The following is a 57,671-nucleotide window of genomic DNA, read 5'->3' on the forward strand; positions in this document are numbered from 1 at the left end:
TCCAGCTGCTTCACTGCCGCATAGCTGAACTTCAGGTCGCGGGTGTGATCCAGAAAGCCATCCATCTGGTCGAATTCTTCCGGGGTGTAATCCGTCAGCAGGTTGGGATCGTAACGCTTGGCGTCCACCTGTTTGGCCACGTGTTCGTACAAGGTGGGTGGTTCGTACTGGCCGTAGGCTTTTTTGCGCAGATGAAAGATATTCAACCGCGCCGCCAGGTATTGATAATCCGGACGCTCCTCGGAAATCAGGTCGGCGGCGGATTTGATCAGGGTTTCGTGAATATCGGCGGTTTTGATGCCATCCACAAACTGCAAATGGGCCTTCAGCTCCACTTCCGACACCGAGACGTTATCCAGCCCCGCTGCCGCCCAATCGACTACCTTGTGAATTTTATCGAGATCAATGGCTTCGGTGCGGCCATCGCGCTTGGTGACTTTCAGATCGCTACTGTTCATTGCCTGCCCACTGAGAATAGTGATTTTTTTGATGATTGCTTGTTATTTATCAGAGGTAAACGCAGATGGCCGCAACTTCGCTGTTTTTACTGGCAACATCCCTGTATATCGTTACTTTTTCGAGAATTATTGTTATTTCGCAACAGTGTCAGCACCTGCTGGAGACACAATATAATGTGTTAGAGGCGTCACAGCAATACTACATATAGATGATTTTGCATTTTTGTCTGCACAAAATTCACACGGAAGAATGAGTGTAAGGAAGCACTAACAAGAGAGGCAACAACAGGGCAAATAGCGACAAATTTCAATCAAAACTTGAGGTTTTTTTGCCAATGCGGGTACAGTGGCCGCCGTGGAACAATGTGAATTTTTTGCCATCCCCAACCCCTGCCAGGGCATCTGCAAAAGCGGGCCCCGCGGCTATTGCTATGGCTGCTTTCGCAGCCGCGACGAACGCCAACACTGGAACAAGCTGGAAGACCCGGTAAAGCGCAGAATTGTGCGCGCCTGCGCGGTGCGCCAACGGCGCTACGAACAGGGGCAGAGTATTGTTCAGGAAGAGGATGAGGTGATTTTGCAGCACAGTCTGTTTGAGTAAAAGATACAGGCCGCAGGCTTCGCCTGCTCACAGGACGCGCTACAGCGCTCAGGGTCACTCCGCACCACCTGTTACCTGTAGCGCGCAGCGCGCCCTGTCACCTCAAACCTTTATTTATGTTTGGCAACTCCCGCAATACACCGTCGCCCGCTGGCCCAGGCGCACCTCCCTTAATGCCTTGCCGCAGCGGTTACAGGGTTCACCGCCACGGCCGTACACTGATAATTGCTGGGCAAAATAACCGGGCTTGCCGTCACCACCGACGAAGTCTTTCAAGGTAGTGCCGCCCTGCTCGATGGCCCGCGCCAATACATCTTTAATGGTTTGCACCAAAACTCCATAACGCTGGCGGGAGATACGCCCCGCCTCCCGCAACGGGTGAATGCCCGCTGCAAACAGCGCTTCATTGGCGTAGATATTGCCGACCCCCACTACCACTTTGCTGTCCATAATCAGGCTTTTCACTGGCAACTTGCGCTTGCGCGAGCGGCGGAACAGGTAGTCATCGTCAAATACCTCACTCAATGGCTCAGGCCCCAGATGGCGCAGCAATGGGTGCTCGCCGGGCTCACCTTCAACCCACAGCACCGCCCCGAAGCGGCGGGGGTCGGTAAAACGGATGGCGCGGCCGCCGGCCATCACAATATCCACATGGTCGTGCTTGCCCACCGCTGCCGCTGCCGGCACCACCCGCAGGCTGCCAGACATGCCCAGATGCATCATCAAATGGCCGTGATCAAAGCGCCACAACAGGTATTTGCCGCGCCGCAGCAGGCCGGCAACCCGCTTGCCCGCCAGCAATTGCGGCAGGTTTTCCGCAACCGGCCAGCGCAACCGGGGTTGGCGAACTACCACATCGGATACCCTTTTTTGGGTAGCATAGGGACGTATTCCCTGCAAAGTGGTCTCTACTTCTGGCAATTCGGGCATTTTTTCTCCTGTTTTCCTTGTGGCGGGAAAAATATTTCTGGCATACTAGCCGCCCAATACAATCCATCACAATTATTAGTGAGCAGCGCCGGGTTATGCTGGCCAACTGACTCACAGCGGTTCAAGGGTAGGGTATCCAATGGCACTAGGAAAGCGCAGAAAGGGTGAGGACGAGTCAGAAATCGACCTGACCCCCATGCTGGACGTTGTATTTATCATGCTGATCTTCTTTATCGTGACAGCATCTTTTGTAAAAGAAGTGGGGATTGATCTCAACAAGCCACCGGCTTCAGACAATCCTCCAGAAAAGTCAGATAAAGTTAAAAACGTTGTCTTTAAAATCACCGCCGACGGCCAGATATTTATGGAAAACCGTTTGGTAGACATCCGCTCGGTGCGCGCCAACGTGGAGCGGCTGCGAGCGGAAAGTCCGGAAGGCAAGGTAATTGTTCAAGCCAACAAACAAGCACCTTCAAGGGTATTTATCGAGATTGCTGACCAGGCCCGGGAAGCGGAAGTACCCAGCGGAGACATCAGCCTTAGCTTTATTGATGAATAGCGTTACCTCTTTGCTAAAAAAACCGGCCAATGGCCGGTTTTTTTATGGCTTGGCGTCGGAGGCCTGAAGTCTGATGCGGCACTGTGCCGAAGACTACCGCTTCAGACCTCTGACTTCCGACATCCAGCCACTCGACAAGAACCCCACAAACACAAACCCCGGCCTATAGCCGGGGTCTTGCGCACTCAAGAAACGTATCAATTACTTGATTTTGGCTTCCTTGTACATCACATGCTGGCGGATGGTGGGATCGTACTTTTTCATCTCCATCTTTTCCGGCATGGTGCGCTTGTTTTTGTCAGTGGTGTAGTAGTGACCGGTTCCGGCGCTGGACACCAGCTTGATCTTGTCGCGATTTGACTTGGCCATGAGCCTGCTCCTTTACAAAAAAACGCCGCGGGCGCTTTAAACTTTTTCGCCGCGTGCGCGGATTTCAGTCAGCACCGTGTCGATGCCTTTCTTGTCGATAATACGCATACCTTTGGTGGATACGCGCAGTTTCACAAAACGCTTTTCGCCTTCCACCCAAAAGCGGTGGGTGTGCAAGTTCGGCTCGAACCGGCGACGGGTGCGGTTCTTGGCGTGAGATACATTGTTACCGGTCATCGGACGCTTGCCGGTAACCTGACATACTTTAGACATGACGTTGCCTCTATACCCTTTAATTCCACCGCCAGCGCCGAAGTGAATCGGGGGCAATGGCCTGGAAATTTACCGTGTTTTTCAGCGGGCCAGCAGGCATTCACAAAGTGCCGACCCAAAAGAGGCGCGATTTATACCAGAAAGGTTGTTTGCAAGCAAATATATTTCGGCTGCGAGCAGCCCGAGCAAGCTGTCATTCTGAACGCAGTGAAGAATCCCAAACCAGGTTTCCGCACCGAGATCCTTCGCTTGCGCTCAGGATGACAAACTCGCCGGGTCAGTTCGAAGCCCGACACCCGTAGCCCGCAGCTACAACCTTCCCCTGTCCGCCAGCGACACCGCTTCCCCAAACCCCACCACCACATGATCCAGCAAGCGCACATCCACCAAATCCAACGCGCTTTTCAAACGCTGGGTAATGCGCACATCCGCTTCGCTGGGTTCGGCCACGCCAGAGGGGTGATTGTGGGCCAGGATGATGGCCGCTGCGTTGTGAACCAAGGCCCGTTGCACCACTTCGCGGGGGTATACGGCAGCGCTGTCGATGGTGCCGGTAAACAGTTCTTCAAAGGCGATCAGGCGGTGCTGGGAATCCAGAAATAACCCGGCAAAGATTTCCTGCCGACATCCCTGCAAACGCAATCTCAGAAATGACGACACCGCATCCGGGCTGGTAAACACCTGCTGGCGCTCCAGGCGCTCCTGCAAGTGACGGCTGGCCAGTTCCAGGCTGGCTTGAAGCTGGGCGTACTTGGCGCCCCCCAGACCCTTGAGGGCACAGAAATCCGCTTTGCTGGCACTCAACAGCCCCGCCAGGCTGCCAAAGTGGGCCAGCATTTCCCGAGCAAGATCAACAGCGGTTTTCCCGGCACTGCCAGTGCGCAAAAATATCGCCAGCAGTTCGGTGTCAGTGAGTGCAGCAGCGCCACGCTGAATGAGTTTTTCCCTGGGGCGCTCTCCCTCGGGCCAATCCTGAATTGCCATACATCCTCCCTGTGTCATCCGTGAAGAAAGCCCGGTCAGTAAATGCTCACTGTCGCGACTTTCCATCTGCATTACTAACAGGTATCTTAGCGCTTTTGCCGTATCTGTCCAGGAACCTGAATGAACTCCCTTAGCAATAAACGCATCCTGTTGGGTGTTAGCGGCGGTATTGCCGCCTACAAAAGCGCCGACCTGGTGCGTCGCCTGCAAGACGCGGGCGCCAATGTGCGGGTAGTAATGACCCCCGCCGCCTGTGAATTTATCACCCCCCTGACCATGCAGGCCCTGTCGGGCAACCCGGTACACACCTCACTGCTGGATACCGATGCCGAAGCCGCCATGGGCCACATTGAACTGGCCCGCTGGGGCGACCTGCTGCTGGTGGCCCCGGCGTCCGCCGACTTTATTGCCCGGTTGAGCAACGGCCAGGGAGACGACCTGCTCAGCACCCTGTGCCTGGCCTGCCCCGCACCGATTGCGGTCGCTCCCGCCATGAACCAGGCCATGTACCGCAAGCAAAGCGCCCAGGACAATCTGGCCAGGTTGCAGCAACGCGGCATTCATATTTTTGGCCCGGCCGAAGGCACCCAGGCCTGTGGCGATGTGGGCCCGGGCCGGGTGCTTGAACCCCTGGAACTGGTGGATTGTGCCGCCGGGCTGTTTGAAAGCGGCGCCCTGGCGGGCAAAAAGGTGGTAATTACCGCTGGCCCCACCCGCGAACCTCTGGACCCGGTGCGCTATATCAGCAACTACAGTTCTGGCAAGATGGGCTATGCTTTGGCAGCTGCAGCGGCGGAAGCGGGAGCGCAAACAGTGCTGATCAGCGGCCCGGTAAATATACCCGCGCCACAGCGGGTAACCACGGTTAACGTGGTCAGCGCCCTGGAAATGCACGCTGCCGCCACGAGCGCGGCAGCCGGGGCAGATATGTTTATCGCCACCGCAGCGGTAGCCGACTATCGCCCGGTTGAGATGGCGGACCAGAAAATCAAGAAAAGCGGAGACCAGATCACTCTGCAACTCACCAAAAACCCGGATATAGTGGCCTCTGTCGCCGCCATGGAGCAGCGACCGGTTACCATCGGCTTCGCCGCCGAAAGCCAAAATCTGGAGCAATACGCCCGCGGCAAGCTGGAGCGCAAAAATCTGGACTTGGTGATCGCCAACGACATTACCGGCGATGGCATTGGCTTTAACAGCGACGACAACCAGGTGGCTCTGGTGAGCCCCGGCGGTATTGAAAAACTGCCCAAACTCAACAAACAGGTACTGGCCAGAGAGCTGATCAGCCGCTTGGCGCAGTTACTTTAACAGTAACGGAATACTTCAGAACACGACCATGGCAGACACAAAAAAAACCAAATCCCTGCTCAAAACCAATACCCGGCTGGCCCTCTGGGGAGCGGTCGCCCTGTTTGTGTTGATGCTGTTTGCCTGCTACCACCTGTACACCACCATCGTTGCTGACCCCGCCCAGCAACGGGCCACCAGTCTGGCCCGGCAGGGGGCCGGTTATGCGCTGCGAACCACCGACCGCTTTATCACCGACCAGTTGCAACAACTGCAATCACTGGCGGCGCGGCCACTCACCGCCATGGCCCTGAAAGCCAGCGACAATGACCGCCGCAAGCTGGAACAAAGCGTTACCGAACTGATGCACGGCGCCACCTACAGCCGCCTGATCACCAGTGCGGACACCGGCAATGCCCGCAAACTCAACTTTGTCGCCCTGGACCTGGCCCGCCGGGTGCTGGATGGGGAGACGGTATCGCCGGAAGCCATGCTGATGGAGCGCCAGTGGCACATTCTGATGGCTACCCGGGTAAGCCCCAGCGAACCCTCCAACCAACAACAGGATGTGATTGGCTGCCTGTTGGTGAGCTTCCCCGCCAGCCACCTGGCCGGGTTACTTGCCGACAACGGCGTCGACGGCCAGGCACGGCTCACGCAACACCTGGCCGGCACACCGTCCCGCGCTTTTATCACCCAGGGCAGCGCCGAACACAATTCTCCAAGCCACCAGGTAGACAGCACACTGCCTCACTGGAAAGTGGCCTTCAAACCCTCGCTGAAACAACTGCAAGCCAGCGACACGGAACTCTGGCTGTTTTACTCGGTGCTCGCCGTCACCCTGCTGATTGGCGCTTGGGTAGGCACCCGGCTGGCGCTTCTGCGCGGCCTGGAAATCAAAGCCAGACAAGACAGCCGCCGCAAGAAGCAACAGCAGGAAGACGAAGAAATCGCCTCCGCCACGTCTTTTCTGTCCACCATACCCAGTGCGGCCAATAAAGACGCCAAACAAGCGCCACAGGCAGAAGAAAAACAGAGCGCTGACGGCGATGTGTTTGATTTGGCAGAGGACAACAGCAAAACCGCCGCCGCAGACCCCATTGCCCCGGATGAGCTGCCGGAAGAAATTTTCCGCGCCTACGACATCCGCGGCATTTACGGCAAACAGGTCAGCGAGCAACTGGCCACTCATCTGGGGCAAGCCCTGGGTTCGCTGGCACAGGAACAGGGGGAGCACAGCCTGGTGGTGGCCCACGATGGCCGCACCAGCAGCCCCGGCCTCTACCGGGCACTGATCAAGGGCATTCGCGCCAGTGGCTGCAACCTGATTGCCCTGGGACAAGGCCCCACGCCACTGACCAACTTTGCCATCAACCACCTGGAAGAAACCTCCTCCGGGGTAACGGTCACTGCCAGCCACAACCCGCCGGAGTACAACGGCTTTAAAATGTCCATCAAGGGCGTACCGCTAACCCCGGAGCAGATAAGCGGGTTACGCACGCGCATTCTGGAACAGGATTACCTCAGCGGCTCCGGGCAGGAAAGCCAGCTGGACCTGGTGGAAGATTACATCGAACGCATCATCGAGGATGCGGTGCCCGCCGACGATCTCAAGGTTGTGGTGGACGCCAGCAACGGCGTTACCGGCCCCATTGCCCCGCAATTACTGGAACAGATGGGTTGCGAAGTATCCCCGCTGAACTGCGAAGTGGATGGCACCTTCCCCAACCACCCGCCGGACACCTCCGTGGAGGCCAACCTGCAGGACCTGATCCAGATGGTTGTGCATCAGGAAGCGGACCTGGGACTGGCCTTCGACGGCGACGGCGACCGCATTACCGCCGTGACCGCCAGCGGCCGCATTGTCTGGCCCGACGAATTAATGATGATCTTTGCCCGCGATGTGCTTAGCCGCCAGCCGGGAGCCGACATCGTGTTCGATGTAAAAAGCACCCGCCGCCTCAATGCCCTGATCGGCAATTACGGAGGTCGCCCGGTGGTCTGGAAAACCGGCCACTCCTTTATGCGCGAGAAAGTCACCGAACTGGATGCCCCCCTGGGGGGCGAGTACAGCGGCCATATATTCTTCAATGACCGCTGGTACGGCTTCGACGACGGTATGTACGCCGCCGCCCGGCTGGTGGAAATCATCAGCCTCAGGGAGCAAAGTCTGGACGACATTTACGACACCCTGCCCGGTGCCGAGGCCAGTCCCGAATACCGGGTTCAGGTGCCGGAGCAGGAAAAGTTCGCCCTGGTGGAAGCCCTGGCAGACAGCACCGCCTTTGAGGATTGCAAGCTGATCACCGTAGATGGCCTGCGAATTGAAGATGGCGACAGCTGGGGCCTGGTGCGCGCCTCCAATACCTCTGCCGAGATCACCCTGCGGTTTGAAGGCGGCGACCAGGACAGCATGCAGGCCATGGCGGAACGCATCAAAAACGAGCTGCTGGGACTCAAGCCCGACCTGGATATAGATTTTTAAGACATCGGATTTTTAAAACACCGAATTTTTCAAGCACTGGATTTTTACAATAACAATGAATTCCAACGAACCCGACAAAACCATCCCCCGCCGCCAGCAGATACTTCAGGCGCTGGCAAGAATGCTGGAAAGCGCCCCCGGCGCACGCATTACCACCGCTGCCCTGGCGCGGGAGGTGGGGGTATCCGAAGCGGCGCTGTACCGCCACTTTCCCAGCAAAACCAAGATGTACGAGGGTTTGATCGACTTTATTGAAGAAACCCTGTTCACTCGCATCAACCTGATATTGTCGGAAGAAAACAGCGCCGAAATCCGCTGCCAGCGCATTCTCAGCCTGCTGCTGACCTTTGCCGAGCGCAACCCCGGCATCACCCGCATTCTCAACGGCGACGCCCTTACCGGGGAAACCGAGCGCCTGCACGTTCGCGTGGTTCAGCTGTTCGACCGTATGGAAACACAAATCAAACAGATTTTGCGGGAGGCGGAAGTCACCCAGGGCATACGCACTCGCCTGCCCACCGGCAGCAGCGCCAACCTGATGTTGGCCCTGGCCGAAGGCCGCATCAGTCAATTTGTGCGCAGTGGGTTCAAAAAACCACCCACAGAGGGGTGGCAGGATCAGTGGTCGCTGGTGACGCAGGGACTGTTTAGCCGTCCGTTTTGATCTGTAGCCCGGGTGCAGCGCAGCGAAACCCGGGCTACTGGGTCAACTGTTTGTAGCGGATAATGTAGTTCTGGTAGCGCTGGCGTTCCCGCTCCAGCTCCTCGCGGCGCTGCTTCATGGCTTGCTGGGCATCACCTTCGCGGCGTTCCAGCTCGTCGAGCATTCTCAACACCCCCGCCGATACCGCGCGCCCGCCTCGCTGGGCATTGGCGGCTTTGCGCTCTTCCTGGGCGCGCTGCAGGCGAGTGCTCTTGAGGTTGTCTTCAATCAGGGCAATATCGCGGCTCAAGTTTTCCACTTTGCGGTCTCTGGCGGCTTCAATCTCTGCCACCGAGCTGTAGCTCTTTAACAGATATTGATCTTCCACCTGCTGTTGTTGCAGGGCCTGTTTAGCGGCTTTTTCTTCATCGCTGAGAACCACATGAGGCTCAACAGTGTCCAGCAATTTAAAGGTATCGCTGAGAATATCGTAGCCCTTGGCGGCAAATTCTTTGGGGATACTGGTAGAGATCACCGTTCTGCCATTGCCGTCCACATAACGGTAATAACGGCTACCCTCCACTTCAGCCCACAGCTGAGACACCCCCGCCATCGTCAAACCGGCTGCCGCCAGCAACGTCAGAAGCGGCCTGCTCCAATTGAGTTTTATTACGCTATTTGTCATCCGTTTACACCCCGTATTGCTCCCGGTAGGCCACAATACTGGCCAGTGTTTGTGCCTGCTCAGCATCCTCACGCAAGTAGGCAATAATGTGCTCGATAGTGACAATACTGATAACCGGCACCGCAAACTCCTGCTCCACTTCCTGTATCGCGGACTGCTCACCGCGACCCCTCTCCATACGATCCAGACCAACCACCACACCGGCAGCTGTGGCTCGATGGCGGGAGAGAATATCCATTACCTCACGAATGGCGGTGCCCGCCGTAATCACATCATCGACGATTAGCGCCCGCCCCTGCAAAGGCGCCCCCACCAGCGAACCGCCCTCACCGTGAGTTTTCGCCTCTTTGCGGTTGAAGCAGTAAGGCACGCTGTGGCCGTGATGATCCGCCAGTGCCACCGCCGTGGTGGATGCCAGAGGAATACCCTTGTAGGCGGGACCAAATAACAGGTCGTATTGCACCCCTGAGGCTTCGATGGCAGCGCCGTAAAAACGCCCCAGAGCGGCCAGGGCAGCACCGCTGTGAAATTCACCGGCATTAAAAAAATAGGGGCTGACACGACCGGATTTCAAGGTGAACTCACCAAATTTCAACGCTTTTTCGGCAATAGCGAGCTGTAAAAATTCTCGCTGATAGGCTTCCATAGGTCTACCTTATGAGTATGGGGTGGCGCTTTATTATCCCTTAACGGGGAAACGCCAACACCGGATTATTAACGACATTTTTGTGGAATCGTGCACAAACAGCGGCTATCTGTTGTCTATGGCCCTGGTTACATGCTTTTTGGTCACGGGAATTGTCGGGTATCATACACGCACAGACAAGCCGTTAAACACAATCATAAATAAACCGGCATCCCGTCTGTAATAAACATCAGGGTGATTATGCGCATTATCAGTCTCTGCGTTGACGGAATTCATCAGGCTGCTGAGCGAGGCTTGTTTGACTGGCTGGCCTCTCAGGACGCAGATTTCGTGTGCCTGCAAAACCTCAAGGCACAGGAACATCAATTGGAGTGGCAGTCCCGGTTCGAGCTGGAAGGCTACTTCGCCTACTTTTTTGGTGACGCCGCCCCCGACTCCAACGGTGTGGCCATTTACAGCCGCGAAATGCCCAAAGCGCTGATGTACGGCTTTGGTTTTGCCAGCGGTGAAGACATGAAGGGCCGTTATCTACAGGCGGATTTTGACCATACCAGCATTGGTTCACTGCTGGCACCAACGGGCATAACCGGCACCCCATCCCAGGAGATCAAGCGCCAGTTTTTTAACGACCTGCAGGCTCACCTGGAAAAAATCTCCCACAAGCGCCGCAGCTACATTATCTGCGGTAACTGGAATATTGCCCACAGCGACAGCGACCTGGAAAACCCCGAAAACTATCGGGAAGAATCCGGCTTTCTCACCAGTGAACGCAGCTGGATGAACGCACTGCTGGGGGATCTTGGCTACAGCGACGCTTTCCGCCGGGGCAACTCGGACACCGACGAATTCAGCTGGTGGCCCGCCGGCATTATTGGTGAGGGCGATGGCTGGCGGGTGGATTACCAGATAATCTCCCGGGAACTGGCTCCTCTGGTGGAATACGCGGTGATGTACAAAGCCAGGGAGTTTTCTGCGCACACGCCAGTGATTGTGGATTACGATATTGAGGAGCTTTAAAAAATAGCTGTGAGGCTGTCATCCTGAGCACAGCGAAGGATCTCATCGCTTGTGGCACGTGCCGGGATTCTTCGCTGCGCTCAGAATGACAGATTGGCCGCCGATCTGCTCACTGCTGGGCCAGCGCCATCTTCTGAACATTCACCAGCTGAGTAATGCCGCGCCTGGCCAGTTCCATCATCTGCGTCATTTCGTCTGCGCTAAAGGGCGCTGCCTCAGCAGTGCCCTGCACTTCGATAAAGCCGCCCTCGGCATTCATCACCACATTCATATCCGTTTCAGCGCTGGAATCTTCCGGGTAATCCAGATCCAGAACCGGCGTGCCCTGGTAAATGCCCACAGACACCGAGGCGATCATGCTTGTCAACGGGGAGCCCTTGGCTTTGATTTTTCCGGTTTTGCGCAGATATTCGATGGCATCCACCAATGCCACACAAGCCCCGGTGATGGACGCGGTGCGGGTACCGCCATCCGCCTGAATCACATCGCAGTCGATGGTGATGGTGTTTTCGCCCAGCGCTTTCAAGTCCACCGCCGCACGCAATGAACGGCCAATCAAACGCTGGATTTCCAGGGTGCGACCACCCTGCTTGCCACGCGCCGCCTCGCGGCCCATACGATCACCGGTAGAGCGCGGCAACATGCCGTATTCCGCCGTTACCCAACCCTGGCCACTGCCGCGCAAAAAGCGCGGCACGCCATTTTCCACACTGGCGGTACAGATCACTTTGGTGTCACCAAACTCCACCAGCACCGAACCCTCGGCGTGTTTGGTGTAGTGGCGGGTAATTTTTACGGGGCGAAGCTGTTCCGGGCGGCGGCCGCTGGGACGGTTCATACTTTGAATCCTGGTGGGTAATTTTTGAAAGCGGGTATTTTACATAAAAGCAGCGGGCTTCGGGCTACTGGCTGCGAGCTGACCCGAGCCATTACCTGTCATTCTGAGCGACAGCGAAAAATCTCATACCCCGGTCATTGGTAAAGTCTGCTCGAAGCCTCCCCCCCATAGCACCGAGCCATCAAGACCGCTACCATACACCACCCAATCACCGAATTATCAGAGAAAACCATGCCCCGCAGTATGACCGCCTTTGCCCGCCAGTCATCCCAGCACGACTGGGGCAATATCACCTGGGAAATCCGCTCTGTGAATCACCGCCACCTGGAGCTGGATGTGCGCCTGCCGGAAACCGTGCGCGAGCTGGAAATGAATCTGCGAGAGCAGGCCCGCAAGCAATTACACAGAGGCAAAGTGGGCTGTTACCTGCAACTGCAACTGGAAAACAGCAATCAGTCTGTCGACCTGAACCTCGACCTGGCCAAACGCTATGTGGACGCCAGCCAGCAGATCGCCGCCATGATGCCCAACCCGGCGCAGGTGTCGCCATTGGACGTACTGCGCCACCCCGGAGTGCTGCGGGAACCGGAGGTGGATGCGGATACACTGAAACAGGCGGTCACAGAATTATTCAACAAAGCGCTGCAACAGTTGAGTACCGTACGCGAGCGCGAAGGGGATAAGCTGAGGGCCATGGTGGAACAACGGCTCGACAGTATTCAAATAGAAGTTAAAACAGTTCGCACCCGCCTGCCGGAGTTAATGGCCGCACAACGGCAAAAAATTCACGACAAGCTGGCAGAGCTGAAAGGCGACATCGATAACGACCGGGTAGAGCAGGAATTGGTGCACCTGGCTCAAAAAGCCGACGTCGACGAAGAACTGGACCGCCTGGAAGCCCACCTGAGTGAAATTCGCCATATCCTCGAACAGCCCGGCCAAATTGGTCGTCGCCTGGATTTCCTGATGCAGGAACTCAACCGCGAAGCCAACACCCTGTCATCCAAATCCAACGCCACCAGCACCACCAACTCCGCCGTGGAGTTGAAAGTGCTGATTGAGCAAATGCGCGAACAGATCCAGAATATCGAATAATTGCCCCAAAGCCGTCATTTCCGCGAAGGCGGGAATGACGAAGAACAACTACAGGAACCAATCCATGTCCGCACGCGGCACCTTATACACCGTTTCCGCCCCTTCCGGTGCTGGCAAAACCAGCCTGGTAGCGGCCCTGCTGGAACGCTGCCAGCAGTTGCAGGTTTCCATCAGCCACACCACCCGTGCCATGCGCCCCGGCGAACAAGATGGCGTGAACTACCACTTTGTCAGCACCGAGCAATTTATCCACATGCTGGGGCAAAGCGCCTTTCTGGAGCACGCCCAGGTCTTTGGCAACTATTACGGCACCTCCCAGCAGTGGGTTGAAGATACCCTGGCATCGGGAACAGACGTGATTCTGGAAATCGATTGGCAGGGTGCCGAACAGGTGCGTCGGTTAATGCCCGATACCGTGGGTATTTTCATTCTCCCACCGTCACGGGAAGCACTGCGTCAACGGCTCACCGGCCGCGGCCAGGACGATAACGCGGTTATCGAAAAGCGCATGGCCGAGGCAGACAGCGAAATGTCCCACTACCCGGAAGCGGATTACCTTGTTATCAACGACGACTTTGATATCGCCCTGGAACAACTACAGGCCATTATTGAATGCCAGCGCCTGCGCCTCAGCCAACAACAGCTTCGCTACCAGGAGGTGCTGAAAAAGCTGTGCCAACATGGTTAATCAGCGCGATCACAAATACTTGTCTTTTATATATTCTAATATCTGTTCCAGCGCCGGGATGCCAGTGGCCGGAATAAAGCGGTCCAGCTGGGGGGTTTTGTTGATCTCCCACACTTTTAAACCACTGTCGGTTTTGACGATGTCCACACCGGCAAAGTCGAGGCCCGCTTTGCGGCTGGCCAGCAGTGCCAGTTGCCGTTCCTGATCGGAAAGCTGCGTATGCTCAAGCACCGCATCGTAAGACGTATTGGCAAAGCCATCTGCCGAGCTGCGGGTCATGGCGCCTATGATTTTATCTTCAAAAACAATAACGCGAATATCCCCTTCATTGGCAATAAACTGTTGCAGGATATGTACTTCAAAGGGTTCTTCCTTCAGTTTTGCATTGAGCTCCTCCTCCGTGCGAACCAGCCATACCGCCTCACCCCGGGCGCCAGCGCGCTTCACCACCAGGGGAAACCCCAGCCGGTTTGTGATCATATCCCGATGCAAATCAAAGGAGTACGGGCGGCAAATATAGGATTCGGGAAAGGGTATTCCCTGTTTTGTCAGGCGCAAAAGCTGGGAAAACTTGATGTCTGGTTCGGTATGCAGGCGATTGCAGGGGTCTGAGAAAGGCGCCTGGTGTTGGGCCAGGAACTCAGCGAGCAGATAGCAGTAATAGCTGTCTTGGGATTTTTTGCGAATAAAGAAATAGCCTTCCGATGGTTCGATTTTCTGGTTATTCCGATATAAATAAGTCTCTTTGCCATCGACAAAGAAAACACATTCCGTCAGATCGATATAGTCATGGGGAATGTTCAGGTTAATGGCAGCGACGGCAAACTTGCCGCGAAAGTACGCCTCTGCGCCATTCACAAGATATACGGTTTTGGTCATAAAAATCCCCTGAATAGTGAACGCTTGGTTAGTTTCGCCGGGCGCAGTGCCCACAAGCCAGTGAAATCAACAGAATTAAATTAAATATCTACCAGGAACCTTCGCCGCCTCCCGCAACAAAGCGGCGCCATTATAGCAGGCTGGCCGCAACGGTAATCGACTGCCTTGCTCCACATACACAAGCCCGCAATCACCAAATCACATTGAAAAAAGCGCCTCTGGTGATTGAGTCCGGGGCGTGAAATTTTATACAATTGCCCGTTCTGCCCGGAAAACCGGCAGGACATGAATTTTTGACGGAAACAAGTTATGGCACGTATTACTGTAGAAGATTGTCTCGATCACGTAGACAACCGTTTTGAACTGGTTCTGGTTGGCGCCAAGCGCGCGCGCCAGATTTCTGTTGGTGGCAAAGAGCCGGAGCTGGCCTGGGAAAACGACAAGCCCACCGTGGTTGCGCTGCGGGAAATTGAACAGGGCATCGTTACCGCCGACATACTCGCCCAGGAAGAAACCAGCGAAGACGACTTGCTGGCCCTGGACACACTGACTCAGAGTATGACCGACACACTGGCGCAAGAAACGGATCCTGCTGCAGTTACCAATACTGCCGAATAAGGCCCAATAGCCCATGGGGAGCACGGCGTTGTCTCTGATTGACCCGCTAAGCAGTAAACTCTCCTCCTACCTGGAAGCCAGCCAGGTAAAAAAAGTCATTCGCGCCTACCGCTTTGCCGAACAGTGTCATCAGGGCCAGTATCGGCAGAGCGGCGATCCCTACATCACCCACCCGGTAGCCGTGGCCCATATCCTTGCGGATATGCACATGGATCACGAAAGCCTGATGGCGTCTCTGCTGCACGATGTGATCGAAGACACCAGTGCCACCAAAGGGCAAATCAGCCGCCGCTTTGGTAAAACCGTTGCCGAACTGGTGGACGGGGTCAGCAAACTCACCGAAATCGAATTTTCCTCAAAGGCCGAACAGCAGGCGGAAAACTTTCAGAAAATGACCCTGGCCATGGCCAAGGACATTCGCGTGGTACTGGTCAAACTGGCTGACCGCCTGCACAACATGCGCACACTGGGCGTACTCAACCCCAATAAGAAGCGCCGCATCGCCCGTGAAACCCTGGAGATCTACGCCCCCATTGCCCAGCGCCTGGGAATGAACGACATCCGTGTGGAATTTGAAGAGCTGGGCTTTGACGCCCTGCACCCGCTGCGCAGTCGGCGCATGCGCGAAGCGCGCAAGGCCGCCCGCGGCCACCGTACGGAACTGCTGTCGGAAATCAAACAAACCATCGAGCTGGAGCTGGAAAAAGAACAGATTGCCAGCGAGGTGAATGGCCGGGAAAAGCACCTGTGGAGCATCTACCAAAAAATGGTGCAGAAGAAGAAATCGTTCAAGGAGATCATGGACGTATTCGCCTTCCGCATTGTGGTAGACAGTGTCGACAACTGCTACCGGGTACTGGGGTTGATGCACAACCTGTTCAAACCGGTGCCTGGGGAATTCAAGGACTACGTAGCTATCCCCAAAGCCAATGGCTACCAGTCTCTGCATACGATTCTGGTGGGCATGCACGGCGTACCCATTGAAGTGCAAATTCGCACCCGGGACATGGACGCCATGGCCAACTACGGCATCGCCGCCCACTGGCTCTACAAGGCCAGCGACGACGAAACCCCTCTCAGCACCCACTCCCGGGCTGGCCGCTGGGTGCAGGGCTTGCTGGAACTGCAACAGCACGCGGGCAACCCGCTGGAATTTATCGAGCACGTAAAAACCGACCTGTTCCCGGACGAAATTTACGTGTTCACCCCCAAGGGCAAAATCATCGAGCTGCCCGGCGGTGCCACCCCGGTGGACTTCGCCTACGCGGTGCATACCGACGTGGGCAACCGCTGCATTGCCTGCGAACTGGACGGCCACCTGGCGTCTCTGTCGGAGCCCCTGCAAAGCGGCCAGAAGGTGCGCATCATCACCGCCAAATCCGCGCAGCCCAACCCCACCTGGCTCAACTTTGTGATCACCGCCAAAGCGCGCAGCGCGGTGCGCCACTTCCTTAAAAAGCAGGAGCATCAGGAATCCGTCACCCTGGGCAAAAAACTGCTGGACCGAGCGCTGGAAAACTTTGGCAGCAGTTACCCGGAAATTCGCAAATCCTGGATCAAACGCCTGCTAAAAGCCACTGATGCCCCCAGCTTTGAGTTTGTGCTGCAACAGATTGGCCTCGGCGAGCGCATGGCGTTTGCGGTGGCCAACCTGATGCTGCCCCCCTCCAAACGTAAAAAAGAGCAGGCCAATATCGGCTCGCCGGTGATACTGGACACTAACGAAACCATGCTCATCAGCTATGGCCGTTGTTGTCGCCCCATTCCCGGCGACCCGATTCTCGGCCATCTCAGCTCCGGGCGCGGGCTGGTGATTCACCGGGAGTCCTGCCGCAACCTGGCCAACATCCGCGACAACCTGGAAAAGAGTATGCCGGTGAAATGGTCGCCCCAGGTAAAGGGGGAATTTGCCGTGGAATGCCAGATTGAAGTCGCCTCGGAACGGGGCATTGTCGCTACCCTGGCGGCGCGCATCACCGAACAGGATGCCACCATCGACCAAATTTCCATCAACGATCAGAGTGTGCAGGTAAGCACCATCAAAGTAGTGGTGGGGGTGCGCGACCGTCTTCACCTGGCCAACATCCTGCGCCGCATCCGCAGCCTGAACGCTGTGCGGCGTGTTACTCGAATGAAAAACTAGGAAAATCCCATGCCCAATAGAGCCATTATTCACACCGATAACGCCCCCGCTGCCATTGGCACCTATTCCCAGGCGGTAAAAATAAACAATACCGTATATTTGTCCGGCCAGATTCCCCTGATTCCAGAAACCATGGAGATGGTGGAAGGGGGCTTTGAAGCCCAGGTGGAGCAGGTATTCAAAAACCTGGCGGCGGTGTGCGAAGCCTCTGGCGGCAGCCTGCAGTCGATTGTGAAGCTGAACATCTTCCTTACCGACCTGAGCAACTTTGCCGCCGTCAACGAAGCCATGGGCCGCCACATTCAAGAGCCCTATCCCGCCCGCGCCGCCATTGGCGTAAAAGAACTGCCCAAGGGGGCACTGGTGGAAATGGATGGGATTTTGGTGGTTTAAAGACACTGGACGTTGGACGTTGGACGTTGGACGTTGGACGTTGGACGTTGGACGTTGGACGTTGGACGTTGGACGTTGGACGTTGGACGTTGGACGTTGGACGTTGGACGTTGGACGTTGGACGTTACGGTGATGCCCCGCATCACTGCCGAGTCAAGGTTTTTCGTCAAACGTCGAACATCCAACGTCAAACTATTAACCCGGCAATAACGCTGCGACAATTTGTCGCATCCCCAAAACCACCACTTTTCTTTACTCTCTCATCATCCCCGAACCCCCATTCAAGAGAGTACCAACATGCCAAACCGACCTGCCCTATGGACAGCGGTTGTACTTGGCTGTGCAGCCAGTAACAGCTTTGCCTCCGGCCTCGGCCAGAAAGGTGCCATTGAGGAAATTGTCGTCAGTGGCCAGCACAATCAAAGCCTCAGTGCCATCAGCGCATTGGCATCGCTCAAGCAGCTGCAAAAAGTCCCCGGCGCCATCGGCTTTGTCACCGCAGACGATTTTCTGGACAACTTCACTCAAAGCATTGGCGACACTCTGGTATTTACCCCCGGTGTATTTGCCGACACCTCCGCCCAGCGGGAAAACCGCATTTCCATTCGCGGTTCCGGCCTCAACGCCACCTTTGAGCGCCGTGGCCTGACGGTATTGCGGGATGGCGTACCCATTTCCCGCGCCAGCGGCATTACCGAATTTCAGGAAATCGACCCCCTGTCCATTGAATACATCGAAGTGTTCAAAGGCGCCAACGGTCTGCGTTACGGTGCCGCTTCGCTGGGCGGTGCCATCAATATCGTCACTCCCACCGGCAGAACCCGGGACAGCGGCACCCACCTGCGAGTGGAAGGGGGCTCTTTTGGCACCCGTCGCGCCAGCATTAACACTTCCGGCCGTAGCGACACCCTGGATTACTATGGCGCTGTAACCAAACTGGATTCCAACGGCTTTCGCAACCACAGCGCCGTGGACAGCATCTACAGCTTTGGCAATGTGGGTATTCGCTTGAGCGATGATGTGGAAACCCGCTTTTACCTCACCGCTCTGCAAGACGACTTCGAGCTGGCGGGCGCTCTGTCCCGACAAGATGTCCTGCAAAACCCCACCCGGGCGGGCAGCAGCAACATTACGTTTGATCAAGACCGCAACCTCAACGTATACCGCCTGGCCAACCGCACCGCTATTGCCTTTGACAACAGCAAGCTGGAGCTGGGCCTGTGGGCCGCGTCCCGGATACTGGACCACGCCATCACTCCCTTTGTGGGTATTATCGACCAACGGGAAATGGAATATGGCCTGTCCGCCCAGTGGCAGGGGGAGACCACTATCGCCGAACGGGACACAGAGTGGACACTGGGGCTGAACTACGCCACCAGCGACAACGATGCCCGGGTGTTTGCCAACGACCTGGGGCAGCCGGGCAACCTCACCAGCGACGACCACCAGAGTGCCAAAAATACAGTCCTGTTCGCCCAGGCGGATACCGCCTTAAGCGAGCAGTGGCACCTGATTTTGGGCCTGCAATACGTAGACGCCAAACGCACCAACCGCCACCAGTTCGGCATCGGTCGTTTTGGCCCATTGCCAGACGACTCCGGTTCTCTGAGTTTTAACAGCACCAACGCCCGTATCGGTGTGTTGTGGGCACCGCAGGACAATATTCAACACTACGCCAATATCAGCCAAGGGTATGAACCACCGGGTATTACCGATATTACCTCCGGCGGTGCGCTGGACTTTACGCCGCTGCTGGCACAGCAATCCACCACTGTGGAAGTGGGCACTCGCGGCCATTACAAGGCGATTGCCTGGGACGCGGCGCTGTATCACAGCACCATTGAAAACGAGTTTATTGATGTGGCCGCGCCGGGGTTTGGCGCCGGCACCGTTACCAATACCGACAACGCCCTTGGCGACACCATTCATCAGGGGCTGGAGCTTGGGATAGACCTGAATTTGCTCAGCAACAGCAACGGCCCCTGGCAACTGCGCTGGCGCAATATCCTTACCTACAACCGTTTCCAGTTCGACAACGACCCGGTGTATGGCAACAACACCTTGGCCGGTGTGCCGGAGGCCATTTACGTGAGCGAGTTGCGTCTTGATCACAACGACAACTGGTACGCCGGGCTCAACTTCCGCCATATCGCCAACGGCGCTCAGGTGGATTTTGCCAACAGCGCGCAAGCGCCGGGTTATCAATTGCTGGGGCTGACTGCTGGCTGGAATATCACGCCATCGCTGCGGGTATTTGCCTCGGCGGAAAACCTGACGGATGAGGCCTTTATCTCCAACGTGTCCACCGTGGCCAATCTTGCTACAGAAGGCAATCAAAACGTGTTTACGCCGGGGGAAGGGCGTTCTGCGTATATTGGGGTTGCGTTGGACTTTTGATTAACGTGTCAGGCGCAAGCCCGGCATTGCCTGCTGTGACACGCCGTAAACCCATCCCTGGGGGCTCGTCGCCAGCATCCATGCTGGCCACGGTCACAGCAGGCAATAACGGGCTTACGCCTTCGAGATCGGTGGTATGTAGATTGTGAGCAAGCAGCTTTTGAAGTGGCACAACCGGCTGATGTGGTTCGGTTTGGCGACCATTCTGTGCTGGGCCATTTCCGGTATTACCCATCCGATTATGGCCTGGTTTGGCCCCCAGGCCAGCAAGATGTTTCCACCGCGCTTCCAGTTGCAGGCGGAGCAGGTTAATCGGATTGAGAAAATTATTCGTGAGCATAATTTGCAGCAGGCGGCAGTGGCCAAACTGGTACCCGGCGCTGCCGGGCCGCTGTTGCAAGTCACCGAAAACGAAACCACCCCCCGGCGCTACTTCGCCCTGGCAGACTCTCAGGAAATAGCCCATCAGGATGTGGAGCAAGCCAAATGGCTGGCCAGCTATTACAGTGGCCGACCGATAGCGCAGGTGCAGGACGTCGAATTTCGCAGCGAATTTTCCAGCGACTATCCGCGCGTCAACCGCTTGCTGCCGGTGTACAAAGTCACCATGGGGCAAGGCGGCGACAGTGTCTCTCTGTTTGTGTACACCGAAAACAGCGCTCTGGCCGCCATCAACAACCCCTTCAAGGAATCCCTGCAAAAAGTCTTTCAGGCACTGCACACCTGGAGTTGGCTGGACGTCAGCGGTCACGGCAGGGTGGTTATAATCGCTTTTTTGATGCTCACCCTGCTGGCCATGGCCGTCACCGGTTTACTGTTGGTGGTCAAGCTCCCCAAGCGGCGCATACCCGACCGCAACCGCCGCTGGCACCGCTGGGCCAGTTATGTGTTGTGGCTGCCATTGCTGGGTTGGTCTGCCAGTGGTTTTTACCACCTGCTGCAAGCCCAGTATGTACAGCCGGTTTCCGGGGTAAAGCTGGCGCAGCCGGTGAACCTGCAAAACTGGCTGACGGCAAATGCTGACCGGGAAGCGCGCCAGACGAATCTGCAAGCAAGTCTTCAACAGGCAGATGCCATCAATGCCCTGGCGCTGGTAAAGACCCCCACCCACAGCTATCGATTGAGTATTGCCCAGCCGCCAAAAGTGGCTACCGGCATTGCACAGCGCAAACAACGCTTTGGCGGGGCGCCCACCGAAAAATCGGCGCTGTACATCAATGCTCACAGTGGCCAACTGCTGGATCACACCGACAAAGCACAGGCCATCGCCCTGCTAAATCAACAGTTCGATGTACCGCCAACAGTGGAGCAGCAAACCCTGGTCACTCGCTTTGGCCCCAATTACGATTTCCGCAACAAGCGCTTACCCGTGTGGCAGCTGGATTTGGCGGATGAATACCGCACTCGCCTTTTTATCGACCCCGCCAGCAGTGTATTGGTAGACCAAAATCGCGCCATCGACCGCATGGAATCCTGGTCGTTTTCGCTGTTGCACAAATGGAATTTGTTGCGACCCCTGTTGGGCCGTCAGTGGCGGGACATGCTGATTGTGGTGACTTTGGTTGCGGCTTTGGTTGCAGCATTGTTCGGGTTGAAAATTTATCTTGTCCGACGGAGTAAAACCCGCAGGGCCGCACGTGCGACATGCGGCCCCTGAATTGGTGCTCCAAAGATCGAGCTTAACCGCTTACTCAAGAACCTTTAAACAACCGCTGCACCACCTTGACAATAGCCTTGGCCATTTCTTCTGGCGGGTGTTCGTGGCTGACCAATTCTTCTCCTTCTGCGCTCCAGATCGTCCGAGTCTTGTCGCGGTTGAGCACACTGATCTGCAATGTCATTCTGTCCAGAGTAATGGTGGCGTCTGGATCTACCCGGCTGCGTTGTAATTCCCCGTTCTGGTTGCGCCTCCATACCCAGCCGCCCTGAGGCTGGTCCAGGTTGGCGTATTGTTCCGGGGCAAACAGCAGTCGGTAATCCACTACCAGTGCTGCGGGTTGATCGGTATTTTTTTGTGTCAAACCCAGTGCTGCCAACTGCCGATTTACAGATTCTCTCACCAGTCGATCCTGCAACAGCAAATCCTGATCATGGCGGCCACCGGTTTCGAGCGCAGGCCAGGCCCAACGATAATCCGCAAAGCGCGATACATCCTCCACAGAGCCCTGCACATTCTGCACCGGCACCTGATGGCAGGCAGACAGCAACAGCAGGAGGGGCAGACACAAACGCAATAACATGGTGTATTTGCTTTCAGGCATGGGCTTGCTCATACATCTGATAGACCGTTTCTTCCATGCCCAGTGCCCGATAGGTTTGTTGCGCCCGCCGGTTGTGCTTTTCCACATAGAGGCGAAAACCACAGACATCGCCTTGCTCACTGGCCCGTTGCTGAACCGCCTGATAGAGCTGGCGGTAAATCCCGCGGCGGCGATGTCGGGGCGACACGTACACACTTTGAATCCACCAAAACAGGCCATTGCGCCAATCGCTCCATTCACTGGTTACCATCAGCGACGCCAGCGCCTCGCCAGCCTGCTCAGCAACCAGATAAAAGCCCATCTCCGGGCGCTGCAGCAAAGTGGCAACCCCGGCGGTCACTGTGTCGCGATCCAGTGTTTTGCCCTCTGTTTCCAGCGCCATGGCGCAATTAAAGGCCACCAGATTATCGCGATCTCCCTCGCTGGCCAGGCGTATGCTAACCACTGTTTTCAGGGGTAAAGCGAGCGGCACTGATAATGCACCAAATGTGCAAAATAGCCGCGATAACCCAGGGGAAGAACAAAAACCAGCACGCATAACCCGCCGCCACAAACACAAAAAACAAAACAGCGGCTCCAAGCCGGCCTTGCACCAACTGCCCCAGACCGGGGATAAACACATTGCAAATAGCAGCGAGCACATTGCCACCAGAACCTTGTCCAGACATTAATTTTCCTCAACTTGTTGTATCAACTCGCCATAGCCAGCTCGATAATCTCGATATTTAAAGCAATAACCGCTCGTTAGCAGTAGCTTGTTGTCACAGCGCTTGCCGCTGGCCGGCCGCTCCATTGCAGGGGGCGCGGGAGCCTCCTGTTCCAGTAAATCGCACAGGAACGAGCGCAGCTGCCACTGGCTGATTGGCTGATAATCGCTGGCCAGATAAACCGGCTCCAAAGTATCACCGCTGCGGTGTTTTTCCAACAGGTGAGCCAACACTCCGGCACAGTCGTCGCTGTGAATACGGTTAGTCCAGCCGAGGGGACAAGTCAGGGGCTTGCCCTTGCGCACCGCCGTTAACTGGCCAGTGCGACCAGGGCCGTAGATACCGGAAAAGCGCACAATGCAGTTGGGCAGGCCGCTGTTTTGCAGCAGGCGCTCGGATTCCAGCATCACCTGCCCGGAATAATTGCCAGGTTCGGTGGGGGAGCCTTCATCCACCCAGTCGCCGTTATTCTGACCATAAACACTGGTGCTGGATACAAACAACACCAGTGGGTGTATGGCGTTTGCCTCGGCAGACTGCAACAACGTCTCCACAGCCTTCAGGTAGCTGTTTCGATAGGCCGCTTCGCTGCGCTGGCCGGGGGTCATGGTAACCACCACCGCATCAAAACCGAGGGCCATCAAATCACACATATCGTCCCTATTGGTGGCGTCCGCAGCCAATACCGGAAAGTTTGTACCCTGCAGCGCTGTACGTCGGGCGCCGGTAACGTCGTAGTGTTCGGCAGACAGGCGAGCGGCCAAACGGCGGGCGATATCGCCGTAACCCAACAACAATAGTTTCAATTGTTTATTCAAATGTAATACTCTTTGGCTATTAACACCAAGGTGCCAGCATTCTTTTCGCACCGTACAAGGAACAACCCCATGACCTTAACAGAATTGCGCTATATCGTGACACTGGCCCAGGAACGTCATTTTGGCCGCGCCGCCGACCGCTGCCACGTCAGCCAGCCCACTTTGAGTATCGCGGTGAAAAAGCTCGAACAGGAGCTGGAAGTGGAGCTGTTCGAGCGCTCCAAAAACAGCGTGCGTCCAACCCCCACGGGCGAAAAGGTGGTGGTTCAGGCCCAGCGGGTACTGGAACAGACCTCCGCCATCAGCGACATTGCCAGTGCCGGGCGCGACCAGTTAAACACCCCCCTGCACGTGGGTGCCATCTTTACCATTGGCCCCTACCTGTACCCACACTTTATTCCCCAGTTGCAGGAACTGTCGCCGCAAATGCCCCTGGTGGTAGAGGAAGGCTACACCGCCAGTTTGCGCAAGCGCCTGCGCAACGGCGAACTGGATGTGATTATTGTCGCCCTGCCGTTTACCGAACCGGATGTGGTCACCCAACCCCTGTACACCGAATCCTTTGTGGCGCTGTTACCCAAAAATCACCCGCTGGCCAGTAAAAAATCTGTCAGCCCCGCCGACCTCGACAAAGAAAACGTATTGCTAATGGGCGAAGGACATTGCTTCCGGGATCAGGTGCTGGAAGCCATGCCCAATATCAACCAGACTCAGGATGATTCCAGCATTCGCACCCACACCGAGGGCAGCTCCCTGGAAACCCTGCGCCATATGGTGGCTACCGGCCTTGGAGTCAGCGTGCTGCCCATGTCGGCGGCGCTGGGTAGCCCGTCTTACGAGGGTACCCTGATCACCCGGCCATTCACCGGCATCTGCCCATCGCGCACCGCAGCCCTGGCATGGCGCGCCAGCTTCCCCCGCCACAAAGCCATTGATGCGCTGCGCAATGCCATCCAGAAAAGTCCCTTGCCCAACATCGATATGACCTGAATCGGGCACGCACCATGGCCATCACACTCGCCAAACCCCTGGACAAAACCCCGGTTACCGCGCTCCACGGAGTCGGCCAGGCATTCGCGGAAAAACTCCACAAGCTGGGCATCCGCACTGTTCAGGATGTGCTGTTTCATCTGCCGATCCGCTATACGGATCGCACCCGAATCAGCCCCATCGGTGCGCTACAGCCATTCAGTGATGTTGTGATTGAAGGCGAAGTCAAAGCCACTGATATTGTTTTTGGCAAACGCCGCAGCCTGATGTGCCGGGTGCAGGACAACACCGGCACCATCACCCTGCGTTTTTTTCACTTTTCCGCCGCACAGCGCAACAACCTGGCAACGGGCCAGCGCATTCGCTGTTATGGCGAAGTGCGCCGGGGCAGCTCCGGATTGGAAATGTACCATCCGGAATATCAACTTCTTTCAGAAGCACAGCCGGTCAAACTGGAACAACACCTCACCGCCATTTACCCGGCTACCGAGGGTTTGACTCAACAGCGCATGCGCTCCCTCGCCAATCAAGGGCTGGCGCTGATTACCTCCCACAACCTTCAGGAGTTACTGCCGCAAGAACTGGCACCGCACAACGGGCACTCACTGGCGGAGGCGCTGCACTACCTGCACCAACCACCGGCCAGTGCAGCGCTGGACAAACTGGCCGCCGGCCAGCACCCGGCTCAACAACGCCTGGCCTTTGAAGAATTGCTCAGCCACCACCTCAGCTTGCTGCAACTGCGGCAGCGGATACAGAGTTTCGGCGCAACACCATTGACGGCGTCGGCAAAATTAGTCGGGCAGTTTATGCAACAGTTGGGGTTTGCACTCACCGGTGCACAACAGCGAGTGCTGGACGACATCAACACCGATCTGGCCAAACCCCAACCCATGTTGCGGCTGGTGCAGGGGGATGTGGGCTCCGGCAAAACCGTGGTCGCGGCACTGGCGGCCCTGGCAGCGGTGGGCAGTGGCAGGCAGGCCGCTATTATGGCACCCACAGAAATACTCGCCGAGCAGCACCGCAACAGTTTTGAAAACTGGTTTGCCCCGCTGGGCATTCGCATCGCCTGGCTCACCGGCAAACTGAAAGGCAAGGGCCGGGAGGCACAATTAAATGCCATTGCCGATGGCAGCGCCGGGCTGGTGGTGGGTACCCATGCCCTGTTTCAGGACGATGTGGAATTTCACGATCTGGGTTTGATTGTAATCGACGAGCAGCACCGTTTTGGGGTGCATCAACGTCTGGCCTTGCGGGAAAAAGGCCAGGGAGAGCCCGGGCAGCAACCTCACCAACTGGTTATGACCGCCACCCCCATTCCCCGCACCCTCGCCATGAGCGCCTACGCCGACCTGGATTGCTCAGTCATTGACGAACTACCACCGGGGCGCACGCCTGTGGAAACCGTGGCCATCGCCAACAGCCGCCGCCCACAGATTATTGAACGGGTACGCCAGGCCTGCCAGCAAAACCTCCAGGCCTATTGGGTGTGCACACTGGTGGAAGAATCCGATGTACTGGAAGCCCAGGCCGCCGAAGCTACTGCCGATGAATTGCAACTGCTGCTGCCGGAACTGGCCATCGGCCTGATTCACGGTCGACTCAAAGCAAAACAAAAAGAACAAGTGATGGCGGCATTCAAAGCCGGCGATATCGATCTGCTGGTGGCCACCACCGTAATTGAAGTGGGTGTGGATGTGCCCAACGCCAGCTTGATGGTGATTGAAAACCCGGAGCGCCTGGGCCTTGCACAACTGCACCAATTGAGGGGGCGTGTGGGCAGAGGCAGCGCCGCCAGCTACTGCGTATTGCTGTACGGCACACCACTGTCCAACAACGGCGTGGAGCGGCTGAAAATTATGCGCGAAACCAACGATGGCTTTCGCATCGCCGAAAAAGACCTGGAATTAAGAGGACCAGGAGAAGTGCTGGGCACCCGGCAGACCGGCGACATTTCCCTGCGCATCGCCGACCTGCAGCGAGACGCCCACTTGATCACCAACCTGCGCAGCAGCGCCCAGCAACTGCTGGCCAACCATCCGGAGCTGGCAGAAGCGCTGATCAACCGCTGGCTACCGGGGGCGGCGCGGTATGGCAACGTGTAGGCTGCGGGCAGATCGTAGGTTGGATTAGCCAAAGGCGTAATCCAACAATTACCGCGATATAACAAATTGGTGGATTACGCTGCGCTAATCCACCCTACGGACTACTCGCTGCCCGTCGCTAATTTTACGGCGCCAACCGCTCAACCCCCCATTTCCCATTCTCATCCAACTGATAATAAAACCGGTCGTGCAACCGCCGGTTGCCGCCTTGCCAGAACTCGATGGAATCCGGCACTACCCGAAAGCCACCCCAGAAATCCGGCAATGGGATTTCGCCTTTGGAAAATTTGGCTTTCAAGCGCTGAAATTCCGCTTCCAGTATCTGCCGGGAACTGATGGGGGTACTTTGTCGGGAAGCCCAGGCACCCAGCTGACTTTCAGCGGGACGCTTTAAAAAATAACTCAGCACTTCGGTTTTCGACAGCGGCTCGGCACGGCCGCCGACAATCACCTGGCGGTCCAGCCGCACCCAGGGAAAGTGCAGGCTCACCTGGGAGTTGACCGCAATCTCCCTGGCCTTGCGACTGCCAAGATTGGTGTAAAACACAAAGCCTTGCTCATTAAATGCTTTCAACAAGACCATGCGCTGCCAGGGGCGTCCGTCGGCACCGACGGTGGCCACACACATCGCGGTCGGGTCTTTGATGTCGGACTCCAGAGCCTGTTGCATCCAGTGTTCAAACTGTCGGAACGGGCATTCGGCAAGACTCTCTCGAGTCAACCGGCCAAATTGGTATTCCCGGCGTTCGCTTTCCAGCGCCATACTTTGCTCCAAAGAATGGGTTGTCTTGAATAGGGCCTCCCGGAAGTTTAGCGCCTGTTTCCAATAAAGCTACCGAAGGTTAGAATGGCTTCAGGAGCATTCGCATGGATGTGTTATTTCCAGGGCGTATGGCACCATGAAAAAAACAACCTCTCTGCTACTCACCGCTTTTATTGGCAGCTCCTCCAGTTGGGCAAGCGACGACTCCATTACCGAGGGCGATCTCTATATTGACCTGCCCATCGTCACCGCTATCAGCCGCATCGACCAATTACTGACGCGAGCTCCGGCCAGCGTTACGGTGATCGACCGCCAGATGATCGACTTCTCCGGGGCGCAAAACTGGACTGATCTGTTTCGCCTGGTACCGGGCATGCAGGCGTACTCGGTTAACGGCAACCGTTTTGGCATCAGTTACCACGGTATTGGCCGCGAATTACCCAACCACATGGAAGTGAGAGTGGATGGCCGCTCTGTGTACGACCCGCTGTTCTCGGCGGTGAACTGGAACTCCCTGGCCATTGAGCTGGACGATATTGAGCGCATCGAGATAATCCGTGGCACCAACGCCCCCAGCGATGGCTCCAACGCCTTTATGGGCGCCATCAATATTATTACCCGCGATGCCCTTCAGGATCAGGGCACAACCTTGCGTGCCACGGTGGGCTCCCGTGGCACGCGGGAAAGCTCGGCGCGTTTTAACGGCAGCCTTGGCAAATTCAATTACCGCTGGTCGCTGGGTTTCCAGGAGAACGACGGTTTTACCGACCTTCCCAGAGGCCCCGATGACGACGGCCAGAACCTGCGCCACACAGAGCTGCGCGCCACCTACAACGCCAGCAGTAGCGACAGCGTGGAATTCCATCTTGGTCACAGCAACAATGCCACTGGCTTTGGTGATTCTGACGATCTCAATGCGTTCGCCACGGCGGACTTCAACCAGAGTTTTCAATCCATCAAGTGGCAACGCCTGCTTGCAGGCAATGACGAACTGGAACTGCACCTCTACCACAACCGCCTGCAAGGTGATAACAGTGCGGAAATTGGCCTTCTCTCAGAGCTGGCGGTGGCCGGCGGGCTGGCACCAGACAGTGCCACAGCCATTGCCCTGCTGGACAACTTTGGTATTGAAGACGGCCTGCTGGTGGGCGGTTTTCGCCAGATTGAAACCGAGCGCTACGACATTGAACTGAGCCACAAAGTGAACATTAACCAACAGCTTCGGATGGCCTGGGGCGCGGGCATGCGCCGGGAGATGATCGACGCCGAAGCACTGCTGGAGCCCATCGAGCAGGTGTCCCAAAACAGTTACCGGTTGTTTGGCAACCTCGAATGGCAGCCGGCTGAGCGCTGGATTGTCAACGCCGGAGCCATTGTTGAACACAACGACATCATCAGCACCATTGCATCACCCCGGCTGGGAGTGAACTATCTGATTGATGGCAACCACAGCCTGCGCTTTACCGCAGCCCGGGGCAACCGTTCGCCGTCGCTGCTGGAGGCCAATGAATTCAACGTGGACATTGTCAGCGATCAATTGTTGGTGGCCATCCGCCGCGCCGGTGAAAACCTGCGGGAGGAAAAGCTCAACAGTTTCGATATTGGCTACATTGCCAACTTCCCCAACAGCGGCTTTACCCTGGATGCGCGGGTTTACCTGGAACAAATTCGCGACGGCCTGGAACAGCGGGAAGAGCCCATCGTCACCAGCCCATTGTCCGACGACGACAATATCGCCGTGATCGACAATATCTTTTTCAGCGACCGCAAAGGCATTGAGCTGCAGCTGAAATACCAGCCAGACGCAAAAACCCTGCTGGCGGCACAGTATTCCTATACCGACCTGAGTGGCGCCGATACGCCTTTTGGCGTGCCACTGGAAAACACCAACCCGACCCACACCGCCAGCCTGCTGTTTGGCAAGCGGTTAAACGACAAATTCAGTGCCAGCACTACCCTGTACTTTCAGGACGATGTGCAATGGCGTGGCGGCGGTGAACAACACAGCTCATTCACCCGCTGGGACGCCCAGCTCAGTTACCAGCTGTCACTGGGTACCGTGGACGGTACGATTTCCCTGGTAGCGCAGAACATCGGCGCTGGCAGCTACCCGGACTTCAACCAGAACAATCGCTTTCATTCCCGGTACTTCCTGGAATTTAAGCTGCACCTTGAATAAAGCGGATGTCGATATGGAAAACATCAAGGTATACTGCCTACCGCTGCTGTTAGCGTACAGGGATCATGGAAGGAATAAATACTAAACAGGACAACAATCGGTACACTGCCCCACTGTGGCTTGTGCTCCTGCTGTTGTGCGCTTCATTTGCTCGTGCCGATGCAACGGTTGAGTTGCTGCTGTCCGGCGAAAAAAGCTACTACCGCAAAGCCGCTCTGCACATTGAGAGCGTGGTCAATAACACTCACCCCGACACCCGCTTCACGCTGACCGTCGTCGACCAGGGCAACTGGCCTGCAACAAACAGCAACCTGTTGGTAGCCGTGGGTTCAACAGCCTGCAAACAGGCCATGCAGCGCGCCCAACAAACACCCCTGCTGTGCACCTTTTTGCCCAGCAGCGCCTACTGGAGCACCCTGCAAAGAAGCGACCGTCCAACGTCGGCACCGGCGACCTCGGCGGTATTTTTCGATCAGCCCATGTCCCGCTATTTTGCGTTGATTAATGTGGTTGCCCCCAATGCCAAAACACTGGGCACCGCTGTGGGCCCACAGTCCACCCAGCTGCTGCCAAATATCCAGCAACTGGCCCGGCAATATCAGTTGCGCTTGCAGCACACCACACTCGACAGCACCACCAGCCACCACCAATCCCTGTCACCCATTGTCTCCGCCAGCGATTTGTTTCTGGTCAATCCGGATAAAGCGGAGCTCAACAAAAGTGTCGCCAAAACCCTGCTGCATTTGAGCATACGCCAGCGCATTCCGGTGATCGCCTACTCCGGCAGTTACGTCAATGCCGGCGCACTGGCCGCCATCTACTCAACCCCGGAAAATATTGGCCGCGACACCGGTGATCTGATCAGCCAATGGTTGAACTCCCCCGCACAACCACTGCCTGCCGCTCGCTACCCCAACCATTTCACCATCAAAAGTAACCCCAATGTGGCGCGCTCACTGGGCGTTCATTTACCCGGCGACCGCCAGCTGGAAATTGCCGTTAAACAAGCCATGGATGCCGCCTCGAACCCCGGACCAGAACGATGAAGGGGCTCGTCAACATGAATATCGGCATGCGCTTCACCCTGGCAGCGGTGCTGCCATTGGTGCTGGTGACGGTGTTACTCACCACCTACCTGGTGCAAACCCGCCACCAGGACTCGCAAAAACAATTCGAGCAGGCGGGCAACATCAGTACGCAATTCCTCGGCGCCAGCGCCGAGCTGGAACTCTATGCGGGCAATCGCGAGCAATTGGCAAATTTGGCCAATAACCTGAAATTCCCGAATCTCGCCGGGATTTCCTTTCTCAGTGAAGACCGCCTGCCTCTGGCATCTTCCAGCGGTTTTGTGATTCCCGACCCACTGCTGCAAATGCGCTTTCTGGGCAAGCACCAGGGGGAGCAATTGCTCTATCTGCAACGACCGGTATTCCTCACCGAACTGGATGTCAGTGATTATCCAGAGGGGGACTCCTCGCAGCGGCGCGTTATCGGCTGGGTGATCGCCGGCTTTGACACCACCGATATTCACCGCCAGCAACAAGCCATAGTTATGACCGGTATTGGCTTGGGTGTTGCCGGGCTGATGATTGCCGGCCTGCTGGCGTTGTTTTTGGGGCGCACCATCGTCAACCCGGTGCTGCAACTGACAAAAACCGTTAAATCCATGGAGGCGGGCGACCTGGAAACCCGCGCTGAGCAGACTTCAACCGTAGAGCTGGCACGCCTGGCCCAGGGCATCAACCTGCTGGCAAAATCCGTGGCTGAAGGCCGCAGCAACCTGGAAGGCAAAGTGCGTCAGGCCACCGCCAAACTGGAGCGGGCGCTGGAAGACCTGCGCGAAAAAAACACTGAGCTGCGCCAGGCCAGGGAAACTGCAGAAGCCGCTAACCAGGCCAAAAGCGATTTTCTGGCGCGCATGAGTCACGAACTGCGCACCCCCATTACCGCCATTCAGGGCTTTACACGGCTGCTGCACGACGCCGAGCTCGGCGATGCCGAACGCAATTACTGCACCATCATCAATCAGTCTTCCAGCCAATTGCTCAACCTGATCGACGATATTCTCGCCTACAGTCGTTTACAGGCAAACGCCATCACCCTGGAAGCCGAACCCTTCCACCTGATCGAAACCCTGGAACAGTCCGTGCGCCAGCAAGCGCTGTCGGCCAGAGATAAAAAACTGGAACTGATTCTGGATATCTCCCCGGAAGTCCCCAGCATGGTGGTGGGGGACCACTTTAGGGTTTCCCAGATACTGATTAACCTGATCACCAACGCGGTCAAGTTCACTAATACAGGCTTTGTGCGCGCCGCCGTAAGTGCCACCCCAAAGGATGATGGCTACAGCGAACTCAGCCTCACCATCAGCGATACCGGTATCGGCATACCGGAGAGTCGCCGCAACAGCTTGTTTGACGCATTTTCCCAAGTGGATACATCCATCACCCGCCGCTACGGTGGCACAGGCCTCGGGCTGTCCATTGTCAAAAGCCTGCTGGATTTGATGGGTGGCAGTATTCGCCTGGACAGCTCCGAAGGCATGGGCACGGTGTTCCACATCGCCCTTACCCTGCCCACCACCGCGGTAGAAAAAGACCCGCCCAATATCAATGCCCGCATCGGCCTGTTAGACAGGCACGACCTGTCGCGGCAGGCAGTTACCCACAGTTTGTGCCGTTTCAGCGCCGAACTGGTCACCATAGACACTCTGGAATCTCTGAGAGGCATGCCGCTGGATGCACTGGTGGTCAACCTGCCCAGCAGTGTCGACTGCCACATCAATTACCAGTATCTGGATCAGATTCAAAAAACCTGCGACGTTCCCCTGTTGATTCTCTCTGCCGAGCCAGAATCCTGCCGCCGGGATTATTGCCAGCCACAATCCCGAACCATGAAGGTGCTGGACAAGCCCGCCACCCAACTGTCTCTGCACCGGGCCCTGAAGCAACTGCTGGAACGCCGCCCGGATGACCTGGTTATTAGCGCCGTGGGGCAAAAACTGTTGGGCGGGCTCAACATATTAATTGCCGAGGACAACCGCTTTACCCGCGAATTTCTCAAATTGTTACTGTCCCGGGAAGGGGCGTTTTGCGTAACCGCCAGCAACGGTAATGAGGCCGTATCCGCTTGCGAAGACGACAAATTCGACATCATGCTGGTGGACATCCACATGCCGGAAAAAAGCGGTGTCGAGACCGTGCGCGCCATTCGCACCGGAGCCGGCGCCAACAACACAACGCCCATCATCACCATCACCGCCGATGTACTGCAACAGGAAAAACTGGCGTTGAAACAAGCGGGCATTACCGACCTGCTGTTCAAACCGGTGGACGAAGAACAATTATTGCGACAAATTCTGCGTCACTGCCGTCCGGATATCGACCCGACCGCGCCACTGCCCAGCAAGAAACTGAGCGATGAAATTCCGGTGGGCGAGTTTATTGAAGAAGTAAAAAGACTGGTATCACTGGCTGCCGAGGCCTGCCAGCATGAGCGTATGGAAGAAGCCGGCGATCCCGTACATCAACTGAAAGGCATTGCCGGCATCTTCAAATTGCCGGAGCTGGAAGTCAAAGTGGCGAACCTGCACCGGGCCATCAAAAACCAGCGCCATTCACAGGCCATGACCGCTCTGCAAGAATTGCAGGCGGAGTGTGAACATTTGGAAGAACAATCCACCAGCACTTCGTCATCGCGAGCGTAGCGCGGCGACCTCAGTTAAAGTGGCAGAGGAGCCGGGGAGCAGGCGATGGCCCTATGGGGATTGTCGCATCGCCTTTGTTTTACAAAAAACTCCTCGCAATGACAGGGCAAAAAGCCAGCTACAGCGCTCTGACCCGAACCACCTCGTCGATATCGGCAATGGCGGCAATCAGTTCGTCTCCGGGCTGCTGCTCCAGATCAATGATGCTGTAAGCCACATCGCCACGGCTCTTGTTGACCATATCAATCACATTGATATTGCGATCCGCCAGCAGCGACAACACCTGTCCCAACACACCGGACACATTGCGGTTGCAGAAAGTAATGCGGTGACCACCATTGCGGCTCATGCGGGTTTTCGGGAAATTGACGGAGTTGAGAATATTGCCGTTCTCGAGGAAGTCCATCAGTTGGTCCGCTGCCATAACCGCGCAATTTTCTTCGGCTTCAGCAGTACTGGCCCCCAGGTGAGGCAACAACAATACGTTGTCGCGACCCAGCAGCAGCGGTGACGGGAAGTCCGCCACGTACTTACCCAGTTGGCCGTTGTCGAGGGCGCTTACCAAGGCCTGCTCGTCGACGATTTGCTCGCGGGCAAAGTTCAGTATTACCGCATTGGGTTTGCAGCAGCGCAACATCTCGGCATTCATCAGATGATGGGTGGCCTCAATTGCCGGTACATGCAGGGTGATGAAATCGGAACGGGACAACAGCGCTTGCAGATTTTCCATGCGCTCCACCCGGCTCGACAGGCTCCAGGCCGCCTCGATGGAAATGGCCGGGTCGTAGCCCACCACATCCATGCCAAGCTCCAGGGCGGTGTTGGCGATAATGGAGCCAATTGCCCCCAAACCCACAACACCCAGGGTCTTGCCGGAAATTTCCCCACCGGCGTAGTTTTTCTTGGCCGCTTCCACATCTTTCGACATTACCCCGGCATCGTCGATGTGGGTCAGGCTCTGGCTGTAATTCATGCCGCCAACAATATCGCGAGACGCCAGCAACATACCGGCAATCACCAGTTCTTTTACTGCATTGGCGTTGGCGCCGGGGGTGTTGAACACCACGATACCCTGCTCGCTGAAGCGGTCTACGGGGATATTATTCACCCCGGCACCACAGCGGGCGGCGGCCAGCACACTCTGCGGCACCTCCATATCGTGCAGCTTCTGGCTGCGCAACATAAAGGCGTCCGGCGTGGCAAACTCGCTGGCGATTTCGTAATTATCACGGGGGAATTGATCCAGGCCCTTGGCGGATATCTGGTTGTAGGTGCGAACTTTGTACATAGTGTTTACTCAGAGAAATTAATTCGGTAATGCCTTACATGCCTCTGTCATCCTGGGTGGAACGAAGGATCTCATTATTCAAGCTACAGTGAGATTCTTCGCTGCGCTCAGAATGACATAAAAGCAGTTATTTACGCTGCTGACTTAACCTGCTGATAAGCCCATTCTATCCAGGGCATCAGCGCCTTGAGATCATCCGCCTCAACCGTGGCACCACACCACAGGCGCAAGCCCGCCGGGGCATCGCGGTAGGAGCCAATGTCGTAGGCAACCCCTTCGTCATCCAGCAGTTTCACCAGAGCCTTCACCTGGTCTGCCTGCAGAGCCAGCTTCAGGCACACGCTGGTATTGGAGCGAATGGACTTGTCAGCGGCGAGAAAGTCGATCCAGTCGTGTTGCGCTACAAAATCTTCCACCACCGCCAAATTAGCCTCGGAGCGGGCAATAGCCGCCTCCACGCCACCCAGTGATTTCACCCATTGCAGGGCATCCAGGTAATCCGCCACGGCCAGCATGGAGGGCGTATTGATGGTGGCGCCCTTGAAGATGCCATCGATCAGTTTGCCATTTTTGGTAAGCCGGAAAATTTTTGGCAGCGGCCAGGGCGGTGTGTAGCTCTCCAACCGCTGCACAGCGCGGGGGCTGAGAATCAGCATGCCGTGGGCACCTTCACCGCCCAGCACTTTCTGCCAGCTGTAAGTCACCACATCCAGCTTCTGCCAGGGCAATGATTGGGCGAAAACCGCTGAGGTGGCGTCGCAGATGGTCAGGCCAGCGCGATCATCGGCAATCCAGTCACCGTTGGGTACTTTCACCCCGGAGGTGGTGCCATTCCAGGTAAATACCAGGTCGTGATCCGGATTTACCTGGCTGACATCAGGCAACTGGCCGTAATCCGCGGTCAGGGCGTTTACCTTGTCCAGTTTCAGCTGTTTGGTGATGTCGGTGAGCCAACCACTGCCAAAGGATTCCCAGGCCATCACATCCACCGGACGCGAGCCCAGCAGTGACCACAATGCCATTTCCACTGCACCGGTGTCAGAAGCGGGGACAATACCCACACGGTAACCTTCTGGCAGGCCGAGGATTTCTGCGGTATCGGTACAGGCCTGCTGGAGCACTGCCTTGCCGATACTGGAGCGGTGGGAGCGGCCCAGGGTGCGAAGATCGAGAGACGCCACATCGTATCCGGGACGTTTGCTACAGGGGCCGGAGGAAAGATTGGGGTTAGCCGGTTTCAGGCTGGGCTTCATGGTTGTACCTGTGGTGAAAGAATGACAATAAGGAAAGGCGGTCGATGCCGTGTAATTTGAGGGCGCTACTATATAAAAAAACCCGCAGCGCGTCAGCAACTGCGGGTATCAGACATAAATATATGTATATAACCTCATTGCTGTCCCACAAACTCGAACAACATGAATCGGGTCTTGCTTGCTGTGACCGTGGCCAGCATGGATGCTGGCCTCGAGCCCCCAGGGATGGGTTCACGGCGCGTCACAGCAAGCAAGACCCGATTCATGTCTGCTGAGAACTTAAACCCTTTGACACCCTTGTATTTCTCACGATTTAGGAACTCTGGGCTCAAAATTTATGGGACAGCAGTGATATAACCTATTTTTTTGCCTGACGCTCTTTATCAATCAGGAATTCCGCCACTGCCAGCATGCCTTCGTTGCTACCGGCGGATTCCCCGGTAATGCGGTATTTGCCATTGACGATAATACAGGGCGTACCGGTTACCCGATATCCCGTAACCCGCGACTGGGCCTGCATGGACTGGCTGATCACGCCAAAAGAGTTGAATACACTGCTGAACTGATCGCGCTCCACACCGGCCTCCAGGAATACGTCACTGATTTCGCGTTCGTTCCTCAGGCGATTTTGCTTGACGTGATAGGCGGAGAACAATTTGCCGTGCATCTCGTCCAGATTGCCCATGGCCTTGGCAGCGTAGTACGCACGGGTGTGAATTTCGGAGGTTTTACGCCCCAGGGTAGAGGGGTTGCGCACAAAGGTGACATCATCTTGCAGGCCATTGGCCCACTCTTCCACCTGGGTGGTGTACTGAAAACAGTGGGGACAGCCGTACCAAAACACTTCCGCCACTTCGATCTTCTTCGGGTCGCTGGTGCGCACCGGTTGTGGCAGTACAAAGTAGTGCTTGCCCGCCTCAAATTTTTCACCACTGTCTGCATGGCAACCTATGGCCAGGGTCATCACAGCCACAGAAAAAAATATGGAAAATAACTTACCCATTTACTCCCTCCAAAACCTTGCACGGCATAGTTCAAAAAAACGCTATCTTACCTGCTACCCGGGCGGCGTCAATTCGCTTTAACACCATTTAACACCTTGGTAGTGCTGTGGGCACTGCACCAGTGAGCTCGACAAAATTAAATTGATGAAATATTAATTGTTCTCACGGGCCAGCAGGAACTCCACCACATCGAGCATTTTCTCGCGGCTGCCAGCGCCCTCAACGGTCACCAGGTATTTGCCGTTAACGACCATGCAGGGGGTTGAGATGACAAGGTACTGGCGGCTGCGCTGTTCCGCACGCAATATTCGGCTGCGCACCCGAAAACTGTTAAAACTGCGGTTGAAAGCATCTTCCTCGACGCCGGCAGCCACAAACTGTTGGTAAATCTCGTATTCACTGTCCAGCTTCTTGCCTTTGGTATGAATGGCATCAAACAGCTTGGGGTGCATTGCGTCGAGCACTCCAAGCTCCTCGGCGGCGAAGTACGCCTGGGCGTGCAGCGCCATTTTGGGGTGCCAGATGGCGGGCATACGTACAAATTGCACATCGTCGGGCAGCTGCGCAGCCCACTGGCGAATACGAGTGGTAAAGCGATAGCAGTGGTGGCAGCCATACCAGAACACCTCTACCACTTCCGTCCGTTTGGGATCGGCAGTGGCCACCGGCTCTGGCAACACCCGGTAGTGCACACCGGCCTGGAATTGATCCGCCCCGGTTGCTGCAGCGGAAAACCACAGGTACACCCACAGCAGCAACAAAAAAGGCAGCCGAAGCTGCCTTTTTTGCAAACGCAGAGCAATCACTCAGCTGCCCCCAGGTGCAAGCCGGAAATATAGTTGGCCACTGCTTCGATTTCCTTGTCGCTCATATTGGCCGCCACATCGCGCATAATGCGGGTATCGCCATCGTTAGTGCGGGCGTTGCTGCGGAACGCTTTCAGCTGCTTCACCAGATAGTCAGCAAACTGGCCACCTAACTTGGGGTAACCGGCGGGACCGTTGCCCTGGCCTGTGGGTGAATGACAGCCCGTGCAAGCGGGGACGTTGGTTTCCATGTTGCCGGCGCGGAACACCTGCTCGCCAAGAGCCAGAAATTCCGCACTGCCCAGTTCTTCCAAGGGCCAGTCTTTTTCCCTGGCACCGGATATCTGCATGGGATTACCGGCGTAGTAAGCGGCAATATCGGCCAGATCCTGCTCGCTCATGGCATCCAGTTGACCCGCCATTTCTGGCACCTCGCGGTCACCGGACTGAATGTCTTTCATTTGTTTGAGCAGATATTTTTCACCGAGGCCGGCAATTTTCGGAAATGCCGGGCTCAGGCTATTGCCGGTTTCTGCATGGCACGCTGCACAGGCAGCGGACTTGGTTTTACCCGCAGCAGCGTCGCCATCGGCCTGGGTCAGCGGTGCCACCGCAAGACCCATAGCAATAGTGACAGCCGCAATTGTGTTGTTAAGAACCTGCTTCATGTACGAACCTTATGATTTTGCGAGTGACCTGGTCGCACAGTATTTGGCGCAACAAACACCATCAGTGCGGTCATCTGGGTTATTATCGCAGCGGTTTTCCACCGGCTTGGCGGCGCATTATAGCTTGCATCGCCAACAGTACCAAGGGCTTGCGAATGTCACTGAGTTTTACTTGCGCCACCTTTACCCAAAGCTCCCCCACACTGGCCCAATGCCCCTCCGACAAGGGCAGCGAAGTGGCGTTTGCGGGCCGTTCCAACGCGGGCAAATCCAGCGCGCTCAATACCCTCACCGACAACCACAAGTTGGCCCGCACCAGTAAAACACCGGGGCGCACCCAACTGATCAATTTTTTTCAGCTCAGCGACAGCCAGCGATTGGTAGACCTGCCCGGCTACGGCTTTGCCAAAGTACCCAAAGCCATGAAAGAACGCTGGGATCGCAACCTGGCAGAATACCTGCAGGAACGCCGCTCCCTGCGCGGCCTGGTATTACTGATGGACATTCGCCATCCCCTGCAACCCTACGACCTGCAAATGGTGACATGGGCCGCCGACGCCAACATGCCCACCCACATCCTGCTCACCAAAGCAGACAAACTGAAACGCGGGCCGGGGCAGAACACCTTGCAGAAGGTACGCAAAGAACTGAAGCAGCTGGGACTGGATAACAACATCAGTGTGCAGACTTTTTCAGCGCCAAAAAAGGATGGATTGAAAGAGCTGGAGTCTGTACTGCGACGGTGGTTAGAGGAATAAAGCTACGTGCGGCGGGCTTCGGGGGCGAGCAGATCGAGCGAAATTGTCATTCTGAGCGCAGCGAAGACAAATTGGCAGGAAAGCCAATTTGTCTTCGCTGCGCTCAGAATGACGGGTGGCACCTTCTACACACTGCCCGAAGCCCGTAGCGGTCTTATTTATCCAAATCCCTCACCCGGTAGTATTCCTGCTCGGTGAGCTTGTGGTACTTACGCACCTGGGTGCGGTAGTCGTTAATGGATTTGTAGACTTTGGCAAACATGGGGTCGGCGGCGGATTGTTCTTGCAGCACTTGTTCACTGATGCGATACAGCTCTTTCAGTACATCGTCTGGCAGCGGGCGGACTTCTACACCCTGTTCATTAACCAGGGCATCCAGGGCACCGGCATTAGTGGCGGTGTAGCTGTCCAGCATGTCGGTACTGGCGGCGCGGGCGGCCACCTCGACAATGGCTTGCAAATCCGCGGGCAGGGTTTCCAGTTTGTCTTTATTGACAATAATTTCCAGCGCCGGGCCCGGTTCCTGCCAGCCGGGGTAGTAGTAATACTTGGCTACTTGATGAAAGCTGAACGCCAGGTCGTTGGCGGGGCCCACCCATTCGGTGGCGTCAATTACGCCGGTTTGCATGGAGGTGAACAGTTCACCACCGGGGATATTCACCGCTTCTGCGCCAGCGCGTTTGATCACTTCACCGCCCAGGCCGGGCATTCGCATTTTCAGGCCCTTTAAATCTTCCAGGCTGTTGATTTCCCGGTTGTACCAACCGCCCATTTGCACCCCGGTGTTGCCGCCGGCGTAGGGCACCAGGTTAAAAGGTTCGTACAGCTCGCGCCACAGCTCCAGGCCACCGCCGTAATGCAGCCAGCCATTGAGCTCCTGAGCATTGAGACCGAAGGGGTAGGTGGCAAAAAGAACCGCTGCCGGCGCCTTGCCCTTCCAGTAATAGGCGGCACCGTGGCCCATTTCCGCCGTGCCACGGGACACCGCATCAAATACCTCCAATGCGGGCACCAGTTGGCCGGCGCCGTACACTTTGATTTTCAGGCGGCCATTGGACATATCGTCCACCATCTTGGCGAACTTTTCCGGTGCCGTACCCAAGCCGGGGAAATTCTTTGGCCAGGTGGTGACCATTTTCCACTTGTAGACTTTTTGGGGCTGAACGGCAGCTTCCCCTTGAGGGCTCTCTTTGCCACCACAGCTGGCCAGAAAACCAACCAGCGTAGTAGCCAGCAATAGTTTCATTATTTGTAGTTTCATTTCATTCACCGATCTTTGTTATCTCTGCTGTCATTGCGGGGAGCGCAGCGACGCGGCAATCTCCATCAGCACTCTGCCATACTGGACGAGATCGCCGCGCTGCGCTCGCGATGACGGGAAATTCAAACTGCCTCCAAATTGGCATAGGCCAACACCAGCCATTTATTGCCTTCCGCCTCAAAATTTACCTGCACCCGGGCATGGCTGCCACTGCCTTCAAAGTTAAGCACTGTACCTTCACCAAAAACTTTGTGCTGTACGCGCTGCCCCAGGTTTAAGCCGGTATCGGCACCGCTGTCGGAAAAGCGCGGGGCGCTGGCGGCTTTGGCGTAGCTGGTGGGGCGGCGTACCTGGCTGCTGAGGCGCACTTCTTCCAGATATTCGCCGGGAATATCCCGCACAAAGCGGGACACAGAATTAAAGCTCTCACTGCCGTACAGTTGGCGGCTTTCAGCAAACGTCAGGTACAGCTTTTCCATGGCCCGGGTAATGCCCACGTAGGCCAGGCGACGCTCCTCATCCAGGCGCCCCGGTTCTTCGATGCTCATGCGGTGGGGAAACAGATTTTCCTCCATGCCCGCCACAAACACCAGTGGGAATTCCAGCCCTTTGGCGGAGTGCAGGGTCATCATTTGTACCGCAGACTGGCCGTCATCCGCCTGACGTTCGCCAGCGTCCAGCGCCGCTTCGTCGAGGAACTGCCCCAGAACCGACCCTTCCGGGTCTTGCGGACGAAAACCCTTGCACGCGCTGATCAGCTCTTTGAGGTTATCCACCCGCGCCTGGCCGCGCTCGCCCTTTTCTTTGCCGTGGTATTCCACCAGGCCACTTCGGGCGAGAACATGATCCGCCACTTCGTGCAGAGGCAATGCCTCGCTGTCGCCATCCAGCTGATCGATCAGGGTCAAAAAACCCGCCACTGCATTGCCCGCGCGGGCGGTGAGCTGGCCTTGCGCCACGGCGCTCCTGGCAGTGCGCCACAGGGATTGGCCGCTGGCGCGAGCCGCATCCCGCAACGCTTGCACGGTTTTGTCACCAATGGCACGGGGCGGCACATTCACCACTCGCTCAAAGGCCGCATCGTCATGACGGTTGAGCAACAGCCGCAAGTAGGCCAGGGCATTGCGAATTTCCAGGCGCTCGTAGAATTTTTGCCCGCCGTAGATGCGATAGGGAATGCCCGCCCGCAGCAGCGCCTCCTCCAGCACCCGCGATTGCGCGTTGGAGCGGTACAGAATGGCCGCATCGCTGTGGCTGTTGCCATCCTTCACCCAGGCCTGAATGCGGTCGCCGATAAAGCGCGCTTCGTCGTGTTCGTTAAAACCGGCGTACAGGGAGATCAACTCACCATCGGCGCCGTCGGTCCAGAGATTTTTGCCCAACCGTTCGCTGTTGCGGGCAATCACCGCATTGGCGGCATTGAGGATATTGCCGGTGGAACGGTAGTTCTGCTCCAGCTTTACAACCTTTGCATTGCTGAAATCCCGGCTGAAGTTGCGAATATTTTCCACTTTGGCGCCGCGCCAACCGTAAATGGACTGGTCGTCGTCACCCACCGCAGTCACGCAGGCATCGCTACCTGCCAACAGCCGCAGCCAGGCGTACTGGATGCTGTTGGTGTCTTGAAATTCGTCCACCAGAATATGACGAAAACGGTTCTGGTAATGCTGCAACAGCTCCGGGTGATTGAGCCACAATTCGTGGGCGCGCAGCAGCAACTCACCAAAATCCACCATGCCTCCACGTTGGCAGGCTTCTTCATAGGCGCTGTAAATCTTTACCATCATGGTCAGATGGGGGTCACCACTGTGCTGAATATGCTGCGGGCGCAGGCCTTCGTCTTTCTGGGCATTGATAAACCACTGGCTTTGGCGCGCTGGCCAGCGACTGTCGTCCAGCCCCAGGGTTGCGCTGACCCGCTTCACCACCCGCTGTTGATCGTCTGAATCGAGAATCTGAAAGCTCTCCGGCAGGTTGGCCTCGCGCCAGTGAGTTTTCAACAGGCGGTGGGCCAGGCCGTGAAAAGTGCCCACCCACATACCACTGGGGGGCATGGGCAGCAGAGCGTCGATGCGCTCGCGCATTTCCCGGGCGGCCTTGTTGGTAAAGGTCACCGCCAGGATTTCGTAGGGGGAGACGTGTTCCACCTGAATCAGCCAGGCGATGCGGTGCACCAGCACCCGGGTTTTGCCAGAGCCCGCCCCCGCCAGCACCAGCAGGTTGGCGTCGTTGCTGGAAACTGCCTCCCGCTGAGCCGGGTTGAGTTGGTCGAGTATCGAAGTAACATCCATGGGCTGGATTCTAACATTGCTGCAAACTGGATTTATATACAGTAAAACAACCGATTGTCTTTTTTACTGCTATTGATCCGTACGTCACCCTGGCCGCCGCCATTATGTGGAAAGCCCGATGTACAAGGCAGCCTTTATGTAAAGTTTCGCGAAATAATTTGAACTTTAATGGGGGCTTGGGCAGTTTCGCTCGTTTATATTCTTGAGCCTTCAAAAAAATACCTGCACAAAAACCGAGGAGAGGTAGCTCCATGACATTGAAATCACTTCTGGCTTCTGCCCTGGCACTGGGCGCCGTAACCGCCCAGGCCGCCGACAGCGAATGGTATCGCAACCCGGCGGTATCACCGGATGGCAGCAAAGTCGCCTTCACTCACCACGGCGACATCTATGTGGTAAACAGCAACGGCGGCACCGCCACCGCACTAACCAGCCACAGTGCCTATGACAGTTACCCGGTGTGGTCCCGAGACGGCAAAAAGCTGGCCTTTGCCTCAAACCGCTACGGCAACTTTGATATTTTTGTGATGAACGCCAACGGCGGTGGCGTAAAACGCCTTACCCACCACTCCTCGCCTGACATTCCCAGTGATTTCAGCGCCGATGGCAGCAGCGTACTGTTCACCTCCCTGCGCATGGACTCGGTACAAAACACCCAATTCCCCAGCGGCCGACTGGAAGAAACCTACAGCGTCAACCTGAGCGGCGACACCCCCCGCCAAGTAACCACCATTGTCGCGGAGAAAGCCCGCTACAACCGCGCTGGCGACAAGTTTCTGTACCAGGACAAAAAAGGCTACGAGGATCAGTTCCGCAAACGCCACCGCTCCTCGGTAACCCGCGATATCTGGCTGTACGACACCAAATCCGGCAAATACAGCCAGCAGACTCACTGGCTGGGTGAAGACCGCAACCCGCTCTGGAGCAACGACGAACAGAGCTTCTACTTTACCAGCGAACGCAGCGGCACCATGAATGTGTGGCAGCAAAACCTGGCGAGCGGTAAAGCCACCCAGGTAACCGACCACAAACACCACCCGGTGCGCTTTCTGTCAGCAGACAACAGCGGCAACCTTGTGTACGGCTATCACGGCTCCATTTACCGTCTGGCAGACGGGGGCCAACCACAAAAGCTGGCCATTGCCATCAATAACGATGACAAGACAAACCCCATCCAGCGGGCCGTTATGGGCAGTGGAGCCACTGAATTCGCCATTTCCCCCAACGGCAAAGAAGTGGCCGTTGTTGTCCGTGGCGATGTGTATGTCACCTCCACCGAATACCCCACCACTCGCCGCATCACCAACACCCCGGAAATGGAACGCTCTGTGTCGTTCTCCCCGGATGGCCGCAGCCTGATATACGCGGGCGAGCGCAATAAAAGCTGGAACCTCTATCAAAGCTCTCTGGCCAGCAAAGATCAGAAGTACTTTTACAACGCCCTCAAGCTGACCGAGAAAACCCTGTTGGCCAACAGCGAAGAAACCTTTCAGCCCGCCTATTCACCGGATGGCAAAGAAGTGGCGTACCTGTCCAACCGCGACACTATCAAAGTGCTCAACCTGGCCAACGGCAAAAGCCGCACCGTGCTCAAGGAAAAGTACAACTACTCCTACAGCGATGGCGACATTTCCTTTTCCTGGTCACCAGACAGCAAGTGGCTTGCCGCCAGTTACATCGATGGTCGCTGGATTACAGAGATTGGCCTGATCGATGTATCAGGCAAAAAGGCACCCATCAACCTCACCCAGTCCGGCTATGCGGATGTGGCCCCTCAATGGGCGATGAACGGCAACGCCATTACCTGGATGACCGCCAAACACGGCCGCCGCAACCACGGCAGCTGGGGTTCGGAAATGGATGTCTACGGGGTATTCCTGAACCAGGACAGCTGGGACAAATTCAAACTCAACAAGGAAGAATACGCCCTCAAAAAAGAGGCTGAAAAAGACAGTAAAAAAAGCGATAGCAGCAAAAAGAAAGACGACAAAAAAGACAAGGATAAAAAGGACAAAGAACCAAAAGCCAAAACCATTGATATCGACCTGGCCAACATCGAAGACCGTCGCGCCCGCCTTACCCTGCACGCAGCGGAGCTGGGCATGGGCCTGCTGAGCAAAGACGGCCGCAAACTGTACTACCTGGCCAAGTTCGAAAAAGGCTTTGACCTGTGGGTGCGCGACTTCGATGAAAACAGCACCAAACCGCTGAACAAGCTGGGCGCCAAACAAGCTGGCATGAGAATGTCCAAAGACGGCAAAACCCTGTTTGTGATTGCCGATGGCAGCATCCGCAAAATCACCCTGGGCAACGGCGCTCCCAAACCGGTTGCCTACGCCGCCGAGTTTGAGCTGAACGCGGCCGACGAACGCAGCTACATGTTCGAGCACGCCTGGCGTCAGGCGCGGGACAAGTTCTACGTGAAAGACCTGCACGGCGTAGACTGGGACTTTTACAAACAAGAATACCTGCCCAAACTGGACAACATTAACAACAATCAGGACTTTGCCGATGTTCTCAGCGAAATGCTGGGTGAACTGAACGCGTCCCACACCGGCGCTCGCTATCGCTCCAGAGGCAATGGCCAGGCTGACCAAACCGCCGCACTGGGCATTATTCCCAACTACGGCTACCGCGGCGACGGCATCAAAATTGCCGAGATCATCGATAAAAGCCCACTGCTCAGCAAAGACAACAAAATTGAAGCGGGCATGATTATCAGCGCCATCAACGGCCAGCAAATCAACGCCAACAGCAACTACTACGCGTTGCTGAACCACAAGGCAGGCAAAAGAGTCTTGCTGACGGTAACCAACCCCAAAGCAGGCAAGAAAGAACCCAAATCGTTCGAGCAGGCCGTAAAAGCCATGCCGTTTCGGTCAGAACTGGAACTGCGCTACCAGCGCTGGGTAAAAAATCGTCGCAACCTGGTGGAAAAGCTGTCGAAAGGCAAACTGGGCTACGTACACGTAAAGGGCATGAACACGCCGTCGTTCCAGGAAACCTACTCCGAGGTACTGGGCCGCAATGTGAAAAAAGAGGCCTTGATTGTCGACACCCGCTTTAACGGTGGCGGCTGGCTACACGACGACCTGAACACCCTGCTGTCTGGCAAGAAATACTACGACTTCTTCCCCCGTGGCCGTCGCATTGGCTCCGAACCAATCGCCAAGTGGTACAAGCCATCTGCGGTGGTTGCCGGCGAAGGCAATTACTCCGATGCCTACCTGTTCCCACACAGCTACCAGCTGCTGGGCATAGGCCCGGTAATCGGCATGCCGGTTCCCGCCACAGGCACAGCGGTATGGTGGGACACCATGATCAGCGGCGACGTGACCTTCGGCATCCCCCAGATTGGCATGCTGGACACTAACGGCAACCTGCAGGAAAACCGCGACCTGGTACCCGACCACCTGATCAACAACGACCCCAACGCCATGGCCAATGGTCGCGACCCGCAAATTGAAAAAGCGGTGAAAGTGTTGTTGGAAACGGTGAAATAAAGGTTACAGGACGCGCTTCGCGCTACAGGTAACAGCTCACAGCAGACCGCGCTGTGGCTGTTTCCTGTTTCCTGTTTCCTGTTTCCTGTTTCCTAAAGAATGGCCTTTACCCCGCCAAGTTGCGATAATTCAGCCCTTTCTGCCATCACCCGAAAGGATTGCCATGCAACGCTCGCAACAATTGTTCGACGCCGCCCAACAACACATCCCCGGCGGAGTTAATTCCCCGGTTCGCGCCTTCCGCGCCGTGGGCGGTACCCCGGTATTCTTTGAGCGCGCCGACGGCGCCTACCTGTACGACGCCGACGGCAATCGCTATGTGGACTACGTGCAATCCTGGGGACCGATGATCCTTGGCCACGGCCACCCACAAGTGCTGGATGCCATTCGCAACCAGCTGGACAAAGGCCTCACCTTCGGCGCCCCCACCGAGCTGGAAACCCAGCTGGCGAACAAAGTCTGCCAACTGGTGCCGGGTATGGACATGGTGCGCATGGTCAACTCCGGCACCGAAGCCACCATGAGCGCCATCCGCCTGGCCCGCGGTTACACCGGGCGCGACAAGATCATCAAATTTGAAGGCTGCTACCACGGCCATTCCGACTCCCTGCTGATCAAAGCGGGCTCAGGCGCCCTCACCATGGGCGTGCCCACCTCCCCCGGCGTGCCGGCGGCGCTGGCAGAGCACACCATCACCCTCACCTACAACGATATGGACGGCGTAAAACAGGCCTTTGCAGAACTGGGCGAGCAAGTGGCCTGTGTGATTCTGGAACCGGTGGCGGGCAATATGAGCTGCATTCCGCCGCTGCCCGGCTTTCTGGACACCTTGAGAGAACAGTGCAGCAACAGCGGCACCCTGTTGATTATCGACGAAGTGATGACCGGCTTTCGGGTCAGCCGCACCGGAGCCACGGGTCACTACAACATCGACGCCGACTTGATCACCTTGGGCAAAGTGATCGGCGGCGGCATGCCCGTGGGCGCCTTTGGCGGCAAGCGGCACATCATGGAGCACATCGCCCCGCTGGGCCCGGTGTACCAGGCGGGCACCCTGTCCGGCAACCCGGTGGCCATGGCCGCTGGCCTGGCCACACTCGAACGGGTGAGCCAGCCGGATTTCCACGGCCCCCTGTTTGAGCGCACCAACACTCTGATCTCCGGGTTAAAAGAGCGGGCCGCAGCCGCCAATATTCCGTTTACCACCAACCATATCGGCACCATGTTCGGGCTGTTTTTTACCGATGCCAAACAGGTAAGTAACTACCAGCAGGTGATGGCCTGCGACACCGAACGCTTTAACCGCTTCTTCCACGGCATGTTGCAACAGGGCGTATACCTGGCCCCGGCCAGCTACGAAGCGGGCTTTATGTCGGCGGCCATTAGCGACGAAGACGTGCAATTTACTCTGAGTGCGGCAGAAAAGGTCTTTAGTAACTTGTAGGCCGTAGGGTGGATTAGCGCAGCGTAATCCACCACACTCAGGACGGTGGATTACGCTGCGCTAATCCACCCTACGCACCACAAAGGAAAAACCCATGCCCAACCAAATCCCCCCTCGTCACTTCCCCACCACCCGCATGCGCCGCAATCGCAGCGCCGACTTTGTGCGCCGTCTGGTGCGGGAAAATCGGGTCACCCCGGACGACCTGATCTACCCGGTGTTTGTGCTCGACGGCGACAACCAGCGTCAGGCCATTGCCTCCATGCCCGGCGTCGAACGCCTGAGCATCGACCTGCTGGTAAAAGAAGCCAAACACCTGGCCGGGCTGGGCATTCCCGCCATGGCGCTGTTTCCGGTGACACCCCAACAACACAAAAGCGAAAACGCCGAAGAAGCCTGGAACCCCAACGGTATTGCCCAACGTGCCGTCAAAGCCCTGAAAGATGCCGTGCCGGAAATGGGCGTAATCACCGACGTGGCACTGGACCCGTTCACCACTCATGGTCAGGACGGCATCATTGATAACAATGGCTACGTACTCAACGACACCACCGTAGAAGCACTGATCGCCCAGGCGCTTTCCCACGCCGAAGCGGGGGCGGACATCGTCGCCCCCTCCGATATGATGGATGGCCGCATCGGTGATATCCGCGCCATGCTGGAGCAATGCGGCCACGTAAACACCAAAATCATGGCCTACTCCGCCAAATACGCCAGCAGCTACTACGGCCCATTCCGCGATGCGGTTGGCTCGGCGGGCAATATCAAAGGCGGCGACAAACACAGCTACCAGATGGACCCGGCCAACAGCGACGAAGCCCTGCACGAATGTGCCCTCGACCTGGCAGAAGGCGCCGACATGATTATGGTGAAACCGGGCATGCCCTACCTGGACGTGCTGCGGCGGGTAAAAGACGAACTGGGCGCCCCCACCTTCGCCTACCAGGTGAGCGGCGAATACGCCATGCACATGGCCGCCGTACAAAACGGCTGGCTGGACAAAGACGCGGTAATGATGGAATCGCTGCTGACCTTTAAACGGGCCGGTGCAGATGGAATTTTGACCTACTTTGCCAAAGATGCGGCGGAGTTGTTGAACAGCTAACCAGCCTGTCATTCTGAGCGCAGCGAAGAATCTCCCATCTCCGGCAGGCACAGAGATCCTTCGCTGCGCTCAGGATGACATGAGCCAACACACCATGCGCCTCGACAAATACCTTTCCAACGCCAGCGACTATTCCCGCGCCGAGATCAAAAAACAGATCAAGGCGGGGGAAGTACAAGTGGACGGCATCACCGCCAGCAACCCCGCGCAAACGGTTGATAAAAGCAGCCACGTCACCCTCCATGGCAACCACATCAGCCAGCCGGGGCTGCGCTACTTCATGCTCTACAAACCTGCGGGCTATGTATCCGCCAGCAAAGACAGCGAACACCCCACCGCTATCGACTTACTGGTAGACGAACCCCGCAGCCAGCAACTGCAAATCGCTGGCCGCCTGGATATTGACGCCACCGGCCTGTTGCTGATTACCGACGACGGCCAGTGGAACCACGCGCTGACCTCCCCCAAAAGCGACTGCCAGAAAACCTACCGGGCACAACTGGCAGAGCCACTGGCAGAGGTGGAAAAAGTCACCCACAAATTTGCCAAAGGTATCTGGCTCAACCACGAAAAACGCCGCACCCGGCCCGCACAATTGCAAATGCTCTCCGCCACCGAAGCCAGACTCAGCATCAGCGAAGGCAAGTACCACCAGGTAAAACGCATGTTTGCCGCTGTGGGAAACCGGGTAACGGCGCTGCACCGTGAACGTATAGGCACTATAGTGCTGGATACGGATATGAAACCGGGCGACTACCGACCATTAACAGAAACAGAAATTAACTCTGCACTTTAAAACCGTCATCCTGAGCATAGCGAAGGATCTCAACAGAAATAAAATGACAAACCAGCTATTTTACGAATTTCGCCAAACCACCGGTCCCACTTTGTTGATCGCTGACGAAAACCTGCCGGATGCACCTTTTGCATCACTGGCCAGCAGCAACGTCACCCTGCTCACCAACCGCTACGACATCTGGCAACAGTCACAAGCCGCAGGAGTCAACACCCACTTTAACGACTTCGACACCAGCGCTTTTCCCTCGGACCATTTTGAAAAAATTCTGTATCGCGTTTCCAAGGAAAAATCCATCGTCCACCACCTGATTAACTCGGCATTCCACTTGCTCCAACAAGGTGGCGAACTGATTCTTTGCGGCGAAAAAAACGACGGCATTAAAACCTACGCAAAAAAATCCGGAGACTATTTTCAACACGATAGTCATATCGAAAAAAATGGCAACAGCTATACCGTCTATATTCGCAAAGATTCAAGTCACTGCGGCGAAAGATTAGACGATAAAAACTATTCCCAACTACGGCCAACCATCCAATGTGAAAGCCGCACGCTATTGAGCAAACCCGGAATTTTTGGTTGGGAGAAAATCGATAAAGGCAGCCATTTTTTGGTGGAACATCTACCACAGTTTTTAAGACATCTGCCAGAAAATACCAGCCTGTTAGACCTGGGCTGCGGTTACGGCTATATCGCTGCCTGCGCACAAAAATATGGATTTTCGCGAATCGTCGCCACCGACAATAACGCCGCCGCACTGACTGCTTGCCAAAAAAATTTTGAAGAGTTAAGTATTGCCGGAGAAGTGATCGCCGACGATGCCGGCAACAATATTCAAGAGCGATTCAACATCGTGCTCTGCAATCCACCTTTTCACCAGGGATTTGTCAGCGATGGTCGGCTAACCGATAAATTCCTCGCCACCACCAAACGCGTGCTACGGCGCAGCGGCAAGGGATTATTTGTGGTGAACAGCTTTGTACCATTACCACAGAAGGCGGCGAAGATTTTTGATTCGGTGGAAGTTGTTGCGGAGAACCGGAGTTTTAAGTTAGTGGAGGTGTATTAGCTTTAACTTCTTTCAGCAATGCGTTCCTTGTTTTCGTTAGCAATCTAACAAAATCTTTTGCATCAGAAAAATAATTTCTAAATGCACTTCGAAGTTGAATCCGCGGCATTTAAAACAGCTCTATGAGCAGCACGCCAATCTTCAATACACTTGAAATCATCTTCTGTGGCTTGGCGTTTTCTTACATTTTTCCCGGCTCGGCTTACTCTAGTTTTTGAACCGCCGGGGAAGGCTTTTTGTCCAGCATTCATGTAGTTTAACTTCCTTTGCTTTTCTTTTGATTGTCCGACTCAGTCCAAATAAAACCAATAGGTCTGCTGCTGGTTGGCGTAGGCGCCATTAATTCTCGAATAGTGTCAAACACCACCTTGAATTGTTGATCATACTTTTTCTCTAAATTTGACAAACGCTTATCCAACTCTTCATTGCTTTCTAGCAGTTTCCGCAGACGGACAAATGCACGCACAATTTCCACATTAACCCGAACTGCTCTGGAGCTGCGCAATACACTGGATAACATGGCCACTCCTTGCTCAGTAAATGCGTAGGGTGGGTAACGGCGACCGCCCCAACTTGAGGTCACATTTTGTGACCTCAAGTAATCAAATTCCGCTTTACTAAGCTGGAACATAAAGTCTTCTGGAAAGCGATCAAGGTTGCGTTTCATGGCCTGAACAAGCACCTTAGTTTCTACTTGATATAGAGCAGCTAAATCGGCATCAAGCATCACTTTTTCATCCCGGATAAAAAGGATATGACGCTCAATATCAATTGTCTGAATAACCTGATGATTTTTTGATTTGCCCATGGGTTCCATCCCTTTTCGTAACAGTAAGAATTTCGCTCTCTATGATGTAGTGAGCAGCACTAAACATCCATACCCAAATTCCCCAATTCCTCCAGCGCTTCATCCGTGGCATCAATGACCCGAAAGCCCGCCCAATAGCGGCCTTCGCCATTGGCGGGGTTTTTCCACAGGCAGTCGACGCCCACTTGCAGCCAAATGTCACTACCTCGTTTCAGGCTGAGCTGGTAGATATTGCCCACTTCTACCTGGTCGCCGGTAATCAGCATCAGGCCTTCGCTGTGAATGTCTACCAGGCGGCCAACGGACTGGCCGGTGATGCGGTCCACCGCGTCCACCTGGCTGGTGACTTCGTGGCGTTCCAGGCGGCGGCGTTCTTGGTTTTGGTTGTCGTCGGTTTTCATATTTGTGTCTTACTTATCTGTTGGTGTTTGGTATCAGCCGGCGCTGGCCTGTTGAGCGCTGGCGCTGAGATCGGCGCGAATCTGTTCCAGGGTGCGATCCACCAGTGGTTTGTCTTCTTCACTGTCGACAATGCGAATGGTGCCCACTTCCATCAGCCGGGCCAGTTCTTCGCCGGTGCGCATGCCGGTGCGGTGGCCGCTCTGGTTAACGAACAAAAACTGCATGGTGCGCAGGTTGTACCACACCACTTTTTCCCGTTTGCCGTCGCCCATGTCGAACCAGGTGCCGAAGGATATTTTTTCCAGCACATTCAGGTGTTGACGCTCGGAGTCGTTGAGGTTGGCAGTTTGCTGTTCCGGAGTTTTGCCCCGTTCGCTGCTGTCGGTGAGTTTTTTGCGCACCTCTGCCGGCGCCGGGCGCGCCGCCAGGCCTTGCAGATAAAGTTCGTATACGTAGTCCATGGCAGAGGTCATTTTGCGGCGCCGGCCCTCGTCGTAGCCAATGCAGTCAAAACCTTTGGCGATGTTCGCTTCCAGTTGCGGGTAGTGCTCTTTCCATTTGCTTTTCTGTTGTTCGTCTTCACCCAGTGCCAGGCCCCAGAGCAGATCATCGATAACATCCTGGGCCTCTTGCCACTGTTCCGATTCGTCGCCAAAACGCAGCAACACAAAAGCCATGTAATCGGACCAGGGTTGTAACAGGAACATCAATACCGCACTGGGCAAGTCGCGCTTGCCAATGGCCTGTTGCACTGTGTCGTGCACCTGGTCTTTGACCTCCTGCATACGGTCTTCACCTTTGGCCTGTTCGGTGGCGCGTTTTTCGCGCGTGGTAATTTTCAGCTCCACCCGCTTGATAAAGGTGTTGAACGAGAGCAGTTCTTCGGTGAACGGGCGGGTGTCTTCGCTCACGTCTTTGAGCAAGCGCTCCACCGCTTCGCGAATACGCCCGTATACGCCGTACTCGCTGGTGCCATCCCGGTTTACCCAGCGGGTGCCCGCTTCCGCCAGGCGGTTGAGCAGTTGCCGCGCCGGGTGTTCGTTCTGCTCAAAGAAGTCACTGTCGGCAAAAGCCAGTTTCAGGAACGGGGTGTGCAGGTAGCTGAGCAGGGCTTTCACCGAGTCCGGCAGCTGGTCGTCGTTGAGCATGTACTCAAAGATCATACCCACCAGGTCGATGGTTTTGCGGTCCGGCACCTTGAACGCCGGTTCCTGTTCGCTGCCCAGCAATTTGGTGAGGTGGTGCAGCAGCAGCTCGGTTACCTGGGCGATCAGGCGTGGCTGCAGGTTTTCGCCCCCCACCGGTTTGTTGGGTATCTGTTGAGCGGTTTCCCAGTCCGCCATTTGAATCTGGTTAATGGCGGCGGTGAGATCGCTGACGCTGTAGTTGACGCCACCAACCGCAACCCCTGGCGCGGCAGCAGCACCCCCAGTGGGTGCACCGGCAGGGGCACCCGCCAGCTGATCCTGTAAAGAAGATATATCCTGATACACCTGCTGGTGGTAATTGAGGTTGGCGTGGCCACCACCACCCAACCAACCGGCAGAGGCACCCGCTGCGGGCTGTGCCGGTATCGCCTGGGCTGACATGTTTGGGGGCGGCATGTTTGGGTCTGCCTGTGGCGGCATATTGGGAGACATATTTGGCGGCACATGAGAAGCCCGAGCAGCGCCACCGGCACCCATGGACGCACCCCCATCGCGGCCTTTGACCACTTCGTGACGCAAGTTGGGCAACACCCCCAGTTCGGTGAGTGCGTTATTGACCTCGCTGTAGATACGGCCCACATGGTCCACAAATACCCGCTCGAACATGCGGTAGATTTCCGCTCTGGCGGCGGCGGACACATCGATACTCTGCAACCCTTGCTTGAGGGCAAAGCAGAAGCGGCAGGGGGCGACCGGATTGGTCTGGTCGGTGACTTCGCGACCACCATTAAGCACGGAAAAGCGCCGATTGAGCGACCACATGACGTCGCTGTAACGGGATTCCGCCCGCTGGCGAATGGTGGTGAGAATCACCCGTTCTTCCAGCGCGTCTTCTTCCACCAGTGACAGGCTGGGGTTGCCCGCACCCAGCAGCTCGTCTGCATTGACCAGGGAGCGATTGGCAAATTGCTGGAAGGTGGTTTCCAGATAGTCCACAAAACGCCTGGCGATTTCTTTGCGCGACTGGCTGATTTTGGCGCGGGCGTAGAAATATTCGTGCTGGCTGCCCACAAAAGTGCTGCTTTGGGAGCACTCAATCAGTTCGTTGAGCAGTTTCTCGAAATATTTGTCCAGCAATTCAATGGAATGCTGGCGTACTACCCCCAGCGCTGCATCCACCCCTTTGCCTGTTATCTGTTGTGCTTGCATGTTTTTGGTTATTCCGGCCTTACGGCTCTATGAATATTAGTGTTTATCCATACTTAAAGAACTTTCCATTACTGTCATTGCGAGGAAGCGTAGCGACGCGACAACCCAGTGGCTTCAAGGCAAAGACTCTGGATCGCCGCGCTGCGCTCGCGATGACGCTTGGCGGCATCCAGCCTAACCCACTGTACCACTAACAACCCTCGACCGACTCACAAATCCAGTTGCCGGAGCACCGCGAGCGCTTCCCGCTCAATATCCATTATCAGGCAGCCACAGCGAAAGCCGTTATCCTGTTGCGACATCCACAGGCATTTGGCCTGCAGGTCAATCCACGGCATATTGACCTCGCCGGTCATGGTCAAACGCAGGTTGTAAGTCTGCTCCGGAATCAATGCCTGGGGGCATTCCAAAAGCAGGCCTTCCCGGTGCACATTCAGCAGTTTGCCAACTTTGGTGTTGTTTCCCTGCAAGTACGCTTCCACCTGACCACTGATTTCGTGGCGATGGATGCGGCGCTGATCGTTTTGCTCACTCATGTCAGTTACCGTTCTGGCCGTTACTTGGCAATGTAGTTAATCCCGCGAACAACGGGATCAGAGCTGTTTTGTTGATCGTTGGTGTCGTCTGCCACTTGTTCAAGAGTAGCAGTTTGTTCTGCCAGCAAGCGCGCCAGATCATCGCCGGTGCGAATGCTGCTTTTACCGCTTTGCGGGTCGCGGAATTCAAACTGCAGGGTGCGCAGGTTGCGCCACACCAGTTGCTCGCGGCGGCCGCTGGCAAAGTTCAGCCAGCTGTGGAGCTCTATTTCCGGCAGCTTCTCGAGCCACTGCTGAGTGTTTATGGTCACAGCGGCCCGTTGTTTCTCCTGCGGCTCAGACAAAGGCGTGACGTCGGCGCTGGCTTTCGTGGGGGCGCGGCGGCTTTCCAGCAAACCACTGTATTCACCACGCACCGCTGACAACAGCCGTTGACACTGACCACTGTCCAGACTCAAGTGGTCCAGGCCGCTGGCCAGCACCGCTTCCAGCCACAGGTAGTTCTGGCGCCAACGCTGGCTTTCACTGCGATTGTCCGGGTTGATCTGCAGCCCCCAAAGCAAGTCATCCACTACGCTGAGAGCGTCTTGCCAGCGACTGTTTTGGTGGCACTCCCTGCCCAACTCAATGGCCAGGGATTTCAGGTAGTCGGTCCAGTGGCCGTAGAGCAGTTCGCTGATGGCCTCTGGCAACGCCTGCTTGCCTATGCGACGGCGCAACGCCGTTGCAACGGATTCGCCTCTGGAGCGGGCACTGGATTGAGCACTGGCCTGGCGCCGGGCCTGCTGGCGTTTTCTGCGATGCAACGCGCTAACCTGCTGGCGGAAATTATCCCGTTCTTCGGCAAAGGCGTTGTTGTCCACACTGGTATTGCGCAGCAGGCGTTCAACAGCGCCGCGAATGTGGTGAAACACCGCCAATTCCCGCTGCTCACCCTGTAACCAGTCGGTAGCGGCCTCCACCATATCCACCAGTAATTGTCGCGCCGGGTGGTGCATTTGCTGGAACTGCTGCGGATCCGCCAGGGCGACTTTCAGCAGCGGCATATGCAACAGGCTGAACAGCGCCTTCACCTCGGCGCTGAGGCGGCTGTTGCGAGAGAATTCCGCCATTACGCCATCCACCACCTCTATGGTGTGGCGGTGGCTTTCGTGCAGTACCACCTGGCCATTGCCCAGCAGGGCGGTGAGCTGGTGCAACAGATTGTCGCCGCTGTGATCCACGGCAGGCGGAGGGGAGGCAACCGCTTGGGGGGCGCTGAGTGGCGGCGAGGATGTTGGCAGAGGTTGCGGCTGATGAAGTGGCGCTTTGACCACATCAAAGTGCTGTTCCGGAACAATGCCCACCACTTTAAGGCCATCGCTCAATTGCTGGTAAAACGGTTCCAGTTGCGCCAGCACCGCGTCATCAAACAGGCGATAGATGATTTTTTTCACCGGCAGTTCAACACCGGCTTTATCGAGGCCATGGCGCAGTGCCAGGCAGAAGCGCACAGGTGCCAGGGGGTTGCCGTCCAGGTTCGCACTGCCACCGGAAACCTGCGCCATCTGTCTGCTCAGCGGCCACAACAACCCCTGGTAACGGCTGTCGGCACGCTGCCGCAGGCTGGTGATCAATGCCTGTTCTTCCAGCAGCTCCGGGCTTACCAGGCTCAGGCTTGTATTGTCAGGATCAGCATTGGCACGCAAGGCCGCATCACTGCTCACCAGGCAATGATTGGCAAACTGATCCAGAGCGCTGTGCAGGTAGTGATAGATGTCTTGCAACAGTTGATTAGGCATGGTGCTGAGCGCCCGATAAACCTTTTCCAGAATGGCACGGCGGCGCGGTTCCGTTTGCCCCAGTGCCTGAGATATCTGGCTGAGCAGCTGTTTTTGAAAACCGGTAAACAGCTCCCGGGGCCGCTGGCTGGCGAGCAGGCGCAGCACCGCCATGCCGTTTTCCGCTACGGCATTTGCTGGCTTCGCTTGCTCGTCAGGTGATTTAGCCATATGGGTTTAATCAGTTTGTATCAGCGTCAGCTGGCCTTTTCTTGAGAATTGCTGTCTTCCCCGTCCGGACCTTCAGCGTTGAGCTCTTCAAGCTCGGATTCCTCGTCTTCGGCGCTTTTCAGCTCGTCCTGAGCTCCGCACAGGTCGGCGTATATCTGCTCCAGGGAGCGGTCGATCAGCGGGCGATGGTCCATTTCTATCACGTTCATTTCACCCGCCGCCAACATCTGGGCCAGTTCCACCCCGGAACGCAACCCGGTGCGATGGCCACGGTGATCCACAAACAGGAATTGCATGGTATCCAGATTAAACCAGGATACTTTTTCCCGCTTGCCGTCGGCACCTTCAAACCAGGTACCGATGGACACATTCTCCAACTGGTCAAGGTATTGCTTTTCGTTGTCAGACAGCTGGCTCTGCTGCTGGAAGAGGTTGAACATATCTTCCTCGTATTCCTCCACCAGGCGCTTTTTCTCTTTTTTGGTGGCCGGGCGCACGCGTTTTTTCTGCAGGGATTTATCAAAAACCTGTTCCATTTCTGCAATCAATTCCTTGCGACTTTTTTCGTCATAGCCGATGGCATCAAAACCCTGTTCGATGCGCTCTTTAAGCCTTGAATAACCGCTTTTCCAGCGTTTGATCTTGCGTTCGTCCCCTTCGGTTTCCAGCCCTTTAAACAGGTCGCGAATGACTTTCGCGCCCAGTTTCAGTTCTGGGGAATCAGCGCCGTTGCGCACCAGCAGGAACACCAGGTAATCGGTCCAGGGTTGCAGCAGGAAAACCAACAGCGGCGACGGCAGGTCGCGCT

At 56.2% G+C, this 57,671-nt stretch carries 51 protein-coding genes (2 of these 51 running past the window's edge); 24 read left to right on the plus strand and 27 right to left on the minus strand.

What is annotated here, in order from left to right; genetic code table 11:
- On the minus strand, positions 1-458 hold the beginning of the coding sequence (gene nrdA / locus ACVBEJ_RS03975; protein ID WP_447128306.1) for a class 1a ribonucleoside-diphosphate reductase subunit alpha. 1,816 nt of this gene lie to the left of the window's left edge; the window shows 458 of its 2,274 coding nt (coding positions 1-458); the start codon lies at positions 456-458; the stop codon falls past the left edge of the window.
- A gap of 355 nt (positions 459-813) precedes the next feature.
- On the opposite strand from nrdA, the gene ACVBEJ_RS03980 reads away from it, so the two are divergent.
- The gene (locus tag ACVBEJ_RS03980; protein WP_447128307.1) at positions 814-1,059 is read left to right on the plus strand and encodes a DUF1289 domain-containing protein; all 246 of its coding nucleotides are present in this window, start codon (positions 814-816) and stop codon (positions 1,057-1,059) included.
- Positions 1,060-1,173: 114 nt separating this feature from the next.
- On the opposite strand, the gene mutM is transcribed toward ACVBEJ_RS03980, so the two are convergent.
- Positions 1,174-1,989, minus strand: coding sequence for a bifunctional DNA-formamidopyrimidine glycosylase/DNA-(apurinic or apyrimidinic site) lyase (gene mutM / locus ACVBEJ_RS03985; protein WP_447128308.1), 816 nt, complete (start codon positions 1,987-1,989; stop codon positions 1,174-1,176).
- 139 nt (positions 1,990-2,128) lie between these two features.
- Here mutM and ACVBEJ_RS03990 point away from each other — a divergent pair, with 139 nt between their 5' ends.
- A complete protein-coding gene (locus ACVBEJ_RS03990; RefSeq protein WP_447128309.1) occupies positions 2,129-2,548 on the plus strand; it encodes an ExbD/TolR family protein in 420 nt (139 codons plus the stop codon).
- Positions 2,549-2,749: 201 nt separating this feature from the next.
- Here the strand turns inward: ACVBEJ_RS03990 and rpmG are convergent, their stop codons facing one another.
- From rpmG to radC, 3 genes are all read right to left on the minus strand, one after another.
- The gene (gene rpmG / locus ACVBEJ_RS03995; RefSeq protein ID WP_289152257.1) at positions 2,750-2,917 is read right to left on the minus strand and encodes a 50S ribosomal protein L33; all 168 of its coding nucleotides are present in this window, start codon (positions 2,915-2,917) and stop codon (positions 2,750-2,752) included.
- 36 nt (positions 2,918-2,953) lie between these two features.
- Entirely contained in the window at positions 2,954-3,190 is a 237-nt protein-coding gene (rpmB, locus tag ACVBEJ_RS04000) for a 50S ribosomal protein L28 (RefSeq protein WP_289152256.1), read from the minus strand.
- Positions 3,191-3,499: 309 nt separating this feature from the next.
- Positions 3,500-4,174, minus strand: coding sequence for a RadC family protein (gene radC / locus ACVBEJ_RS04005; RefSeq protein ID WP_447128310.1), 675 nt, complete (start codon positions 4,172-4,174; stop codon positions 3,500-3,502).
- Between the two features lie 120 nt (positions 4,175-4,294).
- Here radC and coaBC point away from each other — a divergent pair, with 120 nt between their 5' ends.
- From coaBC to slmA, 3 genes are read left to right on the plus strand one after another with little or no spacing between them, the layout of a single operon-like run.
- Entirely contained in the window at positions 4,295-5,485 is a 1,191-nt protein-coding gene (gene coaBC, locus ACVBEJ_RS04010) for a bifunctional phosphopantothenoylcysteine decarboxylase/phosphopantothenate--cysteine ligase CoaBC (RefSeq protein WP_447128311.1), read from the plus strand.
- A gap of 28 nt (positions 5,486-5,513) precedes the next feature.
- Positions 5,514-7,949, plus strand: a complete 2,436-nt coding sequence (locus ACVBEJ_RS04015) for a phosphomannomutase/phosphoglucomutase (protein ID WP_447128312.1) — start codon at positions 5,514-5,516, stop codon at positions 7,947-7,949.
- 55 nt (positions 7,950-8,004) lie between these two features.
- Entirely contained in the window at positions 8,005-8,613 is a 609-nt protein-coding gene (gene slmA, locus ACVBEJ_RS04020) for a nucleoid occlusion factor SlmA (RefSeq protein ID WP_447128313.1), read from the plus strand.
- A 34-nt stretch (positions 8,614-8,647) separates the two neighbouring features.
- Here the strand turns inward: slmA and ACVBEJ_RS04025 are convergent, their stop codons facing one another.
- Together ACVBEJ_RS04025 and pyrE are read right to left on the minus strand one after the other, a co-directional pair.
- Positions 8,648-9,277: a hypothetical protein gene (locus ACVBEJ_RS04025; protein WP_447128314.1), complete on the minus strand. Its 630-nt coding sequence runs from the start codon at positions 9,275-9,277 to the stop codon at positions 8,648-8,650.
- Between the two features lie 4 nt (positions 9,278-9,281).
- Positions 9,282-9,923 carry an orotate phosphoribosyltransferase gene (gene pyrE / locus ACVBEJ_RS04030; RefSeq protein WP_447128315.1) on the minus strand — a complete coding sequence of 214 codons (642 nt, stop codon included), beginning with the start codon at positions 9,921-9,923 and terminating at the stop codon, positions 9,282-9,284.
- A gap of 240 nt (positions 9,924-10,163) precedes the next feature.
- Between pyrE and ACVBEJ_RS04035 the strand changes: the two genes are divergently transcribed.
- The gene (locus tag ACVBEJ_RS04035) at positions 10,164-10,940 is read left to right on the plus strand and encodes an exodeoxyribonuclease III (RefSeq protein WP_447128316.1); all 777 of its coding nucleotides are present in this window, start codon (positions 10,164-10,166) and stop codon (positions 10,938-10,940) included.
- A 109-nt stretch (positions 10,941-11,049) separates the two neighbouring features.
- Here ACVBEJ_RS04035 and rph read toward each other — a convergent pair whose 3' ends face one another.
- Positions 11,050-11,778: a ribonuclease PH gene (gene rph, locus ACVBEJ_RS04040; RefSeq protein ID WP_447128317.1), complete on the minus strand. Its 729-nt coding sequence runs from the start codon at positions 11,776-11,778 to the stop codon at positions 11,050-11,052.
- Positions 11,779-12,009: 231 nt separating this feature from the next.
- Between rph and ACVBEJ_RS04045 the strand changes: the two genes are divergently transcribed.
- Both ACVBEJ_RS04045 and gmk read left to right on the plus strand, forming a co-directional pair.
- Positions 12,010-12,873, plus strand: a complete 864-nt coding sequence (locus tag ACVBEJ_RS04045) for a YicC/YloC family endoribonuclease (RefSeq protein WP_447128318.1) — start codon at positions 12,010-12,012, stop codon at positions 12,871-12,873.
- Between the two features lie 64 nt (positions 12,874-12,937).
- Complete coding sequence (gmk, locus tag ACVBEJ_RS04050; protein ID WP_447128319.1) at positions 12,938-13,561, plus strand: guanylate kinase; 624 nt, start codon at positions 12,938-12,940, stop codon at positions 13,559-13,561.
- 9 nt (positions 13,562-13,570) lie between these two features.
- On the opposite strand, the gene ACVBEJ_RS04055 is transcribed toward gmk, so the two are convergent.
- Complete coding sequence (locus ACVBEJ_RS04055) at positions 13,571-14,440, minus strand: ATP-grasp domain-containing protein (protein WP_447128320.1); 870 nt, start codon at positions 14,438-14,440, stop codon at positions 13,571-13,573.
- A 309-nt stretch (positions 14,441-14,749) separates the two neighbouring features.
- On the opposite strand from ACVBEJ_RS04055, the gene rpoZ reads away from it, so the two are divergent.
- From rpoZ to ACVBEJ_RS04080, 5 genes are all read left to right on the plus strand, one after another.
- Complete coding sequence (rpoZ, locus tag ACVBEJ_RS04060; RefSeq protein WP_447128321.1) at positions 14,750-15,058, plus strand: DNA-directed RNA polymerase subunit omega; 309 nt, start codon at positions 14,750-14,752, stop codon at positions 15,056-15,058.
- Between the two features lie 28 nt (positions 15,059-15,086).
- Positions 15,087-17,201, plus strand: coding sequence for a RelA/SpoT family protein (locus tag ACVBEJ_RS04065; RefSeq protein WP_447128322.1), 2,115 nt, complete (start codon positions 15,087-15,089; stop codon positions 17,199-17,201).
- A gap of 9 nt (positions 17,202-17,210) precedes the next feature.
- Entirely contained in the window at positions 17,211-17,594 is a 384-nt protein-coding gene (locus ACVBEJ_RS04070; RefSeq protein WP_447128323.1) for a RidA family protein, read from the plus strand.
- A 297-nt stretch (positions 17,595-17,891) separates the two neighbouring features.
- Positions 17,892-19,991, plus strand: coding sequence for a TonB-dependent receptor family protein (locus tag ACVBEJ_RS04075; RefSeq protein WP_447128324.1), 2,100 nt, complete (start codon positions 17,892-17,894; stop codon positions 19,989-19,991).
- 145 nt (positions 19,992-20,136) lie between these two features.
- A complete protein-coding gene (locus ACVBEJ_RS04080; RefSeq protein WP_447128325.1) occupies positions 20,137-21,648 on the plus strand; it encodes a PepSY domain-containing protein in 1,512 nt (503 codons plus the stop codon).
- A 34-nt stretch (positions 21,649-21,682) separates the two neighbouring features.
- Here ACVBEJ_RS04080 and ACVBEJ_RS04085 read toward each other — a convergent pair whose 3' ends face one another.
- From ACVBEJ_RS04085 to ACVBEJ_RS04100, 4 genes are read right to left on the minus strand one after another with little or no spacing between them, the layout of a single operon-like run.
- Positions 21,683-22,252 carry a DUF4136 domain-containing protein gene (locus ACVBEJ_RS04085; RefSeq protein ID WP_447128326.1) on the minus strand — a complete coding sequence of 190 codons (570 nt, stop codon included), beginning with the start codon at positions 22,250-22,252 and terminating at the stop codon, positions 21,683-21,685.
- The gene (locus ACVBEJ_RS04090; RefSeq protein WP_447128327.1) at positions 22,245-22,697 is read right to left on the minus strand and encodes an N-acetyltransferase family protein; all 453 of its coding nucleotides are present in this window, start codon (positions 22,695-22,697) and stop codon (positions 22,245-22,247) included. The genes ACVBEJ_RS04085 and ACVBEJ_RS04090 overlap by 8 nt, the downstream gene beginning before the upstream one ends.
- A complete protein-coding gene (locus ACVBEJ_RS04095; RefSeq protein ID WP_447128328.1) occupies positions 22,690-22,920 on the minus strand; it encodes a hypothetical protein in 231 nt (76 codons plus the stop codon). The genes ACVBEJ_RS04090 and ACVBEJ_RS04095 overlap by 8 nt, the downstream gene beginning before the upstream one ends.
- The gene (locus tag ACVBEJ_RS04100; protein WP_447128329.1) at positions 22,920-23,777 is read right to left on the minus strand and encodes an NAD(P)H-binding protein; all 858 of its coding nucleotides are present in this window, start codon (positions 23,775-23,777) and stop codon (positions 22,920-22,922) included. The genes ACVBEJ_RS04095 and ACVBEJ_RS04100 overlap by 1 nt, the downstream gene beginning before the upstream one ends.
- A gap of 69 nt (positions 23,778-23,846) precedes the next feature.
- On the opposite strand from ACVBEJ_RS04100, the gene ACVBEJ_RS04105 reads away from it, so the two are divergent.
- Together ACVBEJ_RS04105 and recG are read left to right on the plus strand one after the other, a co-directional pair.
- Entirely contained in the window at positions 23,847-24,767 is a 921-nt protein-coding gene (locus ACVBEJ_RS04105) for a LysR substrate-binding domain-containing protein (protein WP_447128330.1), read from the plus strand.
- 14 nt (positions 24,768-24,781) lie between these two features.
- The gene (recG, locus tag ACVBEJ_RS04110) at positions 24,782-26,875 is read left to right on the plus strand and encodes an ATP-dependent DNA helicase RecG (RefSeq protein WP_447128331.1); all 2,094 of its coding nucleotides are present in this window, start codon (positions 24,782-24,784) and stop codon (positions 26,873-26,875) included.
- 124 nt (positions 26,876-26,999) lie between these two features.
- On the opposite strand, the gene pdxH is transcribed toward recG, so the two are convergent.
- Positions 27,000-27,638 carry a pyridoxamine 5'-phosphate oxidase gene (pdxH, locus tag ACVBEJ_RS04115; protein WP_447128332.1) on the minus strand — a complete coding sequence of 213 codons (639 nt, stop codon included), beginning with the start codon at positions 27,636-27,638 and terminating at the stop codon, positions 27,000-27,002.
- Between the two features lie 136 nt (positions 27,639-27,774).
- On the opposite strand from pdxH, the gene ACVBEJ_RS04120 reads away from it, so the two are divergent.
- From ACVBEJ_RS04120 to ACVBEJ_RS04130, 3 genes are all read left to right on the plus strand, one after another.
- A complete protein-coding gene (locus ACVBEJ_RS04120; protein WP_447128333.1) occupies positions 27,775-29,817 on the plus strand; it encodes a TonB-dependent receptor plug domain-containing protein in 2,043 nt (680 codons plus the stop codon).
- A gap of 122 nt (positions 29,818-29,939) precedes the next feature.
- Positions 29,940-30,863 (plus strand): ABC transporter substrate-binding protein, encoded by a 924-nt coding sequence (locus ACVBEJ_RS04125; RefSeq protein ID WP_447128334.1) that lies wholly within the window; start codon positions 29,940-29,942, stop codon positions 30,861-30,863.
- A gap of 14 nt (positions 30,864-30,877) precedes the next feature.
- Entirely contained in the window at positions 30,878-33,523 is a 2,646-nt protein-coding gene (locus ACVBEJ_RS04130) for an ATP-binding protein (protein WP_447128335.1), read from the plus strand.
- A 118-nt stretch (positions 33,524-33,641) separates the two neighbouring features.
- On the opposite strand, the gene ACVBEJ_RS04135 is transcribed toward ACVBEJ_RS04130, so the two are convergent.
- The 5 genes from ACVBEJ_RS04135 to ACVBEJ_RS04155 form a co-directional block, all read right to left on the minus strand.
- On the minus strand, positions 33,642-34,811 hold the full coding sequence (locus tag ACVBEJ_RS04135) for a phosphoglycerate dehydrogenase (protein ID WP_447128336.1): 1,170 nt from the start codon (positions 34,809-34,811) through the stop codon (positions 33,642-33,644).
- A gap of 131 nt (positions 34,812-34,942) precedes the next feature.
- Entirely contained in the window at positions 34,943-36,064 is a 1,122-nt protein-coding gene (locus tag ACVBEJ_RS04140; RefSeq protein ID WP_447128337.1) for a phosphoserine transaminase, read from the minus strand.
- A gap of 358 nt (positions 36,065-36,422) precedes the next feature.
- Entirely contained in the window at positions 36,423-37,067 is a 645-nt protein-coding gene (locus tag ACVBEJ_RS04145) for a thiol:disulfide interchange protein DsbA/DsbL (RefSeq protein WP_447128338.1), read from the minus strand.
- 153 nt (positions 37,068-37,220) lie between these two features.
- On the minus strand, positions 37,221-37,874 hold the full coding sequence (locus tag ACVBEJ_RS04150) for a thiol:disulfide interchange protein DsbA/DsbL (protein ID WP_447128339.1): 654 nt from the start codon (positions 37,872-37,874) through the stop codon (positions 37,221-37,223).
- On the minus strand, positions 37,871-38,542 hold the full coding sequence (locus tag ACVBEJ_RS04155) for a c-type cytochrome (protein ID WP_447128340.1): 672 nt from the start codon (positions 38,540-38,542) through the stop codon (positions 37,871-37,873). Before ACVBEJ_RS04155 ends, ACVBEJ_RS04150 begins: the two co-directional genes overlap by 4 nt.
- A gap of 155 nt (positions 38,543-38,697) precedes the next feature.
- Here ACVBEJ_RS04155 and yihA point away from each other — a divergent pair, with 155 nt between their 5' ends.
- Complete coding sequence (gene yihA / locus ACVBEJ_RS04160; RefSeq protein ID WP_447128341.1) at positions 38,698-39,300, plus strand: ribosome biogenesis GTP-binding protein YihA/YsxC; 603 nt, start codon at positions 38,698-38,700, stop codon at positions 39,298-39,300.
- A 154-nt stretch (positions 39,301-39,454) separates the two neighbouring features.
- On the opposite strand, the gene ACVBEJ_RS04165 is transcribed toward yihA, so the two are convergent.
- A complete protein-coding gene (locus ACVBEJ_RS04165; protein ID WP_447128342.1) occupies positions 39,455-40,561 on the minus strand; it encodes a TRAP transporter substrate-binding protein in 1,107 nt (368 codons plus the stop codon).
- A 122-nt stretch (positions 40,562-40,683) separates the two neighbouring features.
- The gene (gene uvrD / locus ACVBEJ_RS04170) at positions 40,684-42,852 is read right to left on the minus strand and encodes a DNA helicase II (RefSeq protein WP_447128343.1); all 2,169 of its coding nucleotides are present in this window, start codon (positions 42,850-42,852) and stop codon (positions 40,684-40,686) included.
- Positions 42,853-43,103: 251 nt separating this feature from the next.
- On the opposite strand from uvrD, the gene ACVBEJ_RS04175 reads away from it, so the two are divergent.
- From ACVBEJ_RS04175 to ACVBEJ_RS04195, 5 genes are all read left to right on the plus strand, one after another.
- Positions 43,104-46,355, plus strand: a complete 3,252-nt coding sequence (locus ACVBEJ_RS04175) for a S41 family peptidase (RefSeq protein WP_447128344.1) — start codon at positions 43,104-43,106, stop codon at positions 46,353-46,355.
- A 163-nt stretch (positions 46,356-46,518) separates the two neighbouring features.
- Positions 46,519-47,799 carry a glutamate-1-semialdehyde 2,1-aminomutase gene (gene hemL / locus ACVBEJ_RS04180; RefSeq protein ID WP_447128345.1) on the plus strand — a complete coding sequence of 427 codons (1,281 nt, stop codon included), beginning with the start codon at positions 46,519-46,521 and terminating at the stop codon, positions 47,797-47,799.
- Positions 47,800-47,893: 94 nt separating this feature from the next.
- Complete coding sequence (hemB, locus tag ACVBEJ_RS04185) at positions 47,894-48,904, plus strand: porphobilinogen synthase (RefSeq protein ID WP_447128346.1); 1,011 nt, start codon at positions 47,894-47,896, stop codon at positions 48,902-48,904.
- A 79-nt stretch (positions 48,905-48,983) separates the two neighbouring features.
- Complete coding sequence (rsuA, locus tag ACVBEJ_RS04190) at positions 48,984-49,700, plus strand: 16S rRNA pseudouridine(516) synthase RsuA (protein ID WP_447128347.1); 717 nt, start codon at positions 48,984-48,986, stop codon at positions 49,698-49,700.
- A 43-nt stretch (positions 49,701-49,743) separates the two neighbouring features.
- Positions 49,744-50,769 carry a methyltransferase gene (locus tag ACVBEJ_RS04195; protein ID WP_447128348.1) on the plus strand — a complete coding sequence of 342 codons (1,026 nt, stop codon included), beginning with the start codon at positions 49,744-49,746 and terminating at the stop codon, positions 50,767-50,769.
- A 256-nt stretch (positions 50,770-51,025) separates the two neighbouring features.
- Here ACVBEJ_RS04195 and ACVBEJ_RS04200 read toward each other — a convergent pair whose 3' ends face one another.
- The 6 genes from ACVBEJ_RS04200 to ACVBEJ_RS04225 form a co-directional block, all read right to left on the minus strand.
- The gene (locus ACVBEJ_RS04200) at positions 51,026-51,577 is read right to left on the minus strand and encodes an ORF6N domain-containing protein (RefSeq protein ID WP_447128349.1); all 552 of its coding nucleotides are present in this window, start codon (positions 51,575-51,577) and stop codon (positions 51,026-51,028) included.
- Between the two features lie 59 nt (positions 51,578-51,636).
- Complete coding sequence (locus ACVBEJ_RS04205) at positions 51,637-51,978, minus strand: PilZ domain-containing protein (protein ID WP_447128350.1); 342 nt, start codon at positions 51,976-51,978, stop codon at positions 51,637-51,639.
- A 33-nt stretch (positions 51,979-52,011) separates the two neighbouring features.
- On the minus strand, positions 52,012-54,336 hold the full coding sequence (locus tag ACVBEJ_RS04210) for a DUF1631 family protein (protein ID WP_447128351.1): 2,325 nt from the start codon (positions 54,334-54,336) through the stop codon (positions 52,012-52,014).
- A 209-nt stretch (positions 54,337-54,545) separates the two neighbouring features.
- Complete coding sequence (locus tag ACVBEJ_RS04215) at positions 54,546-54,872, minus strand: PilZ domain-containing protein (RefSeq protein WP_447128352.1); 327 nt, start codon at positions 54,870-54,872, stop codon at positions 54,546-54,548.
- A 20-nt stretch (positions 54,873-54,892) separates the two neighbouring features.
- Positions 54,893-56,863: a DUF1631 family protein gene (locus ACVBEJ_RS04220; RefSeq protein WP_447128353.1), complete on the minus strand. Its 1,971-nt coding sequence runs from the start codon at positions 56,861-56,863 to the stop codon at positions 54,893-54,895.
- 26 nt (positions 56,864-56,889) lie between these two features.
- Positions 56,890-57,671: the 3' end of a DUF1631 family protein gene (locus tag ACVBEJ_RS04225; protein WP_447128354.1), read on the minus strand. The gene runs 1,636 nt beyond the window's last position; the window shows 782 of its 2,418 coding nt (coding positions 1,637-2,418); the start codon falls outside the window, past its right edge — the gene reads right to left on this strand; its stop codon occupies positions 56,890-56,892.

The sequence above is a fragment of the Porticoccus sp. GXU_MW_L64 genome (assembly GCF_052983295.1).

What these genes read in the sequence shown, in the direction of transcription:
- mutM (WP_447128308.1), bottom strand. Translation starts at nt 1,989, where the DNA reads ATGCCCGAATTGCCAGAAGTAGAGACCACTTTGCAGGGAATACGTCCC.
- ACVBEJ_RS03990 (WP_447128309.1), top strand. Translation starts at nt 2,129, where the DNA reads ATGGCACTAGGAAAGCGCAGAAAGGGTGAGGACGAGTCAGAAATCGAC.
- rpmG (WP_289152257.1), bottom strand. Translation starts at nt 2,917, where the DNA reads ATGGCCAAGTCAAATCGCGACAAGATCAAGCTGGTGTCCAGCGCCGGA.
- rpmB (WP_289152256.1), bottom strand. Translation starts at nt 3,190, where the DNA reads ATGTCTAAAGTATGTCAGGTTACCGGCAAGCGTCCGATGACCGGTAAC.
- radC (WP_447128310.1), bottom strand. Translation starts at nt 4,174, where the DNA reads ATGGCAATTCAGGATTGGCCCGAGGGAGAGCGCCCCAGGGAAAAACTC.
- coaBC (WP_447128311.1), top strand. Translation starts at nt 4,295, where the DNA reads ATGAACTCCCTTAGCAATAAACGCATCCTGTTGGGTGTTAGCGGCGGT.
- ACVBEJ_RS04015 (WP_447128312.1), top strand. Translation starts at nt 5,514, where the DNA reads ATGGCAGACACAAAAAAAACCAAATCCCTGCTCAAAACCAATACCCGG.
- slmA (WP_447128313.1), top strand. Translation starts at nt 8,005, where the DNA reads ATGAATTCCAACGAACCCGACAAAACCATCCCCCGCCGCCAGCAGATA.
- ACVBEJ_RS04025 (WP_447128314.1), bottom strand. Translation starts at nt 9,277, where the DNA reads ATGACAAATAGCGTAATAAAACTCAATTGGAGCAGGCCGCTTCTGACG.
- pyrE (WP_447128315.1), bottom strand. Translation starts at nt 9,923, where the DNA reads ATGGAAGCCTATCAGCGAGAATTTTTACAGCTCGCTATTGCCGAAAAA.
- ACVBEJ_RS04035 (WP_447128316.1), top strand. Translation starts at nt 10,164, where the DNA reads ATGCGCATTATCAGTCTCTGCGTTGACGGAATTCATCAGGCTGCTGAG.
- rph (WP_447128317.1), bottom strand. Translation starts at nt 11,778, where the DNA reads ATGAACCGTCCCAGCGGCCGCCGCCCGGAACAGCTTCGCCCCGTAAAA.
- ACVBEJ_RS04045 (WP_447128318.1), top strand. Translation starts at nt 12,010, where the DNA reads ATGCCCCGCAGTATGACCGCCTTTGCCCGCCAGTCATCCCAGCACGAC.
- gmk (WP_447128319.1), top strand. Translation starts at nt 12,938, where the DNA reads ATGTCCGCACGCGGCACCTTATACACCGTTTCCGCCCCTTCCGGTGCT.
- ACVBEJ_RS04055 (WP_447128320.1), bottom strand. Translation starts at nt 14,440, where the DNA reads ATGACCAAAACCGTATATCTTGTGAATGGCGCAGAGGCGTACTTTCGC.
- rpoZ (WP_447128321.1), top strand. Translation starts at nt 14,750, where the DNA reads ATGGCACGTATTACTGTAGAAGATTGTCTCGATCACGTAGACAACCGT.
- ACVBEJ_RS04070 (WP_447128323.1), top strand. Translation starts at nt 17,211, where the DNA reads ATGCCCAATAGAGCCATTATTCACACCGATAACGCCCCCGCTGCCATT.
- ACVBEJ_RS04075 (WP_447128324.1), top strand. Translation starts at nt 17,892, where the DNA reads ATGCCAAACCGACCTGCCCTATGGACAGCGGTTGTACTTGGCTGTGCA.
- ACVBEJ_RS04085 (WP_447128326.1), bottom strand. Translation starts at nt 22,252, where the DNA reads ATGCCTGAAAGCAAATACACCATGTTATTGCGTTTGTGTCTGCCCCTC.
- ACVBEJ_RS04095 (WP_447128328.1), bottom strand. Translation starts at nt 22,920, where the DNA reads ATGTCTGGACAAGGTTCTGGTGGCAATGTGCTCGCTGCTATTTGCAAT.
- ACVBEJ_RS04105 (WP_447128330.1), top strand. Translation starts at nt 23,847, where the DNA reads ATGACCTTAACAGAATTGCGCTATATCGTGACACTGGCCCAGGAACGT.
- recG (WP_447128331.1), top strand. Translation starts at nt 24,782, where the DNA reads ATGGCCATCACACTCGCCAAACCCCTGGACAAAACCCCGGTTACCGCG.
- pdxH (WP_447128332.1), bottom strand. Translation starts at nt 27,638, where the DNA reads ATGGCGCTGGAAAGCGAACGCCGGGAATACCAATTTGGCCGGTTGACT.
- ACVBEJ_RS04120 (WP_447128333.1), top strand. Translation starts at nt 27,775, where the DNA reads ATGAAAAAAACAACCTCTCTGCTACTCACCGCTTTTATTGGCAGCTCC.
- ACVBEJ_RS04130 (WP_447128335.1), top strand. Translation starts at nt 30,878, where the DNA reads ATGAATATCGGCATGCGCTTCACCCTGGCAGCGGTGCTGCCATTGGTG.
- ACVBEJ_RS04135 (WP_447128336.1), bottom strand. Translation starts at nt 34,811, where the DNA reads ATGTACAAAGTTCGCACCTACAACCAGATATCCGCCAAGGGCCTGGAT.
- ACVBEJ_RS04140 (WP_447128337.1), bottom strand. Translation starts at nt 36,064, where the DNA reads ATGAAGCCCAGCCTGAAACCGGCTAACCCCAATCTTTCCTCCGGCCCC.
- ACVBEJ_RS04145 (WP_447128338.1), bottom strand. Translation starts at nt 37,067, where the DNA reads ATGGGTAAGTTATTTTCCATATTTTTTTCTGTGGCTGTGATGACCCTG.
- ACVBEJ_RS04155 (WP_447128340.1), bottom strand. Translation starts at nt 38,542, where the DNA reads ATGAAGCAGGTTCTTAACAACACAATTGCGGCTGTCACTATTGCTATG.
- yihA (WP_447128341.1), top strand. Translation starts at nt 38,698, where the DNA reads ATGTCACTGAGTTTTACTTGCGCCACCTTTACCCAAAGCTCCCCCACA.
- ACVBEJ_RS04165 (WP_447128342.1), bottom strand. Translation starts at nt 40,561, where the DNA reads ATGAAACTACAAATAATGAAACTATTGCTGGCTACTACGCTGGTTGGT.
- uvrD (WP_447128343.1), bottom strand. Translation starts at nt 42,852, where the DNA reads ATGGATGTTACTTCGATACTCGACCAACTCAACCCGGCTCAGCGGGAG.
- ACVBEJ_RS04175 (WP_447128344.1), top strand. Translation starts at nt 43,104, where the DNA reads ATGACATTGAAATCACTTCTGGCTTCTGCCCTGGCACTGGGCGCCGTA.
- hemL (WP_447128345.1), top strand. Translation starts at nt 46,519, where the DNA reads ATGCAACGCTCGCAACAATTGTTCGACGCCGCCCAACAACACATCCCC.
- hemB (WP_447128346.1), top strand. Translation starts at nt 47,894, where the DNA reads ATGCCCAACCAAATCCCCCCTCGTCACTTCCCCACCACCCGCATGCGC.
- rsuA (WP_447128347.1), top strand. Translation starts at nt 48,984, where the DNA reads ATGAGCCAACACACCATGCGCCTCGACAAATACCTTTCCAACGCCAGC.
- ACVBEJ_RS04195 (WP_447128348.1), top strand. Translation starts at nt 49,744, where the DNA reads ATGACAAACCAGCTATTTTACGAATTTCGCCAAACCACCGGTCCCACT.
- ACVBEJ_RS04200 (WP_447128349.1), bottom strand. Translation starts at nt 51,577, where the DNA reads ATGGGCAAATCAAAAAATCATCAGGTTATTCAGACAATTGATATTGAG.
- ACVBEJ_RS04205 (WP_447128350.1), bottom strand. Translation starts at nt 51,978, where the DNA reads ATGAAAACCGACGACAACCAAAACCAAGAACGCCGCCGCCTGGAACGC.
- ACVBEJ_RS04210 (WP_447128351.1), bottom strand. Translation starts at nt 54,336, where the DNA reads ATGCAAGCACAACAGATAACAGGCAAAGGGGTGGATGCAGCGCTGGGG.
- ACVBEJ_RS04215 (WP_447128352.1), bottom strand. Translation starts at nt 54,872, where the DNA reads ATGAGTGAGCAAAACGATCAGCGCCGCATCCATCGCCACGAAATCAGT.
- ACVBEJ_RS04220 (WP_447128353.1), bottom strand. Translation starts at nt 56,863, where the DNA reads ATGGCTAAATCACCTGACGAGCAAGCGAAGCCAGCAAATGCCGTAGCG.